The sequence below is a fragment of the Protofrankia sp. Cj5 genome, from assembly GCF_917627405.1.
Lineage (GTDB): Bacteria > Actinomycetota > Actinomycetes > Frankiales > Frankiaceae > Protofrankia.
The window spans coordinates 1-45,158 of record NZ_CAKJTO010000023.1 but is presented as its reverse complement, the minus strand read 5'-3'; the positions used below and the strand labels follow the sequence as shown (position 1 = coordinate 45,158).

The 45,158-nt window shown below is 67.7% G+C and carries 38 protein-coding genes and 1 tRNA gene; 6 read left to right on the top strand and 33 right to left on the bottom strand.

Annotation, left to right across the window (positions count from 1 at the left end; genetic code table 11):
• The 6 genes from MJ777_RS07535 to MJ777_RS07510 form a co-directional block, all read right to left on the bottom strand.
• Positions 1 to 7,651, bottom strand: a 7,651-nt coding sequence (locus tag MJ777_RS07535; RefSeq protein ID WP_239374457.1) for a DNRLRE domain-containing protein, incomplete at its 3' end; no start/stop codon positions are given.
• Between the two features lie 535 nt (positions 7,652 to 8,186).
• Positions 8,187 to 8,849, bottom strand: coding sequence for an endonuclease NucS (nucS, locus tag MJ777_RS07530; RefSeq protein WP_239311830.1), 663 nt, complete (start codon positions 8,847 to 8,849; stop codon positions 8,187 to 8,189).
• A gap of 242 nt (positions 8,850 to 9,091) precedes the next feature.
• Complete coding sequence (locus tag MJ777_RS07525) at positions 9,092 to 9,664, bottom strand: HD domain-containing protein (protein ID WP_239311834.1); 573 nt, start codon at positions 9,662 to 9,664, stop codon at positions 9,092 to 9,094.
• Positions 9,665 to 9,741: 77 nt separating this feature from the next.
• Positions 9,742 to 11,757 carry a protein meaA gene (locus tag MJ777_RS07520; protein ID WP_239374455.1) on the bottom strand — a complete coding sequence of 672 codons (2,016 nt, stop codon included), beginning with the start codon at positions 11,755 to 11,757 and terminating at the stop codon, positions 9,742 to 9,744.
• 54 nt (positions 11,758 to 11,811) lie between these two features.
• The gene (locus MJ777_RS07515; protein ID WP_239347936.1) at positions 11,812 to 12,432 is read right to left on the bottom strand and encodes a hypothetical protein; all 621 of its coding nucleotides are present in this window, start codon (positions 12,430 to 12,432) and stop codon (positions 11,812 to 11,814) included.
• An 86-nt stretch (positions 12,433 to 12,518) separates the two neighbouring features.
• Positions 12,519 to 12,863, bottom strand: a complete 345-nt coding sequence (locus MJ777_RS07510) for an STAS domain-containing protein (RefSeq protein WP_239311824.1) — start codon at positions 12,861 to 12,863, stop codon at positions 12,519 to 12,521.
• Positions 12,864 to 13,259: 396 nt separating this feature from the next.
• On the opposite strand from MJ777_RS07510, the gene MJ777_RS07505 reads away from it, so the two are divergent.
• Positions 13,260 to 13,643, top strand: a complete 384-nt coding sequence (locus MJ777_RS07505; protein ID WP_239347937.1) for a hypothetical protein — start codon at positions 13,260 to 13,262, stop codon at positions 13,641 to 13,643.
• Positions 13,644 to 13,885: 242 nt separating this feature from the next.
• Here the strand turns inward: MJ777_RS07505 and murA are convergent, their stop codons facing one another.
• On the bottom strand, positions 13,886 to 15,172 hold the full coding sequence (murA, locus tag MJ777_RS07500; RefSeq protein ID WP_239311820.1) for a UDP-N-acetylglucosamine 1-carboxyvinyltransferase: 1,287 nt from the start codon (positions 15,170 to 15,172) through the stop codon (positions 13,886 to 13,888).
• Positions 15,173 to 15,330: 158 nt separating this feature from the next.
• Here murA and MJ777_RS07495 point away from each other — a divergent pair, with 158 nt between their 5' ends.
• Positions 15,331 to 15,903, top strand: coding sequence for a cob(I)yrinic acid a,c-diamide adenosyltransferase (locus MJ777_RS07495; RefSeq protein WP_239311818.1), 573 nt, complete (start codon positions 15,331 to 15,333; stop codon positions 15,901 to 15,903).
• Between the two features lie 234 nt (positions 15,904 to 16,137).
• Here the strand turns inward: MJ777_RS07495 and MJ777_RS07490 are convergent, their stop codons facing one another.
• The 23 genes from MJ777_RS07490 to MJ777_RS07380 all read right to left on the bottom strand — a co-directional run bounded on the left by MJ777_RS07490 (position 16,138) and on the right by MJ777_RS07380 (position 40,153).
• The gene (locus MJ777_RS07490) at positions 16,138 to 16,404 is read right to left on the bottom strand and encodes a F0F1 ATP synthase subunit epsilon (RefSeq protein ID WP_239311816.1); all 267 of its coding nucleotides are present in this window, start codon (positions 16,402 to 16,404) and stop codon (positions 16,138 to 16,140) included.
• Positions 16,405 to 16,610: 206 nt separating this feature from the next.
• A complete protein-coding gene (gene atpD, locus MJ777_RS07485; protein ID WP_239332928.1) occupies positions 16,611 to 18,050 on the bottom strand; it encodes a F0F1 ATP synthase subunit beta in 1,440 nt (479 codons plus the stop codon).
• Between the two features lie 154 nt (positions 18,051 to 18,204).
• Positions 18,205 to 19,104, bottom strand: a complete 900-nt coding sequence (locus MJ777_RS07480) for a F0F1 ATP synthase subunit gamma (RefSeq protein ID WP_239311520.1) — start codon at positions 19,102 to 19,104, stop codon at positions 18,205 to 18,207.
• 4 nt (positions 19,105 to 19,108) lie between these two features.
• Positions 19,109 to 20,761 carry a F0F1 ATP synthase subunit alpha gene (atpA, locus tag MJ777_RS07475; RefSeq protein WP_239311518.1) on the bottom strand — a complete coding sequence of 551 codons (1,653 nt, stop codon included), beginning with the start codon at positions 20,759 to 20,761 and terminating at the stop codon, positions 19,109 to 19,111.
• A gap of 74 nt (positions 20,762 to 20,835) precedes the next feature.
• A complete protein-coding gene (locus MJ777_RS07470) occupies positions 20,836 to 21,681 on the bottom strand; it encodes a F0F1 ATP synthase subunit delta (RefSeq protein ID WP_239347943.1) in 846 nt (281 codons plus the stop codon).
• A gap of 3 nt (positions 21,682 to 21,684) precedes the next feature.
• Positions 21,685 to 22,269 carry a F0F1 ATP synthase subunit B gene (locus MJ777_RS07465; RefSeq protein WP_239311514.1) on the bottom strand — a complete coding sequence of 195 codons (585 nt, stop codon included), beginning with the start codon at positions 22,267 to 22,269 and terminating at the stop codon, positions 21,685 to 21,687.
• 16 nt (positions 22,270 to 22,285) lie between these two features.
• On the bottom strand, positions 22,286 to 22,534 hold the full coding sequence (locus MJ777_RS07460) for a F0F1 ATP synthase subunit C (protein ID WP_239311513.1): 249 nt from the start codon (positions 22,532 to 22,534) through the stop codon (positions 22,286 to 22,288).
• A gap of 66 nt (positions 22,535 to 22,600) precedes the next feature.
• Positions 22,601 to 23,488, bottom strand: a complete 888-nt coding sequence (gene atpB / locus MJ777_RS07455; RefSeq protein ID WP_239311511.1) for a F0F1 ATP synthase subunit A — start codon at positions 23,486 to 23,488, stop codon at positions 22,601 to 22,603.
• Positions 23,489 to 23,880: 392 nt separating this feature from the next.
• Positions 23,881 to 24,027: a F0F1-ATPase subunit family protein gene (locus tag MJ777_RS07450; protein WP_239374449.1), complete on the bottom strand. Its 147-nt coding sequence runs from the start codon at positions 24,025 to 24,027 to the stop codon at positions 23,881 to 23,883.
• Positions 24,028 to 24,206: 179 nt separating this feature from the next.
• Positions 24,207 to 24,647: a hypothetical protein gene (locus tag MJ777_RS07445; RefSeq protein ID WP_239311507.1), complete on the bottom strand. Its 441-nt coding sequence runs from the start codon at positions 24,645 to 24,647 to the stop codon at positions 24,207 to 24,209.
• Entirely contained in the window at positions 24,644 to 25,753 is a 1,110-nt protein-coding gene (locus tag MJ777_RS07440; protein WP_239332942.1) for an MraY family glycosyltransferase, read from the bottom strand. The genes MJ777_RS07445 and MJ777_RS07440 overlap by 4 nt, the downstream gene beginning before the upstream one ends.
• 101 nt (positions 25,754 to 25,854) lie before the next feature.
• Complete coding sequence (gene glyA / locus MJ777_RS07435; protein ID WP_239311502.1) at positions 25,855 to 27,111, bottom strand: serine hydroxymethyltransferase; 1,257 nt, start codon at positions 27,109 to 27,111, stop codon at positions 25,855 to 25,857.
• Positions 27,112 to 27,295: 184 nt separating this feature from the next.
• Complete coding sequence (locus tag MJ777_RS07430; RefSeq protein WP_239347944.1) at positions 27,296 to 27,970, bottom strand: L-threonylcarbamoyladenylate synthase; 675 nt, start codon at positions 27,968 to 27,970, stop codon at positions 27,296 to 27,298.
• Between the two features lie 67 nt (positions 27,971 to 28,037).
• The gene (prmC, locus tag MJ777_RS07425; protein ID WP_239311498.1) at positions 28,038 to 28,994 is read right to left on the bottom strand and encodes a peptide chain release factor N(5)-glutamine methyltransferase; all 957 of its coding nucleotides are present in this window, start codon (positions 28,992 to 28,994) and stop codon (positions 28,038 to 28,040) included.
• Positions 28,991 to 30,061, bottom strand: a complete 1,071-nt coding sequence (prfA, locus tag MJ777_RS07420) for a peptide chain release factor 1 (protein WP_239311496.1) — start codon at positions 30,059 to 30,061, stop codon at positions 28,991 to 28,993. Before prfA ends, prmC begins: the two co-directional genes overlap by 4 nt.
• 249 nt (positions 30,062 to 30,310) lie before the next feature.
• Positions 30,311 to 30,550 (bottom strand): 50S ribosomal protein L31, encoded by a 240-nt coding sequence (gene rpmE / locus MJ777_RS07415; RefSeq protein ID WP_239332952.1) that lies wholly within the window; start codon positions 30,548 to 30,550, stop codon positions 30,311 to 30,313.
• 155 nt (positions 30,551 to 30,705) lie between these two features.
• Positions 30,706 to 32,958 carry a transcription termination factor Rho gene (gene rho / locus MJ777_RS07410; protein WP_239374446.1) on the bottom strand — a complete coding sequence of 751 codons (2,253 nt, stop codon included), beginning with the start codon at positions 32,956 to 32,958 and terminating at the stop codon, positions 30,706 to 30,708.
• 479 nt (positions 32,959 to 33,437) lie between these two features.
• Positions 33,438 to 34,484: a homoserine kinase gene (locus MJ777_RS07405; protein ID WP_239308647.1), complete on the bottom strand. Its 1,047-nt coding sequence runs from the start codon at positions 34,482 to 34,484 to the stop codon at positions 33,438 to 33,440.
• Positions 34,481 to 35,593 carry a threonine synthase gene (gene thrC / locus MJ777_RS07400; RefSeq protein WP_370651440.1) on the bottom strand — a complete coding sequence of 371 codons (1,113 nt, stop codon included), beginning with the start codon at positions 35,591 to 35,593 and terminating at the stop codon, positions 34,481 to 34,483. The genes MJ777_RS07405 and thrC overlap by 4 nt, the downstream gene beginning before the upstream one ends.
• A gap of 47 nt (positions 35,594 to 35,640) precedes the next feature.
• Positions 35,641 to 36,924, bottom strand: a complete 1,284-nt coding sequence (locus MJ777_RS07395; RefSeq protein ID WP_239308646.1) for a homoserine dehydrogenase — start codon at positions 36,922 to 36,924, stop codon at positions 35,641 to 35,643.
• A gap of 38 nt (positions 36,925 to 36,962) precedes the next feature.
• On the bottom strand, positions 36,963 to 38,387 hold the full coding sequence (gene lysA / locus MJ777_RS07390; protein WP_370651439.1) for a diaminopimelate decarboxylase: 1,425 nt from the start codon (positions 38,385 to 38,387) through the stop codon (positions 36,963 to 36,965).
• Between the two features lie 85 nt (positions 38,388 to 38,472).
• Positions 38,473 to 39,651: a DALR anticodon-binding domain-containing protein gene (locus tag MJ777_RS07385; protein ID WP_239374443.1), complete on the bottom strand. Its 1,179-nt coding sequence runs from the start codon at positions 39,649 to 39,651 to the stop codon at positions 38,473 to 38,475.
• Positions 39,652 to 39,763: 112 nt separating this feature from the next.
• A complete protein-coding gene (locus tag MJ777_RS07380; protein WP_255724007.1) occupies positions 39,764 to 40,153 on the bottom strand; it encodes a response regulator transcription factor in 390 nt (129 codons plus the stop codon).
• 73 nt (positions 40,154 to 40,226) lie between these two features.
• On the opposite strand from MJ777_RS07380, the gene MJ777_RS07375 reads away from it, so the two are divergent.
• Positions 40,227 to 40,298, top strand: a tRNA-Arg gene (locus MJ777_RS07375).
• A 119-nt stretch (positions 40,299 to 40,417) separates the two neighbouring features.
• On the opposite strand, the gene MJ777_RS07370 is transcribed toward MJ777_RS07375, so the two are convergent.
• Entirely contained in the window at positions 40,418 to 41,176 is a 759-nt protein-coding gene (locus MJ777_RS07370) for a replication initiator (protein ID WP_370651438.1), read from the bottom strand.
• A 517-nt stretch (positions 41,177 to 41,693) separates the two neighbouring features.
• On the opposite strand from MJ777_RS07370, the gene MJ777_RS07365 reads away from it, so the two are divergent.
• Together MJ777_RS07365 and MJ777_RS07360 are read left to right on the top strand one after the other, a co-directional pair.
• Complete coding sequence (locus tag MJ777_RS07365) at positions 41,694 to 42,281, top strand: helix-turn-helix transcriptional regulator (protein WP_239308642.1); 588 nt, start codon at positions 41,694 to 41,696, stop codon at positions 42,279 to 42,281.
• Positions 42,278 to 42,850: a DUF6036 family nucleotidyltransferase gene (locus MJ777_RS07360; protein ID WP_239374440.1), complete on the top strand. Its 573-nt coding sequence runs from the start codon at positions 42,278 to 42,280 to the stop codon at positions 42,848 to 42,850. Before MJ777_RS07365 ends, MJ777_RS07360 begins: the two co-directional genes overlap by 4 nt.
• 1,070 nt (positions 42,851 to 43,920) lie before the next feature.
• Here the strand turns inward: MJ777_RS07360 and MJ777_RS07355 are convergent.
• Both MJ777_RS07355 and MJ777_RS07350 read right to left on the bottom strand, forming a co-directional pair.
• Positions 43,921 to 44,328 carry a PIN domain-containing protein gene (locus MJ777_RS07355; protein WP_239308640.1) on the bottom strand — a complete coding sequence of 136 codons (408 nt, stop codon included), beginning with the start codon at positions 44,326 to 44,328 and terminating at the stop codon, positions 43,921 to 43,923.
• Positions 44,313 to 44,567, bottom strand: a complete 255-nt coding sequence (locus tag MJ777_RS07350; RefSeq protein WP_239308639.1) for a type II toxin-antitoxin system Phd/YefM family antitoxin — start codon at positions 44,565 to 44,567, stop codon at positions 44,313 to 44,315. Before MJ777_RS07350 ends, MJ777_RS07355 begins: the two co-directional genes overlap by 16 nt.
• 154 nt (positions 44,568 to 44,721) lie before the next feature.
• On the opposite strand from MJ777_RS07350, the gene MJ777_RS07345 reads away from it, so the two are divergent.
• Positions 44,722 to 45,060, top strand: coding sequence for a DUF1778 domain-containing protein (locus tag MJ777_RS07345; RefSeq protein ID WP_239308638.1), 339 nt, complete (start codon positions 44,722 to 44,724; stop codon positions 45,058 to 45,060).
• Positions 45,061 to 45,158: the final 98 nt, after the last annotated feature.

Below are 45,158 nucleotides of genomic sequence, written 5' to 3'. Positions count from 1 at the left end.
AATACGTATACGTCGCGGTCCCATCGGAGGTCAGCCGGTTCCGCTCATCGAACGTCGCCGCAGCGCCGCCCACCGCAGTGCGGTTGCCCGCCGCGTCCCAGCCATAGCTCGTCGTCGTCCCGGCCGGATTCGTCCACGACGTCAGCCGATCCGCCCGATCATAGGCGTAGCTCTGACTCCCCGACCCCGCCAGCGCCGCCGGACTCAACGTTTCAGCCAGCCGATTGTCGTTGCCGTCATAGCTGTACGTCGCCGCCCGCAACGTCCCGCCCGGCCCGGTCAGGGTGTCCGAGGTGGTCCGACCCAGCTGGTCATAACCGAACGACCGGACCGCCCCACCACTGGCGTAGGTCACCGAGGTCAGCTGACGGGCATCGTCATAGCCCAATGTCCGGGTCCCACCCGTGACAGCACCCGACGTCGAGATCAGATCATCCCGGGCGTTGTACCCGAACGACGACGTCCCCGCCCCGTCGGTCCGCGAGTTCATCCGGCCACTCGCGTCATAACCGAACGACGACGACCCGGCCGGGCCGGTGCTCCCGATCGGCAGATCCCGATCGTTATACGTCAACGACTGCGTGCCCGACGGATGGTTCACCGACGTGACCCGGCCAATCAGGTCATACCCCAGGGTCCGCGACGCCGATGCCGCCCCACCCCCCGAGCCGGACTCCGCGGTCAACCGGCCTAACGCGTCGAAGGTGCGCGCCCGGGTCACCCCACCCGGCTCAACCAGGCTGACCGGCAGCCCACCGGCGTCATACGACGTCTGCCAGGTCCGATCCGCCGCCGCCGGATACGCGGTGGTCGACGGCTCGATCGTCGTCTCGACCAGGCCCAGACTGTTGAACGTCGTCACCGTCGCATGACTGTTACCGTCGGTCAGCCGGGTCCGGTGCCCAGCCGCGTCATACCCCACGCTCGTGGTGATCGACGCCGAGGCGGTGACCGGCTCGGTCAGCGTTCGCAGCTGATCCAGCGGATCGTAGCTCCGGGTGGTCGTCCACCCGTTCGCGTCCGTGGACGACGTTGGGTTCCCCGCCGCGTCATAACCGATGCTCGCCGTGCGTAGCTGGCTGTTCGACGCCGAGAACTGCGCGGTAGTGACCCGCCGACCGGCCCGGTCGTAGGTGTACCGGGTCGACCGGCCCAACGGATCCGTCACCGACGCCAACCGACCTGCCAGATCGTAGGTCCGGCTGGTGAGCTTCCCGAGCTCGTCGCGTTCGCTGATCAGCCCACCCGTGGCGTCGTACACACCGGTCCACGCCGCCTGCGACCCGACGTTCGCCGGCTTGATCACCCGGGTGACGTTCCCCGCATCATCATGATCGGTATAGGTGGTGAACGTGCCCTGCGGGGAGCGCTCCGTCGCCGTGGCCGCCCACACCCGGTTCAGATCGTCATACGCCAGGAACGTCCAGGCCCCGACCGCGTTCACCGCCGACGTCACGTTCCCCGCATCGTCATAACCCAGCCGGCTCACCCCGGCGGACGCGCCAGTGACCTGCGGTTCGGTGACCGCCACCGGCCGGTTCCGCCGGTCGTACACCGTCGATGTGGTCTTCCCCCGGGTGTTCACATGGGTCAGGACGTTGCCGTTGCGGTCATATGTCCACGACTCGACCGGGGTGAGCACGCTCCCGCCCGGCGGGGTGTAGGCCGGGTAGCTCGTCTGGGTGACCCGGCCCAGCCGGTCCACGATGCGGGTCGTGACCAGCCCGCGGGTATCCCGACGGTGGGTAGCCTCCCCGAACGTGTTGTACCCGACGTCGGACGTGGGACGACCGCTGGTGGCGGTCGCGCCGTTCTCCTCCACCAACACCGGCGGCGCCTTGCTCTGGGTGACCCGGCCGGCCGCGTCCACGCTGCTGTTCGTCAGATACGCCGGGTCCGGCGACCCTCCCGCGACGTACCCCCGCGGATCCGCGGTCCCGGTGACAAACCCCCGCTGATCCCGCAGCGTCGTCGACACGAACGTCGCCGAGCCGTCCCCGAACACCGCCCGCGACGTCACCCGGGACGCGTTGTCATACCCGATATCGACCCGCCCGGTCGTGCTCGTCCCCGCCGCACCCGACACCGCCGAGGTGACATCATCGTTCGCGTCATAGGCCAGGTCGGTGGTGCGGGCCAGCCCCGCCGGATCCACCGTCGACCGCGTCGTCCGCCCGGCCGCATCCACCACCGTGGTCACCGTCAACCGGCCACCACCGGTCGTCACCCCGACCGGATTACCCGCCCCGTCATAACTGCGATCGGCCAGCACAATGTCACGGGCAGCTGGACTCGACAGCACCCCGTTCACGGTGTCCGGCGGCCGGTAGCCCACCAGAATGTCCTGCCGCGGCAGATCATCCAACCAGTAGGTGTGCTGGACCGTCCGGCCCAGCGCATCGGTCACACTCGCCAACCGGCCCGCCGGGTCGTAGGCCCGAGACTCGGTCACCACGTCCCGCGGCGTCGACCCCGCCACCGGATCATCCACAAAACTCTTCACCGTGGTCGTCGCCAGCAGGTTCTTGGCCGTGTACGTGAACGCGGTGACCGTGCCCTGCGGATCCGTGACCGTCGCGGCGTTCCCGTTGTCGTCATACGTCGTGGCCGTGGTCGCGGCCTCCGCCGCCCCCGCAGCCGCGGTCGTCGACGTCACCCGGTCGTCGTTGTCATAGGCGTACGTCGTCGTCCGCGCCGCATCCCCACCGGTCGCATCCGACACCACCGTCTGGGTGCGGTTCTCGTTCAGGTCGTAGGTGTTCGCCGTGACCCGGGTGTGGGTCACCCCGGACACCGGGTTCACCACCCCGGGCTCGGTCACCTGCGAAACCCGCGACAGCTTGTCGTAGGCGGTGGTCGTGGTCAGCCCCGCCGGGAAACTGTCGGAGGTCTCCTTCGCCGTGACCCGCCGACCCAGCTCGTCATAGCTGTAGTCGTGGACCAGCCCGGCCGGATCGACGTCCCCGCGCAGATCCCCCTTGCTGTCGTAGGAGAAGGCCGTGACCTTCCCCCGCGGATCCGTCGTGGACAGCAGCACATCGCGCGGGACGGTGCCACCACCGGTCGCCGATTCCGTGCCCGCCGCATACGACCAGGTCGTGGTCCGCCCGGACGGGAAATCCGACGTGGCCGGCACGGTCTTCGCGACCAGATCCCCCAGCACGCTGTAGGCGAACGTCGTCGCGTAGGTGCTGTCGGTCGCGGACGCCGACCGGCCGTCCCGGGAGACCGTCATCAGATCGTTGCGGGGATCTCCCGGCGCCCCCAGAAAATAGCTGTAATAGTCGCTGTTCGCCTGCTGGGTACCGCCCGTGACCGCCCGGACCGTCGTGCGGGCCAGAATGTTCCCCCGGGTATCGGTCTGCAGCATCAGCAGGTTGTCGTTCTCATCGGTCACCTGCGCCAGGAAACCCCGGTCGTTATACGCGAACCGGCGGTTCCCCGTCCCATCCCGATGCGAAATCAGCTGACCGTTCGCGTACTCCCAGTCCTCGGCGTGCCCCCGCGGGTCCGTCACCCGCACAATCACCGTCGGACTGCTACTGATCACCGTGAACGTGGTGCGCTTGGCCAGCCCCTCCTCGCGCCAGGCCACCGTCCCGTCCAGGTTGTACCCGATCGTCTCCGCGACGTTCCCCCGCGGCAGGATCGTCTGCCCCAACAGCCCGTTGAACGCATAGGCGTACGTCGTCGGCGTCGACGACCGCGGCGAGACCACCGAGGTGAGGTTGGCGCCGGTGTAGCCGTACGACCAGACCACCGGCCCGCCGTAGGCGCCGACCGTGTTCGTCGCCACCTGGCTCACATGCGTGCCCGACCAGGTGAACGCCAACGACCGCCCCGTCGTCACGTTCAACGCCTGCGTCAACCGGCTGGTCGCGTCGTAGCCCAGCTGCAGCTGCCGACCGGCCACATCCGTGACCCGGCTCAGCCGGCCATCGGAACGGAACGCCGACGCCGTACCGGTCTTGTCGATCAGCAGGGTGGCGGCGGTGAGCACCACGTCGTCCACCCGGCCCGACCCGGTGCCCTCGGTGTACGGACCCGCCCGGGTCCCGAACAGCACCGCCGGATCGGTCACCGACATGATCTGTGTGCCGTTCCGCAACACGATGATCGATGGCCCGTTCGTCACCACCGTCAACGTGTCCGACGTCGTGCAACAGGAGCTCGACGCATTGGCGACCGTCGTGTCAACCCCACTGACACGCTTGATCAGCCGCCATTTGCTCGCCGACGGCACCGCCACCAACCGCCAGAAGTTCGCGGTGTCCGCGACCCGGAACGCCAACCCCATGTTCGCCTGGGTGACCGGCTCGGTGAAACTGAACGACCCGTCCGCCGCCGCGTTCACCACCAGCAGGTTCTGGTTGCCAGCCGCACTCGACACCAGATACGAACGGTTGCTGTCGACACCCCAGACGCCGGCCAGCGCAGTCCAGGCCGCACCGCTGTCCGCCACCCCGGCCGACGTCGACGAGTTCCCCCGGGTGAACGAATCCCGCTGCTGATCATCCAGGATGGCGAACCCACCGACCCGCCCCGCACCCGTCGCCAACCCGTACAACCCGGCCCGCGTCGCCGTCTGGAACGCACCGTCGCTCGCGGTCGCGACCACCCGGTCGTTGCGCGACACCGCGATCGACGACCCCGCCGTCGTCACCGCGAACACATCCGACGCCGCGCAGCACGCGTTCGACGCGGTCGCCACCGTGCTCGTCACCCCGGCGACCCGTTTCGCCAGCACCAGCTGGTTCGCCGACGGCTTCGCATACAACATCCACAGGTTGTCCGCGTCCTGCACACGGAACGCGACCCCGAGATTGTCCTGCGCCACCGGCAGGGTGAACCGCACCGTGCCGTCCGACCCCGCCGGCAACACCGCCACACTCCGCCCGGAGGCGGCCGACACCAGATAGGCGTCGTTCCCCGCGATCCCCCAGGTGCCGGCCAGCACCTGCCAGCCCTCACCCGTATCCGCCGACCCCAACGACGCGTTCGAGTCCGCCCCGGTGAACGACGCCACCCGCGGCGACGGCCCCTGCAACAGCGAGTAGTAGCCAAGCGACGGCACAAACGAGCCGTCCGGGTTACGCCCGAACCGCGACACCCGCCCATCCGGATACCGGACGGCGAGATTCCCCTCCCCGGCCAGATCCGGCGCGATCGCCATGTCGTACTGGCTGGACCAACCCACCCCGAACAGGCCATCGGCCGGGTTCCGGTCGTTGTAAGTACGGGTCACCCCGAGCGCCGGCCCGACCCCCGCCACCGACGCGTCCACCGTCGACGTCGCATAGTTCCCCACCACCGGCGTCACGTTCGCCACCGCCGGCGCATACGGATCCGCACCCAGATGACCCTCAGGACCAGACAGGGGAACCTTCGTCACCAGCCGGCTCGGCGACATCGCCGCGCTGGGAAGCTGGAAGTCACCAACCCAACCCTGCCAGTAATACGACTGGTCCCACGACAGGACACCCTTCGGCGGGCTCCACATATTCGAGCTGATCCACCCCGACGACCAGCAGCTCCCCGAATTCGCATCCGACCCGGTACACAACTGGAAGTTGAAGTTCACCCCCTGACCCGGATAGTTGTCCGGGTCATTACCCGTCAGCGTCAACGTCGGCGTCAGCGAGTACACCGCCGCGCCATTCATGGGCGATGCCGAGGTCACCACCGGCGCCACGTTCGGCACGATCAACCCCTGCGAAAGGGTCGGTACCCCCTCGTCGTAGAACCAGGTGGTACCCCAGTTCACCATGTCCCACCGCAACGTGTACGTCCCCGGCGCCAACGGATTCACCGTCGTCAACAAATCGATTGTCTGACCCGGATTCACCGTCGTCGGCAGCTGCGTCGCGTACCCCTGATGCACCAGCTCGGTCGTGTTCGACGCGTCATACACGTGATACGACAGCATGTAGTTGCTGTTCGCCCCCCACGCGTCCCGGCCGGTGTTCGTCAACCGGACCCAGACCTTGCCCTGCTGGTTGTTCGTGAGCGGCTGATCCCACACCGGACTACCCGACGGATAGCTGTACTGCGCACCGTACGGCGTCCACGTGATCGACATCTGCGGCCGGTTCGCCGCCGTGGCGGTGTTATTCGACAGGAACTTCTTCCACGCATAATTATCCGTCGTACTCGCCCGGACCGACGTCCCCGTGTTCGTCTTCCGCCCGTGCGTCCAGTCATCCACCAGCGCGGTCAACCGCGGATCGCTGAAGGAACCCCAGTTCGCCGGGCACGACGACGAATACCCGTAGGCGAAACTGCTCTGCGCGACCTCCGGGCCGATCGCCGCCCCCGGCCACAGCATCGTCGTGCCATCCCAGGACTGGTTCACCTCGTACAGGCTCACCGGCCGCGCCGTACACGACCACGACCAGCTGTTCACCAGCGAAACGGTCACGCCCAGGACGTTGACCTGGTTCACCGCCGCCGTGCCCTGCCAGTTGATATAACCGTAATTGACGTCCCCGCCGCCGTTGTACGTCCCGACGTGAATGTCGTCCAACGTGTTGTAATGCGAATTCGGATACGCCGACGACACGTAGGTGTCGTCCGCCCACGCCTGCAACACCTCGACCGACGGGTCGACCTTGACCGGGAACACCCGCGCCGGATCGGACAGCCACCCGGCATCCAGATCCACCTGCAACGCCGCCCGGCCATCCGCGGCGGTCACCAGCGAGTAGACGACACCCTCCGAATACGCCCCGCTGCCCACATGCGGATCAACCGCGGCATCCTCCATCGACCCCCGCGGAATCACCGCCTTCACCGCACCCGCGCCGTCAGCGAGGGAGATCTGCTGGGACTTCCCGTCCAGCGTCGCGGTCAGGCCGTGCAACTCCAACGGGAACGTCCACCGCGTCGGGGCGTCCACCGCGCGCAGGACCAGCGTCTCCTTCAACCCCGACAACGTCCCCGCCAGCCACACATCCGACGACTGCCGCACATCCGCGTACGAGGCCGTCGCCCCCTCAACCGTGGCCGCGGCCGGGCCCGCGCCGGCGATCCCGAACGACACCGACGCGCCGCCGGTAACCTGCACCGTCGCCAACCGGGGATCATCCGCGGTGTCCGCGATGTCCGCGGCGTGTTCGACCGCCGCCACCCGGTGCCGCCCCCCACCCGCCGCCACCAGGGCCGTGTCGATGTCGACCAGCTTCCCGCCAGCGTCGGTGAACCGCTTCGGCACCGAATACACCTGGGTGGTGTGAGTCCCGTCGGGATTGCTGTACTCGTCGCTCCACACCGTCCGCCGCTCGGGCAGCTCGACCTGGCCCGGCTGCGGTTCACGTGCCACCGGCGCAATCGCCGGGGTCACCGTCGCCGCCGCACCGAAACGCGCCACACCCGCGGACGGATCCGGTTTCGCCAGGTCGACCGGACGCGGCGCCTCCTGTGCCGTGGTCGCCACCGCCCCCGCCACCGCCGGGACCACCGCACGGGCCTTGTCCGCCGCCGGCGCCTTCCCCGACTGGGACTGCGCCGTGGGCACCTGCGTGTCACGGCCCGCCGCACTGCCGTTCGAGCTCTGCGGCAACGCCACCGTCCGGAACGGATTCACCAACGGCGCCGGCCCGCCCGTACCGCCCCCGACTATCCGCAGCATCACCAGCCCGGTCAGCACCAGCACCGGTACCAACCCGAATGAGATAGCCGCCAACACCCGCCGAGACACCCGGCGAGAGAGCGTCCGGAGACGAGCGGCAGAAAGCCGGCCACGCATGAATAAACTCCAAAGATCTGACGGCAAAAACCTACATGAGCCCACGCCGACGGACAGCACCGGACAACAGCGCGGCCCGACAAGAAAACCCGGAGTGACCCGCACGCCCAGATGAACGCGCGGCAAACAGCACGAACAGAACGACCAGCACACCGCAGACAGCTCACCGCGGGTATGTCGAGTTTTTTGGCGGTGAGATCAGGACATGTTCCGCGAAAGCCGACTGTCCGGCTCCCTGGTCGAACGACGGCTCCCGGAACACTCCTAGCGGACAGCCAGGCCGCTACCCGGACGCAAGATTAGTATTTATGCCTGGTACAGATGAATTCACGACGCGCAGCATTGCACACGAACCATCGCGGAGTCGAGCTGTTCAACGGCGGCCGCAACAATAGTTCGTTCGTTGTTCTTGGCGGGTGTCGCTATCGACTGCGTTGGAAAATCAGAACAGGGTCGGGATCGCGGGCGCCAGTCCGCGCAGGGCGTCGTAGTCGACGGTGACACAGCCCAGACCGCGGTCCGCGGCAAGCAACCGCGCCTGCGGGGTGATCGACTGCGCGACCAGGATCCCGCGCACCGGATGCGGCAGGAACGGGTCCGCCTCCAACCGGGCAAGATAGCGGGTCAGCTGCTCGACGCCGTCGATCTCGCCCCTGCGCTTCACCTCGACAGCGACACTCCCACCGTCGGTGTCGCGACAAAGCAGATCGACCGGACCGATGCCAGTCTCGTACTCCCGGCGCACCAGGGTGAGGCCGGCGCGGATGGCATCCGGCCGCTCGGCGAGCAGTACCTGCAGGTGCGCCTCCACGCCGTCCTTCTGCAAACCCGGGTCCACGCCGAGATCGTGCGACGAGTCATGCATGATCTCTTCGAGGGTGATGACGAGCTGTTCGTCCGCTCGGTTGGTCACCCGCCAGACGCCGTCCGCCTCGGCGATCACGCACGGCGGGCTCATCCAGTTCAGCGGCTTGTAGGCCCGCCCGTCCGCATGGATGGACACCGACCCGTCGGCCTTCACCAGCAGCAGGCGAACAGCGCTGGGCAGGTGTGCGGTCAGCCGGCCCACATAGTCGACGCTGCACCTGGCAATCACAAGACGCACAGCCCCGGACGCTATCGTGCCGCGACCTCGCCACCTACACCCGCTTAGAGCGCCCGGCAATAGGGACGCGGCGTCGCGGGGCTGGGGCACGCACCTCGCTGTGTTGTCGTCGGTCACCACCCAACACCAGGGTGGCTCCCTCCGCCGCCTTGCGATGCACGCACCCCAGCCCCGCTCCTTGATCCACGCCCCTATTGCCGGGCGCTCTTACCTGTCCACGGTGCGTCCCTGCCCCATCCGTCCTATCCCATCCGTGCCCAGTCCGCCTTGCGCCCGGCGACAAGATCGTCGAGTAGCCGGACACGGTCAGCGTAACGTCGCGTGTAGCGGTCCGCCTGATCCCGCGGCAGCCTCGCCAGCCGCGCCGGGTTGCTGTTGTCGGCCATGTCCGCGCGTTTCACCACGACCGCCAGGTCGTTGCCGGCTACCCGGGTGAGATAGTCAGGCACCGGCTCCCCGTCGCGGTGGGTCAGCGCGTCGACCGCGGCGACGACCTCGGGCGGATAACCGAGGGCGGCAAGGTCCGCCAGGGTGACATCGGTGTCCTCGACGACGTCGTGCAGCACCGCGGCCAACCGGGCGTGGTACGGGTCGACAGCGGCCCGCTCCGCGGCGGCACCGACAGCGTCCATCACCCGCAGCGGGTGGCCGATGTAGTCATCACCGATCTTGTCGAGCTGGCCGGCATGGGCGCGGGTGGCCAGCTCGACGGCGTCCCGCAGGGAAACGGGGGGCGCGGCCGGCCCGCTGCTGTCCTCGGCCCGTCCGGCGCCCCGCGCCGACGCGCGTTGGGGATGGGTGCCCTCGTCAGCCATCACCCTCTGGACGCTACGCGGCCCCGGGCGGCCCCGCACCACCTGTCCGGGTCTCTGGGAGGCCGGCTCAGGCCGGCTCAGGCCAGGCCATTCGCGGCGCGGACGACGTCCACGACCCCAGCCATGATTTCGGTGAGACCGTAGTCCTTCGGTGTGTAGACCGCGGCCACGCCGAGCGCCCTGAGACGCTCGGCGTCCGCGGGCGGGATGATGCCGCCGACGATGACGGGTACGTCACCGATCCCGGCTGCCCGCATCCCGTCAAGGACCTGGGGCACCAGCTCCAGATGGGAGCCGGACAGCACCGACAAGCCCACGACGTGCACGTCCTCCTCCACCGCGGCGGCGACGATCTGCGCCGGTGTCAGCCGGATGCCCTGGTAGACGACTTCAAAGCCGGCGTCGCGGGCGCGTACGGCGATCTGCTCGGCACCGTTGGAATGCCCGTCCAGGCCCGGCTTGCCGACGAGGAACTTCAGTCTGCGGCCCAGTTCCCGCCCGGTTTCGGCGACCCTGTCCCGCACGCCGGCAAGCTCGGCGCCGCCAGCGTGTACCGCGGCGCCGGACACACCTGTCGGAGCCCGGTACTCACCGAAGGTGTCGCGCAGGGTACCGGCCCACTCCCCCGTGGTGACTCCGGCACGGGCGCAGACCAGCGTTGCGGCCATCAGGTTCGTGTCGGTCTTCGCCGCGTCCCGCAGGCCCCGCAGGGCATCGTCCACGGCGCGCGCGTCACGATCGGCCCGCCAGGTCGCGATGTCGGCACGGGCAGCCTCCGCCACCGCCGGGTCCACTGTCTGGACCGCCGCAGTCAGGTCGGCGAGCAGCGGATTCGGCTCGGTGGCGGTGAAGCTGTTCACACCGACCACCACGTCCTCGCCGGACTCGATGCGCATCCGCCGGTTCGCCTGCGAAGCGACGAGCTGGGACTTCATATAGCCGCTCTCGACCGCGGCCACCGCGCCGCCCATCGCCTGTACCTTGTCGATCTCCTTCTGCGCGGCTCCGACCAGCTCAGCCACCCGCCGTTCGACGACAACCGAGCCCTCGAAGAGATCGTCGTACTCCAACAGGTCGGTCTCGTGCGCAAGGATCTGCTGGATACGCAGCGACCACTGCTGGTCCCAGGGCCGGGGCAGGCCGAGGGCCTCGTTCCAGGCCGGTAGCTGCAGGGCCCGGCAGCGGGCGTCCTTCGACAGCGTCACGCCAAGGGCTTCCAACACGATCCGGATAACGTTGTTCTCCGGCTGCGCCTCGGTCAGGCCCAGGGAGTTGACCTGGACGCCGTAGCGGAACCGCCGGTGACCGGGGTCGGTAACCCCGTAGCGGGTCCGCAGCAACGTGTCCCACAGTTCGACGAACGCCCGCATCTTGCACATTTCCTCAACGAAGCGGACGCCGGCGTTGACAAAGAACGACATCCGGGCGCAGAGCTCGCCGGTGCGTTCGGCCGGCACCTGCCCGGAGGCGACCACGGCGTCGAGCACGGCGATGGCCGTGCACATCGAGTAGGCGATCTCCTGAACGGGGGTGGCACCGGCCTCCTGCAGGTGATAGCTGCAGACATTGATCGGATTCCATTTGGGGATCTCGGTCACCGTGTAGGCGATCATATCGGTGATCAGCCGTAGCGACGGCGCCGGCGGAAACACGTACGTCCCGCGCGAGAGGTACTCCTTGATGATGTCATTCTGGGTCGTGCCGGTGAGTTTCGCCGGGTCCGCGCCCTGTTCCTCAGCGACGACCTGGTAGAGGGCGAGCAGCCACATGGCTGTCGCGTTAATCGTCATCGAGGTGTTCATCTGGCCCAGCGGGATGTCATGGAACAGCGCGCGCATGTCGCCGACATGCGCGATCGGCACACCCACCTTGCCGACCTCGCCGCGGGCGAGCTCGTGATCGGGGTCATAACCGGTCTGGGTCGGCAGGTCGAACGCGACCGACAGGCCCGTCTGCCCCTTGGCCAGGTTCCGGCGGTAAAGCGCGTTGGTTTCCGCCGGATTGGAGTGACCGGCATAGGTCCGAATGATCCATGGTCGGTCCCGCCGCGGACTGGCCTGCTCGGACTGCTCTCGCCGCACCGTATTGGCCATCGCCATACCCTCCCGGAGGCTCATCCGATGACCGGAGCCTACCGGGAGGTAATGTCACGCGCCCGAACAGAGACCTGGACGCCCCCGCCAGGCCGTGAAAAGAACGGGCGGCAACCTGTCACAGGCGCCCGGCCCCTCCACGAGCTGCATCCAGGGGCCGCCGCCGGTCCGCTTCCACACGTGCGGGTTGGGCGGCGCCGAGGCTACGCCGGCCACCTGCGCCAGGCCGACGGCCCAGTACTCGTCGAACGTGCTGTCGCGGCCTTCCAGCGCACCGTAGAAGAGCTTTCCCGGCGGGATGACGACGTCCGCGGTCGTGACGTTCCCGGCGCCATTCTCGCGCAGGTCATAGGCAAGACTCGCGCTGAAGGCACGGCGATCCTGCTCCCGTACCCGCATCTGGTGGGCTGTCCCCGGCAGGCGGCTGCCCTCCCAGGTGGGCGGGTCCAACGCCGGCTGCAGCTCGGACGGTGGCGCGGCGGTCGCCGGGGCGACCAGCGGGACGGTCCTGGCACGAGGCGCGGTCACCAGACCGATAACCACGCCCAGCACGATCGCCACCGCGAACGCACCGACGATGAGCCCTGTACGGCGCTGGTCAACGGACTGGGCATCACCTCGCCGGTATACCGGACCGCCTGTTGGACCCAATCGCTGCGCATCGACGTCGAGCATTTCCCTCCCCGGCCACAGCCATCATCCCACGACCGAACGCAACCTCATGGAGCTGGGGACCACAGTGAACCAGCGGGCTGTCCGCATCAGGCATGCCCCACGTGCGGCAGGTCGGCGTCCTCAGCCCGCAGGATGCGCCCGAGGCGGTTGGCCGCCAGCAGCTTTCCCAGCGCCATGGGAACCTCGACCAGGAGCATCGACCGCCCGGACCGGCGCGCCCGCAGCGCCCCGCCGAGCAGGACGCCGAGACCCGCATGGTCGGCCAGCTCCAGGCCGGACACGTTCACCCGCAACTGCCCGGTTCCGCTGTCGATCGCAGCATGCAGCCGCAGCCGCAGATCACCGACGGTGCGTACATCGACCCGACCAGCCAGCCGCACGGTCTGGATCTCCATACGTCCCCCGTCGAGAAGCATCGCGTTCTCACCCATCAGGCCTCCCGTCCCCCCTGGCTCATGCCCTGACCGATCGGGCATCCCCGGCGGCCAGGAGTTGTCGGACACAGCCGGAACGCGCTGTTGATTCCTTCCGGTGCCCTGCCGAGAACCGCTGCCACAGCGGCCCCCGGCGACAGGCCAGTATCCATAGTCGCAGAGTGGCGATACGGATGCGCAGGTGTGCGATCCACCTGGGCGTTCCGGTGAACAGGACGGAAAAGACTGCGCACAGGACTATGTACAGGACGGAAACACCGGCCGAGGCAATCATGACCACGCGGCGGGCCCAGAACTGCGACGCGGGCCACGCATGAACGCCTGCGCGGAGCCGGCCGCGCTGAGACGATGAGATCCGTCCGGCCCGCCGGCTCGGACAGCAGGGAGGTGACGGTGCCACTGAACAGCCTGCACTACACGATCGGCCCAGCCATCGCCGTCGCCGCCACCGCCATGCTTGTGGCGGTGTGCCGATGGGTATTCGCACCGAACCGGACGCGTGGCAATAAATACACCGCAAAAAGTTACGGCGACTTCGGAATGCTGGTACCCGTGGCAACGCTCCGTACATCAACCGAAGCGGCCCGGCTGCGCCAGCTCCTCCGTCAACACGGGATACGGTCCACGTCAGGCGCGGCGCCGCCTGGCCCGATTCAGGTGAACGCCGACGGCAACATCCGCCGCCACTACGTCTCCGGTTGGCACGTCATGGTGTTCCCTGAGGACTCCATGCGGGCACGTGCCGTGGTTGCGGGCACTGACCGCGACTGGGCCTGAGAGCGACCCGGCGCCAGGGGCGCGACGTCGCGGGGCTGCGGCACACATCTCGCGCTGTTGTCGCCGGTCACCACCCAGCATCAGGATGGCTCGCCCCGCCGCCGTGCGGGCCACCTTTCGATCATCGCCCACATCGACCAACACCCATCAGGCACCCCCTGACGGCGGCCCGGCGGCTGCCCGAGAGTGCCGGCCCAGCCCGGCCTCCGGCCGATGCTGTCCCGGCGCGTCATGGCTACCGATCAACCAGTACGCCACGCCGCGTCCGCGGCCGGTTCCCGCCGGATATCCGCGCCCAGCGCCCGCAGCTGCTCGACGAAGTCGCTGTAACCGCGGTCAATATGGTGAACCTCGCTGACGCTTGTCATTCCGTCAGCCATCAGACCAGCCAGCACTAGCCCGGCCCCGGCTCGGACGTCCGAAGCCACCACATGCGTGCCGACCAGGCGGTCGGCACGGCGGACAATGACGTGGTGGCCGTCGGTGCGTAGCTCCGCGCCGAGCTTCAGCAGCTCCCGGCAGAACACGAAACGGCTTTCGAAAACATTCTCGGTGATGAGGGAGACCCCTTCGCTGACCGCCTCCAGCGCGATGGTCTGCGGTAGAAGATCCGTCGGGAACCCCGGATACGGCAGGGTGACCACGTCGATCGACCGTGGCGGCCGGTCCGCGACGACGCGGAAGCCGTCAGGGCGGACATCCACGGCGGCGCCCGCCGCGGACAGCTTGTCGAGCACGATATCGAGATGATCGGCGCGCCCGCCCCGGACAAGTACGTCCCCGCCCGTCATCAGTGCGCCGATGGCGAAGGTTCCGGCCACGATCCGATCCGCGACCGTGCTGTGTGTGGTCGGGCGGAGCCCGTCGACACCGTCGATCACCAGCGTGGACGTGCCCGCGCCGTCGATCTCCGCGCCCATCGCCGTCAGCATCGCGCAGAGATCGGTGATCTCGGGCTCACGGGCAGCATTATCGATCACGGTCGTGCCCTTGGCCAGCACACCGGCCATCAGCAGGTTCTCGGTGGCGCCAACGCTGGGGAAGTCCAGCCAGATGGACGCTCCCTGCAGCCGGCCGGCCGACCGGGCCATGAGGATGCCCGCTTCGACATCAATCATGGCCCCGAGCTTGGCCAGACCGTTGACATGCATGTCGAGAGCACGGGTACCGATCGCGTCCCCACCGGGGAGCGCGACTCGCGCCTCACCGCAGCGGGCGACCAACGGGCCCAGCACGACGACGGATGCCCGGATGCGGCGGACGAGGTCGCTGTCAGCCGCCGCGCCGGGCCGGGCTGGCACGTCGATCGACAGCAGGCCGTCGCGGTGATCCCGATCGACAGTCGCCCCGAGCGCCCGCAGCACGTCGGCCATGACCGTGACATCGAGGATGTCAGGCACGGCACGAAGAGTTGTCCGGCCATGGGCCAGCAGGCTCGCGGCCATCAGTTTGAGCACGGAGTTCTTCGCTCCGGGGACATCAACCTCGCCGACAAGCCGAGACCCGCCCCTGACCACGAAGCGTTCCACGGGAGTCGATGCTATGGCCTCGGCAGCCACCCGTCAGCGCGGACCGGCCGGTAGGGCAAGGCCCATCCGGCACACAGGGCCGCCGGCCGGCGCCCAACCATGAACCGGTGGACACGGCAGCGAACCGGTGGACACGGCAACGGCATAGTGTGACCGGCATGGCCATCCACCTGACCCGGATCTACACCCGCACCGGCGACGACGGGACCACCGCGCTCGGTGACATGTCCCGGGTCCGCAAGACCGACCCGCGGCTGTCAGCCTATGCCGACGTCGACGAGGCCAACGCCGCCATCGGCATGGCGCTGGCCTTCGGCGGGCTCACCGAGGAGATCCAGGCGCTGCTCGCCCGGGTGCAGAACGACCTGTTCGACGTCGGCGCGGATCTGTGCACGCCGGTCGTGGAAAAACCGGGCTTCCCGCCGCTGCGGGTCACCGCCGTGTATGTGGAACAGCTGGAGAAGGCCTGCGACCGGTTCAACGAGAACCTTCCGAAGCTGGACTCGTTCATCCTGCCCGGAGGTACGGCCGGTGCCGCCCTGTTGCACGTGGCACGGACAGTCACCCGCCGCGCGGAACGGTCCGTCTGGGCGCTGCTGGAATCCGACCCGGAGCATACCGGCGTGCTGCCCGCCCGTTACCTTAACCGGCTGTCCGACCTGCTGTTCATCCTCGCCCGGGTCGCCAATCCCGGCGGGGACGTGCGGTGGGAACCGGGCGCCAACCGCTGACGGCGCCGCGGCTAAGAGCGCCCGAGGATAGGACTGTCCGGCTCACGGCTCCCCGCATCCCGCCCGGCCGCGTTGTCCTCAGTCGGCGCCCACCACCAGGGCGCCTTCCTCCGCCGCCTTGCCGGACCGGGCGCGGATAAGCCGCTCACTGATCGAACGCCCTATCCTCAGGCGCTCCAAAGCGCGGCGCGACGATGGCTTTTCGCGCCGCCGGTCGCCCCGGCGCCAGCGGGGTCAGTCCGTGCCCGCCAGGAGCGCGTGTTCGGCGAGGATGCTGACACCCTGTTTGGTCACGGAGAGGAATCCGCCGTCGACCTCCACGGTCAGTGTGCTGTCGCCGGTCTTGACCCGCACCTGCCCGCCCTCGACAAGCACCCCGAGCAGCGGGACGTGCCCGGCGAGCACACCGAGCTCACCTTCCGTGGTCCGTGCGACGACCATGTCGGCCTCCCCTGACCATACTTCCTTCTCCGGCGAGACGATCGCCACCCGCATCGGCATCGCGCTGCCGTCCTTCCCGCTGTCGTCGGCCCTCGACCCCGCGGATCGCGGAAGCCGTGCAGTTGGTGAATCCGGTCGTTCATCGGGAACACGACCGGCCCGGCTCCGACCGCTATCGGGGAAACCGGCAAGGCCGAAGACCGCGCGATCATGATTTTCACGCGCGGCCAGCGACCCGGAAGCCTCGGTACCAGAAGGCCTCGGTACTAGAGCTCCTTCGCTTTCTTCTCCGCGTCCTCGATCCCGCCACACATGAAGAACGCCTGTTCCGGGAGGTGGTCGTAGTCGCCTTCGGTCAGCTTCTTGAAGGACTTGATCGTATCTTCGAGCGGGACGAACTTACCCGGGATGCCGGTGAACTGCTCGGCGACAAAGAAGGGTTGCGACAGGAACCGCTGGATACGCCGCGCCCGGTTGACGAGGATCTTGTCCTCTTCGGAAAGCTCGTCGATACCCAGGATGGCGATGATGTCCTGCAGATCCTTGTAACGCTGCAGGATGCGCTGCACCTCACGCGCCACGTCGTAGTGATCCTGCCCCAGATAACGGGCGTCAAGAATGCGTGAACTCGAGTCGAGCGGGTCAACCGCTGGATAGATCCCCAGATCGGAAATGGCCCGGGAAAGCACCGTGGTCGCGTCGAGGTGCGTGAACGTGGTGTGCGGGGCCGGGTCGGTGATGTCGTCCGCGGGTACGTAGATCGCCTGGAGCGAAGTGATCGAGTGGCCGCGCGTGGAGGTGATCCGCTCCTGCAGGACGCCCATCTCGTCGGCCAGGGTGGGCTGATAGCCCACCGCGCTCGGCATGCGTCCGAGCAGGGTCGAGACCTCGGCACCAGCCTGGGTGAAACGGAAAATGTTGTCGATGAACAGCAACACGTCCTGCTTCTGGACGTCCCGGAAGTACTCCGCCATGGTCAGCGCGGCGAGCGCGATCCGCAGCCGGGTGCCCGGGGGCTCGTCCATCTGCCCGAAGACCAGCGCGGTGTCCTTGATGACGCCGGCTTCGGTCATCTCCAGGAACAGGTCGTTGCCCTCCCGGGTGCGCTCGCCGACCCCGGCGAACACCGACACGCCTTCGAACTGCGTGGCGACACGGTTGATCATTTCCTGGATGACAACCGTCTTGCCGACGCCGGCACCACCGAACAGACCAATCTTCCCACCACGCACGTAGGGCGCCAGCAGGTCGATGACCTTGATGCCGGTCGTGAACATCTCTGTCTTCGACTCAAGCTGGTCGAACGGGGGCGCCGACGCGTGGATCGATCTGCGTACGTCGGTAGCGATGCTTTCGACGTCAAGTGGCTCGCCGAGCACATTGAACAGGTGCCCCTTGGTGGCGTTGCCAACAGGAACCGTGATCGGTGAGCCGGTGTCCTGAACCGGTGCCCCACGCACCAGACCGTCGGTCTGCTGCATGGAGATCGCCCGAACGGTGTTGTCACCGATGTGCTGCGCGACCTCGAGCGTCAGCGTTGCGGTCTGCCCGTCGATGGTGCGCTCGACGCGCAGCGCACGGTAGATCTCGGGGATCTCGTCGGGCGCGAACTCCACATCGACGACCGGGCCGATAACACGGGCGACCCGGCCGATCCCAGGGGCCTTGCCCTCCACCGCGGCGGGCGAGGTAGTGGTGACGGTCATGGCGTCCTCTGCTTCATCAAGGTGCCCTCCGCGACTGACGGCTCCGCCAGGAGGCCAGCGACTTCAAGCGGTTCATCTGCATGTCATACCCCGAAGTCACCGGCGGCTCTTCCCGCGGCCGGTGACTTCGAGCATTCTTCGGTGTAACGGTCGGCTAGGAAACCTGGGCGAGGGCGTTGGCTCCGCCGACGATTTCCGATATCTCCTGAGTGATGGCGTCCTGACGAGCCGCGTTCGCCCGGCGGGTGTAGGTCTTAATCAACTCACCGGCGTTGTCAGTCGCGGATTTCATCGCTCGCTGGCGGGCCGCCGACTCAGACGCCGCGGACTCCAGCAGCGCCGCGTGCAACCGGCTCTCGACGTAGCGAGGGAGCAGCGCGTCGAGCACGCCCTCCGCGGACGGTTCGAACTCGTACTGCGGAAGCGGGCCGCCAGGTGGGGGCTCGGCGGTCGCCTCCAGCACAAGCGGCAGAATGCGGTGCGCAACCGGTCGCTGGGCCAGGGTGTTGACGTACTCGGTGTAGACCACATGAATCTCGTCCACCCGGTCGCTCTCCCCCGACGGGTCCAGGAAGCGCGCGATCAACGCATCGGCCACTTCCTTGGCGTTGTCGTAGCCCGGCTGTTCGGAGAAACCGATGAACTCACCGGCCAGCTCCCGACCACGGAAACGGTAGTACGTGACGGCCTTACGCCCGACCGCGTACAGGACCGGCTCCTTGCCCTCCGCGCGCAGCAGCTCCAGCAGCTCACCCGTCCGGCGCAGCACGTTGGCGTTGTAACCACCAGCAAGGCCGCGGTCACTGGTGACCACGAGGATCGCGGCTCGCCGCGGATCTGTGCGTTCGGTCGTCAGCGGGTGACGAATAGTGGTCTGCGACGCCACCGCGGAGATTACTCGGGTGATCTCGTCCGCGTACGGCCGGGAAGCGGCAACCCTCGCCTTGGCCTTCACGATCCTGGATGCGGCAATGAGTTCCATCGCGCGGGTAATCTTCTTGGTCGACTGAATCGAGCGGATGCGGCGCCGGTACTCACGGAGCTGGCCGGCCACGTCCTCAGTCCTCGTCCTTCGGCTTCGCCTGATGGATCTTGATAGCTTCCCGCTCCACCTCGGACGGATCCAGGCTCTCCGGCAGCGGCTCGTTGACCAGCGGCAGCCCGCCCGACAGCGTGAACTCGGCCTTGAACTTCGCGACCAGCTGCTCGAGCGCGCTGACGGTGTCGTCGTCCAGCTTGCCCGTACCCTGGATGGTCCGGTAGACCCCCGGCTGGATCCGCTCGATGAAGTCGAGGAACTCACGCTCGAAGCGGCGGATGTCCGCGACCGGCACATCGTCGAGCTGCCCGGATGTACCCGCCCAGATCGATACAACCTGCCGCTCGACCGGGAAGGGCTCGTACTGCGGCTGCTTGAGCAGTTCGACCATGCGCGCGCCCCGCTCAAGCTGCGCCCGCGAGGCCTTGTCGAGATCCGAGCCAAACGCGGAGAAGGCCTCCAGCTCGCGGTACTGCGCGAGGTCGAGGCGCAGCCGCCCCGCGACCGACTTCATCGCCTTGATCTGGGCGCTCCCGCCCACGCGGGAGACCGAGGTACCGACGTTGATCGCCGGACGGACACCCTGGTTGAACAGGTCGGTCTCCAGGAAGATCTGCCCGTCGGTGATGGAGATGACGTTCGTCGGAATGTAGGCGGAGATGTCGTTGCCCTTGGTCTCGATGATCGGCAAACCGGTCAGGGAGCCGGCACCGAGCTCGTCCGACAGCTTCGCGCATCGCTCCAGCAGCCTGGAGTGCAAGTAGAAGACGTCGCCGGGATAAGCCTCACGGCCCGGCGGGCGGCGCAGCAACAGCGAGATCGCCCGGTATGCCTCAGCCTGCTTCGACAGGTCGTCAAAAACGATCAGCCCGTGCTGGCCGTTGTACATCCAGTGCTGACCGATTGCCGACCCCGTATAGGGTGCGAGGTACTTCAGGCCGGCTGGCTCGTCAGCGGGCGCCGCCACGATGGTCGTGTAGGCCAGCGCGCCGGTCTCCTCCAGCGTGTTGAGGACAGCCCGGATGGTCGACTTCTTCTGTCCGACCGCCACGTACACGCACTTGACCTGGAGCTTCGGATCCCCCGTCGCCCAGTTCTCCCGCTGGTTGATGATCGCGTCCAGTGCGACGGCGCTCTTGCCGGTCTGCCGGTCACCAATGATCAGCTGACGCTGGCCACGGCCGATGGCGGTCATCGCGTCCACCGCCTTGATACCGGTCTGGAGCGGCTCCTTGACCGGCTGGCGCTGGACGACCGTGGGTGCCTGCAGCTCCAGCGCTCGGCTCTCGGTGGAGACGATCTCGCCGAGCCCGTCGATCGGGCGGCCCAACGGATCGACCACCCGGCCGAGGAAACCGTCTCCGACCGGGACGGAGAGGATCTGGCCGGTGCGACGGACCTCCTGGCCTTCCTCGATGTGTTCGGAGTCACCGAGGATGACGCAGCCGATCTCGGCAACGTCAAGGTTCAACGCCAGGCCCAGCACGCCGCCGTGGAACTCCAGCAGCTCGTTGGTCATGACGTGCGGCAGGCCCTCGACCCGCGCGATGCCGTCGCCCGCGACGACGACCCGGCCGACCTCCTCACGCTCCCCGACGGATGCCTGGTAGGAGTCGACGTAGTCCCGGAGGGCGGCGCGGATTTCCTCCGGTCGAATGGAGAGCTCAGTCATCGCTTCGGTCCTTCAATAAATGGTGAGGGCACGTCCCGCAGGTCATGCGCGGTCTGGGTGTCCACGAGAGCGCTCTATCGGTGCAGTCGCCGGCGCGCGTCGGTGAGGCGGCGGAGGACGCTGCCGTCGACCACCTCGTCACCCACCCGCACGACAACGCCGCCCAGAACGGCCGGATCGACGTCCACCTGGAGCTGGACATCGCGACCAAAATACCGGCTGATCGCTGTCCGCAACCGAAAAATCTGGTCCCCCGCGAGAGGGACAGCCGTGCGCACCACAGCGACGAGCCGGTTCCGGCGGGCCGCCGCGATCACGGTCAGTTGCTCAAGACGGTGCTCAAGATCTCCATAGTAGCGCTCCGCAACCGCACGCTGGACGAGACGTGTCGTTACAGCCTTGGCCCTGCTGTCCAGCAACGTGGCCACGAGTTCCCGCTTCGCGGACCACGGGGCCGCCGGATCGCTGAGCGCCAACGACAGTTCGGGCGTCCGGTTGAGGATGCGGCCGAACCGGAACAGCTCGTCCTCCACATCGTCGAGGACGCCTTCGCGCTGTGCCTGGGCGAGCAGGACCTCGACCCCGAGCTCGGACACGGCACGCTGGAGATCGAGCGGCCGGGCCCACCGGCCGGTAGCCACAACCTGCAGGATGTCGAGAGCCGCTGCCGAGACCTTGGCATCGAACAGGCGGGCCGCGAGGCCGGAGCGGGCCGATCCGGGGGTGCCCGGATCAGCCAGCGCCCGGCGGATCGCCGGCTCCCGGCTGAGAAGATCCCCCACAGCTTCGAGATCGTCCGCCAGCCGGCCGAGATCGACCGGATAGTGGGACCGCATCCTGATGCCGGGTGGCGGAGGCATGGTCAACTCATCCAGGCGAGCACGCGCCGCGTCCAGAGAACGTCGGCTGGATCCCTCCACGCGTCAGCCCCCCGGACCAGCCGGAGCTGGGACGGCCGGCTCGCCTGGGTGCTCCAGGCCGGCTATGAAGTCGTCGACCAGTTGACGCTGGCGGTCATCGCGCTCCAGCTCATGACCAACGATCTTCGTTGCCAGCTCGAGGGCGATGTCACCGACCTCACGCCGGAGCTGAGCGACGATCTGCGCCCGCTCCGCGGCGAGCTGTGCCTCGCCACGTGCCTTGATCTCGGCAACTTCCGCACCCGCCTGGGAACGCAGCTCCGCGAGGATCCGACCTCCCTGCTCACGGGCGTCCTCACGGATACGGGCAGCCTCGGTCTGCGCGTCGGCGAGCTGCGCCCGGTAGGAGGTGAGAAGCTCCTGAGCCTCCCGCTGAGCATGCTGGGCACGGGCGAGATTGCCCTCGATAGCCTCGGTCCGCTCGGCATACGCTCGCTTGATCTGCGGATAGACCTTCCAGAAGAAGAAGGCCACGAGCAGGCCGAACGACAAAGTACCGATCAGCAGCTCGCCAAGCGGGGGAATGAGGACGTTCTCGTCCGAATGCCCGCTCTCCCCGGCGGCTTGCAACAGTGTTGTGGCAACCACGGTGTCTCCCTCCGGCTTAGGGGAAGACGAACGGGACGACGAAACCGATCAGAGCCAGTGCTTCCGCCAGCGCGAAGCCAATGATCATATAGCGGAAGGCTACCTGCTCCGCTTCGGGCTGGCGGGCTATCGCCTGCACGCCCAAGCCGAAGATAAGGCCGATTCCAATACCCGGCCCGATGGCCGCCAAGCCGTAGGCCACCGCGCCAAGGGATCCGCTCACCTGATCGGCAGCAGCAAGCACCAAGGAAGGGGTGTCTGCCATCTCATATTCCTTTTCCAGTCGGGCACCGGGACCTGCCACGGTGCTGATCGGGGTGTCCGAACCTTTTTATGCGTGCGCTCCGGCGGGCGCCCCGCTCACTGCGTGAGCATGGTCAGCCGCGGGAGAACTCTCATGTCCGCCACCGGATTCGATCGCACCGGAGATGAAGGCGGCCGTGAGGATTGTGATGATGTACGCCTGCAAGCCGTCGATGACGAGTTCGAAGCCGGTCAGCACGATCGTCATGAGCAGCGAGGCGAGTCCGAAGACAAAGGGCGGCTTGGGTAGCAGGTACTCCGCGCCGAGCGAGAACACCAGCAGCAGGATGTGGCCGGCGAACATGTTCGCGAACAACCGGACCGCCAGCGTGAACGGCCGCACGAGCAGGGTCGACATGACCTCGATCGGTCCAAGGAGAACCTTGACGAAGACGGGCGCGGTCGGAGCCGGATTGATCATGTGGCCGAAGTACGCCCGGGCGCCGTTGGCCTTGATGCCGGCGTGGTTGAACAGCACGTACGTGACGGCGGAGAGAACGATCGGAATGGCGATTCGCGACGTCGGCGGGAACTGAGCGCCAGGGACAATCGCGAGCACATTACAGATGAGCACGAAGCTGAAGAGCACGAGGAGGTACGGGGTGTACTTCCGCCCGTTCTCCCCGATGACGTCCCGGGCGATCGACGTGTCGATGAAGTCATAGACCGACTCGCAGACGTTCTGCAGTCCGCGGGGCACGACCGTGGCCCGCCGGAAGGCGAGCCAGAAGAGCACACCGACGAAAAGCGCGGCGAAGATCCCCAGCGCAGTCGCCTTGTTCAGGTAAAAATGAACAGGCCCAAGATCGACATCGAACCAATGCGGCGGCTGGAACACCTCCTTGGTCGGGCCCTTGAAGCCCTCGTCAGCGAGGACCAGGGGTCCCGCGGGGACCGGCACGACGGACACCTCCATGATCAAAATATACTCTCACCAGCTGAGGAAGAGACGCAGCCGTACCGGCGGCGGTGTGGACTTACCCTATCTGGTTCAGGCGGGACAGCCCTTCCTGGCGCGGGTCGGCTCCCCCCGGGTAGGGCACCGCGCCACACATGACCATCCATCGACACAGCATGATCATGAGCCCGGCAGGACCAACGGGAGACACGACTCACACCAGATGTCCGTGAGTGGACACCCAGCACTGGCGATACTATCCACACCCCGTAGCGACCGGCATCAACTCCAGGCCGGCGAAGGCCTGTTCGCTCCCTTGTTTATCCGAAAGTAACCTACCAGTTCGTTTTTGTCATCTATGTCTCACGCTGAGAATTCGAATGAAGACGTTAAGCAACCATCGTGGCCGCCTAGAAACGCCGCGTAGCACGACTGATCACGAGATAGAGCGAAGCAGCCATACCCACAAGGACGCCGACCGGCAGGAAGACGGTGCCGAGACCGACGAGCCGATCGATCCCGTAGCCGACCAGCCCCCAGAACCCGATTCCGGCCAACAGGGTACCGACCGCCGTCCAGGCCTCGTCAGAGATCAGGCCCGGCCGGTACGGGCGGCGTGGCGGTCCGTCACCGGCAGGCCGATCGGGGTCCCCGGCCGGGCGAGCAGTACTGTGATCACCTTGCCCTCCGCCACCGGGCTCCTGCCCGCTCTCCTCCGGATTCGGCTTGGCTTTGTTCACGTGTTCAGAGTGTCACGACGGGAGTCTTCCCGCGCCCGGAAGAGCGCGGGATCGTAAAACGGGACCCGGGTATGCGTGGCCACCCACAGCTCAGCCCCGAGCCAGCCGAAAACTCCCACAAAGATGGCCCAGGCGAAGGCGGTGAGGTCGATGGTGCTCGACCCTTCAAGGCTCACGAGCAGAGCACCCAGAATTACGATCTTCATAAGGTAGGTGCCGAGCGCAGCAGGTAGCACCATCGCCCTCGCGCGCCGGGCGACGACACTCACCACCACCTTGCTCGCTGTGAAGAAAAACCCGACCAGGCACAGGCCGAGCGCAACAGCGACAATCCCGGCCGTACCCCGGGCGACACCCGCGGCCACCAGGCCGGGCAGCGCAATGATGGCAAGCACGCCCAAACCAAGCCTGATCGTCCGCCCGGCAGAAACGATCATGCTCGCCGCACCGATCGCTGGCCACTCAGCAACAGCGCCAGGAGCCCGATCAGACCGAGGCCGACCACGGAGGCGAGAATGGGCAGCGGCTGCCGCGAGAAGGAGGCGGCCACCCCGCCAAAGCCGAGCAAAGCTGCCCAGAAGTACATGATGAGAACCGCGCGGACATGGGATTTCCCGATTTCCAGCATCCGGTGGTGCAGATGCATCTTGTCCGCGGCGAACGGCGACCGGCCGGCACGGGTCCGGCGGACCACGGCCAGCCCGAGGTCAATGAACGGCACCGCCAGCACGGCCAGTGGAACAGCCAGCGGAATCAGTGACGGCAGAGATCGGGACGGCCCGGCGTATCCGCCATAGGCGACCTGGCCGGTTACCGAGATCATGGAAGCGGCTGAGAGCAGACCGACCAACATCGAGCCGGAGTCCCCCATGAACAGCCTGGCCGGGTTGAAATTGTGCGGCAGGAAGCCGAGGCACACCCCGGCGGTGACGGCGGCCAGTAACGCCGCCGGCGCCGCCCGGGAGAAGTGATTGATCACAGCAACCTCGTAGGCGAAGTAGAACGTGGCTCCCGCGGCAATTGCCGCAACCCCCGCGGCAAGACCGTCCAACCCGTCGATGAAGTTCATGGCGTTGACAAGAACGATCGTGGCGAGAATTGACAGCGGCACGGCTGTCTCCGGTCCGAGGCTGACGGTGGTGTCGCTGTCCGGATTGACAGCGAACGACCACTGGACGCCCAGCAGAACCATCACCCCGGCGGCCGCGACCTGACCCGCGAGCTTCGTCAGCGGATCCAGCGGCCACCGGTCGTCCACGACTCCGAGCAGGCAGATCACAATGGCCGCGGCACCCACCGCGTGTGGTTCGGCCCAGTCCCGCGAGACCGAGGACAGGAACGGCAGGTTATCGGCGACTTCCAGACCGGCCACGAGCCCCGCGAGCATGGCGAGCCCACCGAGACGCGGGGTCGGCACCGCATGTACGTCACGGTCACGGACGCCAGCGACGGCGCCGATCCAGATGGCGAAGCCCCGTGCGACCGGCGTGCACAGGAATGTGACCGCTGCCGACACCGCGAATACGAGCAGATACTCCCGCAACAGCCCGCAACCTTCGCTGATCTACCGCGCCGCCACCACGGCGTGCCTGATGGATGTTGGTCGATGTGGGCATTGATCCGTACGATCGAAGAAGACACGCCCTAGCGCTGGTAGACAGGATGCCGGCCGACCAGGACAGAGACCGCTCTGGCCACATCGGGGGCGGCGAGCGGGTCACGGACCGCTCGGGCGATCAGAGCCGCGATCTCCTTCATCTCGTCCTCCCGCATGCCCTGGGTGGTAACCGCCGGGGTGCCAACCCGGATACCGGAGGAAACCGCGGGCGGCTGCGGGTCATACGGGATGGCGTTCTTGTTCAGTGTGATCCGCGCGGCATCACACCGGGCTTCCGCGTCCTTACCGGTCACGCCAAGAGCGCGAAGATCGAATAGGGCGAGATGCGTGTCGGTGCCGCCGGCAACCGGCCGCACACCCTCCGCGGCGAGCCCGTCCGCGAGAGTCTGGGCGTTAGCGATGACCTGACGTGCGTAGTCAGCGTAGGCGGGGGTGGCGGCCTCCCGCAACGCCACCGCCTTGGCCGCGACCGCGTGCATGAGCGGGCCGCCCTGGCTGAACGGGAACACCGCCTTGTCGATCCGCTGGGCCAGCTCCTCGCGGCAGAGGATCATTCCACCCCGCGGCCCACGCAGGACCTTGTGAGTAGTGAAACTGACCACGTCGGCATAGGGCACCGGGCTGGGGATGGCCCCGCCCGCCACCAGACCGATGAAGTGCGCGGCATCGACCACCAGCCATGCCCCGACCTCGTCGGCGACCGAGCGGAAGGCGGCGAAGTCAATCAGCCGGGGATACGCGGTGGCGCCACAGATAATCATTTTAGGTCGATGCTGACGCGCGAGGTCGCGGACCTCGTCATAGTCGATCATTTCGGTGTCTTCGCGCACCCCGTAGGCGACGACATCGAACCACTTCCCGCTGAAGTTGACCCGACTACCATGAGTAAGATGACCGCCGTGCGGCAGCGACATCGCCAGCACGGTGTCACCGGGCGCGAGTAGCGCGGCGTACACCGCGAAGTTGGCCTGCGCTCCGGAGTGTGGCTGCACGTTCGCGTGCTCGGCGCCGAAGAGCTTCTTCGCTCGAGCGATGCCGATCTCCTCCGCGCGGTCAACGACCTGGCAGCCACCGTAGTAGCGACGGCCCGGGTAGCCCTCGGCGTATTTGTTCGACAACGTCGACCCGAGGGCCGCCAGCACCGCCGGCGAGGTGAAGTTCTCGCTCGCGATGAGCTGAAGACCCCCACGGAGCCGGTCCAGTTCGGCCAGGACGACGTCCGCGATCTCGTGGTCCTCGGCCTGGAGCTGATCGAAGTCCGGGCCCCAGAACGGGGTGCTCATAAGCTGCCTCTCCTCGTGCGCGCCGCGCGCCTGGCCCTAGCCGCGCGATTGCGCCGTCCGCGCGAAGGCCGCCGGGCCGGAAGCGGCCAGACAGGGGAGTGTCCCGATCGCAACGCCCCGTCCTCGGCTGGTCCAACCCCCGCCCCGACAGCTTACGGCGTGGGGCCGCGACCGGCCGAGGGTGTCATGCGGTCGCGGCGGGTTCCTGCACGGAGGACAGCACCTCGCGCAGCGCCGCCATACCGATCGCGCCCGTCCGCAGCACCCGCGGGACCTCACCGGTACAGTCAACGATCGTCGACGCGATGCCGGCCGAGCACGGACCGCCGTCAAGGTACACCTCAACAGAATCACCGAGCTGCGCCATGGCGTCATCCACCGTGGTCGCGGGTGGCTGGCCGCTGATGTTCGCGCTGGACACGGCCATCGGCCCGGTACGGCCAAGCAGTTCAATCGCGACCGGGTGCAGCGGCATCCGCACCGCCACAGTGCCACGGGCGTCACCGAGATCCCAGCTCAACGACGGCGCGTATGGCACGACCAAGGTCAGCCCACCCGGCCAGAATGCCCGGACCAGGTCCCTGACCGGCTCGGTAACCCGCTCGACAAGCCCGTCCAGGGTGCGCCACGAGCCAACGAGCACCGGCACCGGCATGTCCCGGCCACGGCCTTTGGCCGCGAGCAGCGCGCGGACCGCGACCTGATCGAAGGCGTCCGCACCCACGCCGTACAGGGTGTCAGTGGGCAACACGACGAGCCGGCCGTGGCGCACCGAGCGGACGGCTGCCTCCAGCCCGGCCGCACGCTGTCCGGGGTCCGTGCAGTCATACCGTTCGCTTGCCGACTCCCTTGGCCTCACTGGCTCCCCCATTACTTCAGCGATCCTTCATCACAGTCCGGCAGCACAGCACATCACCAGTGCGCGTCTACCGCTCCCGCGACCGGCGTGACGCCGAGACGAACCGGTCCCGCCCCGCCAGGTCGAGATGGTCCTGGACATCCTCCCAGCAGCCGGAGTCACGCAGCAGCGCAGGGACTGCCGAGCCGTGGCGGTCGGAATGTTCGATCACCAGCTTCCCGCCGTCCCGCAGCAGGTCACTCGCCACCCGTACGACCGCGCGGACCCCCGCCAGACCATCCGGCCCGGCCCACAGGGCAGCGGGCGGATCATGTATGCCGACCTCGGGATCAACCTTGTCCCGTTCGTCGTCCCACAGGTACGGCGGGTTGCTCACCACGAGATCGACTCGACCTACCAGGTCTGCCAACTGCTGGACAACCGCCGTAGCTGGCTCGCGACCGTCGTTGCGGCCATGCCCAGCCGGGTCGATCCCGACATCGGCGCGATGCAGCGTCACCCGGCTGTCGGTACCGACAAAACCATGATCGACGATGTTGCGACCTGCCCACACCAAGGCTTCCGGATCAACGTCGACGGCGTGTACGCACGCGCCGGGCAGTTCCTCCGCGAGCGCGAGGGCGATCGCGCCGGAACCAGTACAAAGATCCACACAGATCGGCCGCGCCCAGCCAGCCGCTCGAACCGCGTCGAGGGCCCATCCGACCACGACTTCGGTCTCCGGCCGGGGTATGAACACCCCGGGGCCCACCGCCAGGGTGAGATAACGGAACCCGACGCTGCCGACCAGGTGCTGGAGGGGCACCCGCGCGGCCCGACGGGCGACCAGATCCTGAAACCGGTCCTGATCCGCCAGCGTGATGGCCGTCGTCCGCCGCAGCCGCCACCGGGGCTCGCCGGTGACATACGCGGCGAGCTGTTCAGCGTCCGACCGGGGGCTTGGCACCCCGGCCGCGGCGAGAGTGGTGACCGCGCTGTCCAGCACATGCGCGGCCAGCCCGGCGCTGGGCTCACCGGACGTCATGACCCGGCCCCGGCCGAAAGCCTCGCCGCCAGGTCCGCCGCGACAAGAGCGTCCAGTACCTCGTCAAGCTCACCGTCGAGTACCTGATCGAGATTGTGCGCCTTGAAACCGACCCGATGATCGCTGATCCGGTTCTCCGCGAAGTTGTAGGTACGGATCCGCTCGGAGCGGTCCACCGTGCGAACCTGGCTGGCCCGTGCCGCCGATGCCTCCGCCTGCGCCCGCTCGCGGGCCGCCGCGAGGAGCCGTGCGCGCAGGATCCGCAGCGCCGACTCCTTGTTCTGCAACTGGCTTTTCTCGTTCTGGCAGGACACCACCAGACCGCTGGGAAGATGGGTGATACGCACTGCCGAGTCCGTCGTGTTGACGCTCTGCCCACCGGGGCCCGAGGAGCGGTACACGTCGATGCGCAGCTCGTTGGGGTCGATATCGACCTCGACATCCTCAGCTTCGGGAAGTACCAGCACTCCGGCCGCCGAGGTGTGGATGCGACCGGCCGACTCGGTGACCGGAACCCGCTGGACCCGGTGGACACCGCCCTCGAACCGCAGCCGCCCGAACACGCCGCCGGTGGTCATCCGGCCAGCCTTCACCGCCACGCTCACGTCCCGGTAGCCGCCGAGATCGCTGGGATTCGCGTCCAGGATCTCGGTCCGCCAGCCGCGTCGCTCAGCGTAGCGCAGGTACATCCGCAGCAGGTCGCCAGCGAACAGCGCCGACTCCTCACCGCCCGCGCCCGCCTTGATTTCCATAATCGCATCACGGGCGTCGTCGGGATCGGTGGGCACCAGATGGGTGTGCAGCCGGTCCCGCAACACCGCGTGCGTGGCCTCAAGCTCCGCGACCTCGGCGCGGAACGAGGCATCCTCGGCGGCGAACTCCCGGGCGGTCGCGAGGTCCGCATCGACCCGGTCCAGCTCACGCGCGGTCTCCACGACCGGGGCCAGCTCCGCGTACCTGCGGCCGAGGCTGCGTGCCAGAATCGGGTCAGCGTGCACAGACGGATCGGCGAGACGGTCCTCCAGCTCGGCGTGCTCGGCAAGCAGACCGTCGAGTGGAGTGGTCATTTCGGGAATCTCCTGGTCTAGAGAGCCAACGGCGGTATGATCATTTTTTCATCGCGCCGCCGGAGGCCCGCCTGACCCCCAAAAGACTTCCAGCGGCGACCACTAAGCCGAGCCGATGAAAACATCGATCATGACTCTAACCCGCGCCAGCGGCGGCCCCGTGGGCCACTGGGACCCAAACCGCTGACAGACGCCACGCAGCGCCCGCGCCACTGTCACACCGGGCACGGGCGCTGCGGGCGCGTTACCTCACTTCGTCCCAGGCCCAGGCTTGTCACCCGGACGACGGCGGCCGAAGCGCCGCTCGAACTTCTCGACCCGACCGCCGACATCCAGGATCTTCTGCTTGCCAGTGTAGAACGGGTGGCACTGTGAGCACACTTCGGCGTTGATCACGCCGTCCGACTTGGTGCTACGGGTGGTGAAGGTCGAACCGCAGGTGCAGACAACCGTGGTCTCACGGTACGCCGGATGAATATCAGCCTTCATGATCCTTCTTCCCGAAGTGGCCGCCGGGTCGCCCTGTCGCGGACGCGAGGACGTGAACCGGTGCCGGGTCTCAGCGTTCCAGTCTGCCAGAAGCTTCCGGCCATCCAGGGACAGCACCGTGTGGACGCTGCCCAGGGGGTCCGCACAACGGGTTCTCAGTCCTGGCCCGGAGTGGCAGTCGCGATCTGCATCAGGAACTCGTAGTTCGTCCGCGTCTTCTTCAGCCGCTCCAGCAGAAGGTCAAGCGCCTGCTGCGACTCCAACGTGTGCAGAACCCGCCGCAGCTTGTGCATGATCACAAGTTCGTCCGGCGCAAGCAGGATGTCCTCCTTACGGGTTCCGGAGGGGTCGACATCGATCGCGGGGAAGATCCTCTTATCGGCAATCTTGCGATCGAGCTTGAGCTCGGCGTTGCCGGTCCCCTTGAACTCCTCGAAGATCACAGTATCCATCGTGGAGCCCGTCTCCACCAGGGCCGTGGCGATGATCGTCAACGACCCGCCGTTCTCGATGTTCCTGGCCGCGCCGAGGAAACGCTTCGGCGGGTAGAGCGCCGTGGAGTCCACGCCACCCGACAGGATCCGACCGGACGCGGGTGCGGCCAGGTTGTAGGCCCGCCCGAGCCGAGTGATCGAGTCGAGCAGCACGACGACGTCCTCACCCAGTTCCACCAGGCGCTTGGCCCGCTCGATGGACAGTTCGGCGACGCTGGTGTGGTCCGACGGCGGTCGGTCGAACGTCGAGGCGATGACCTCGCCCTTGACCGACCGTTGCATGTCGGTCACCTCCTCCGGACGTTCATCGACGAGAACGACCATGAGGTGGCATTCCGGGTTGTTCGTGGTGATCGCGTTCGCGATGGCCTGCAGCACCATCGTCTTACCCGCCTTGGGCGGGCTGACAATCAGCGCGCGCTGCCCCTTACCGAGCGGCATCACCAGGTCGATCACCCGGGTGGTCAGCAGCTGCGGCTCGGTCTCCAACCGCAGCCGCTCCTGCGGGTAGAGCGGGGTGAGCTTGGTGAACTCGGGACGGTTTCGCGCCTCGTCGGGCTCCAGCCCATTCACCGTGTCGAGCCGGACCAATGCGTTGTACTTGTCCCGCCGCTGCTCGCCCTCCTGCGGCGCCCGGACGACGCCGGTGATCGCGTCACCGCGGCGCAGGCCATGGCGGCGAACCTGGGCCAAGCTCACATAGACGTCGGTCGGGCCCGTCAGGTAACCGCTCGTGCGCACAAACGCGTAGTTGTCGAGAACGTCAAGAATACCCGCGACCGGGACCAGAACGTCGTCCTCGCGGACAATCGGCTCCGACTCGCTGAAACCGCCACCCTGGCGGCCACGGTTACGGCCCCGCTCCCGGAACCGGCCGCGGTTACGCCGATTCCCGCCACCGAATTCGTCGTCGCGATCGCCCTGGCCACGATCGGCCTGGCCACGATCGGCTTGGCCGCGATCAGCCTGGCCACGATCGGCCTGGCCACGATCGGCCTGGCCACGATCGCCTTGGCCGCGATCAGCCGAGCCCCGTCCCCGGTCGCCCTGCTGGCGCCCCTGGCGCTCAGCGGCGACGGGACGGTCAACCGAGGCACGCTCCCCGTCGACCTGCTGACGCTCACGCCTGTCGTCTCGGCCACGCCCGCTGCCGTTCTCCGACACGCGAGGAACACTGGCCGGCTCGGCCACCGACGTGACGGGCACGCCGGCCACCGACGGTTCCGCTGGAGTGGTGGACGGCGCTGTGGCTGGGGTGGTGACCACCGGCGACGCGGCACCCGGCGCGGCTTCTTCCGTGCTGGCGGCCCGCACATTCTCGGATCCGCTCTCCGGACCGGGCGCGCTCGCCCCACCACGGGTCTCCCGCGAGCCAGACAGCGCGTCGGTCAGTGTCGTCTGCTCACCACCGGCTGTGGACGGGCTGCCCGATGCCCGAGAAGCCCCACGGCGGGTCCGGACACGCATAGCGCCCTCGGCCGGGGCCGCTGCCTCGGTTGAGGGCGCGGAGAGCGGAGGATTGGAGGAGACCGGAGGATTGGAGGAGACCGGAGGATTGACAGCGTCCCCTGCCTTTGTGGACGGAGTTGAGGTACTCCGGGCCGGCTGCGGGGCCGGTTGCGCCTCAGCGGCGGCCGCGGCCGGCCGGGCGGCGGTGGCAGCCGCACCTGCGGCGGCGCCGGCGGGAGTCTGAACGTTCTGGATGGCCGCGATGAGCTGCCCCTTTCGCAGGCGTCCCACGCCCTGAATACCCAACGAACTTGCCATGGCCTGCAGCTCCGGCAGGAGCATGGCTGAAAGGCCGGTGCCTGACCGCCGGCGTCGCGGAGAACCAGCGTCCACGGACGACGTCGGTGTCTGGGGCTCCGCGGACTCACGTGCGCTGTCAGGCAGCACGTCGGTGGTGTCGCTCAAGATGTTCCTTCCCTGAAGGGACCGGCTCAAGGGAGCCGGGTGACGCTTGTTGACCTTCTTCGCCCGGGCATCCCATGTGGAAACGATGTTCAGCGCCAGGTAGGCAAGCAGAGCGCCCGTGGACGGCGCTAACGGCTGAGCGCCGCGTGCGAACTCGTCAATCCCGCTGAGGACTTGTCGGTGCTGGCCGAGGCTTCGATGACGAGGCTGAGGCACCAAGTTCCGGCACCATGATCCGGCTACGATGAACCGGTAGCACCGGCGGGCGAGCACGCGCCGCGGCGGCAGCGAGTGCAGTCATCAGACTATCCAGACGGAGTCATCTGGGCAACAACCTTCGAGGGGCATTGCTTCGGAGTCCTCCGTTTCCAACCCGAGCCGCGACCATTTCGGCTGGATGTCGCCCTCAACGAGGATCTGGCCCGCGGTGCGGATGGGGGTTTCGGACACCGGGCCGGGTGGAACCCGAACCGACGGCGTCAGCCCGCGACGAGCTCGACCCGTGCTCCGTTCCTGTCCACAGGCAGATTGAACACGGTGAAGCTGTCCCCGCCACATGCGCGGGCAGCCTCGGCCTGCTCCGCCCCCACGGCCAGCGCCAGCACCGTCGGTCCAGAACCCGACAGCACGGCCGCCAGGCCCGCCGCTCGCAGCCGTCCGAGCAGATCGCGGGTCTCAGGCATGGACGGCAGGCGGTAAGGCTGGTGCAGCCGGTCGTCGGTAGCCGCCACCAACGCGTCCAGCCAGGACGCTGTACCCAACCGGCTGGCGCCGGGCTGACCGCCAGGAAGATGGCTCTCGCCAGGCCGGCCTGCCCACTCCTGACCGCCAGCCTGGATCCCCAACGTCTGTGCAGGCAACGTCTCCGGAGACAGGGTTCCTGACATCGCCACTGCTAACAAAGCCGCACGCCCCGCATTAACCGCGGCGTCGACATGCGGCACGTTAGCCGGCAATACCGCCCGCGCCACAGATGTCAACTGGCGGTGGGCGGGAATGAAGACTACAGGCTGTAGATCATCTGGCGGATCGATTCGAACTGCCTGCGGGCGACCGCCATTATCGTACCAAGCCACGGTGAATCCACCGTAGAGGACAGGGGCGATGTTGTCCGGATGACCCTCGATCTGACAGGCGAGCGCGAAGACGTCCGCGGTGCTCAGATGACCCCCGCCCAACGCGCTCGCGGCAAGGAGGCCCGCCACGATGGCCGCGGCCGACGAACCGAGTCCACGGCCATGCGGGATGCGGTTGATACAGGTCAGGCTCAGCCCGGTCGGCCCGAGGCCGAGCGCGTCCAGCCCAGCCCGCAACGCGCGCGCGACCAAGTGGCTCTCGTCTCTGGTGCCATCGTCCTCGCCGGTCACGTCAATCGACAGGCCCGACTCCGTCACAACGACCGTCAGATCGTCGTAAAGGCCCAGCGCAAGCCCACAGGCGTCAAAACCCGGCCCAAGGTTCGCGCTGGTCGCCGGCACCCGCACGCTGACTCTGGCCGGCACCGGAGCCCGGGGCGCACGGCTCATGACCGCCGCAGATCAAGAGCCACGGCCGCGGCGGCAGCCGTCGCCGGTATGGTCACCGGCTTGGCCGCTCCGCTGATCGCCCAGTCCGGGTCCTTGAGCCCGTTGCCGGTCACCGTGCACACGACCCGTTCGCCGGCCTGGATGAGGCCGGCGGCACGCGCCTGGAGAAGCCCCGCCACGCTCGCCGCGCTGGACGGTTCGACGAACACGCCTTCCTTGTGCGCGAGCAGCCGGTAGGCCGAGAGGATCTGACGGTCGTCGACCGCGTCGATGGCGCCACCCGAGGCATCCCGGGCATCCAGCGCGAAAGCCCATGACGCGGGGTTGCCGATCCGGATCGCGGTAGCGATCGTCTGCGGTGTGGTGACCACACTGCCACGCACGATGGGCGCGGCGCCGGCCGCCTGGAAACCATGCATGCGGGGCCGGCCGGAACCGTGGAGTGTGTCGTCCTCGACATAGCCGCGCCAGTAAGCGGTGATGTTCCCGGCGTTCCCGACCGGCAGGCAGTGGGCATCGGGCGCCGCGCCCAGATCCTCGACGATCTCGAAGGCAGCGGTCTTCTGCCCTTCCAGGCGGAACGGGTTGACCGAATTGACGAGGGTGACCGGAAAGGTTTCGGCAAGGTCCCTGGCGACCCGCAGGCAGTCGTCGAAGGAGCCGTCAAGTTGCAGGAGCCGTGCCCCATGCACCAGCGCCTGCGCCAGCTTCCCTAACGCGATCTTTCCGCTGGGTACGAGCACGGCGCAGGTCAGCCCGGCACGAGCCGCGTACGCGGCGGCGCTCGCGCTGGTGTTACCGGTCGACGCGCAGATCACCGCCTGCGAGCCCGCCTCGACCGCGCGGCTGATCGCCATGGTCATCCCACGGTCTTTGAACGAGCCGGTCGGATTGGAACCCTCGACCTTGAGATGGACCTCACACCCGGTCACCGCGGAGAGATGCTCCGCCGGCAGCAGCGGGGTTCCGCCTTCCCGGAGGGTCACCACCGGGGTGTCCGCGGAGACCGGCAGGCGGTCCCGATATTCCTCGATCACGCCGCGCCACACCCGCCGGCTGCGGTTGACCGAGCCCGGAGCTCCTCCAGCCGCGGCCGCGGCCGCGGGCATGCCCGTCATCCGCGGCTGCGGCTGCGATGCCGCCACTGGCGATGTCGTCACAGCTCACCTCCCTCTACCCGCATCACACCCGCGACCGCCCGGACGACGTCCAGTTCCCGCAGCTCCTCGACTGTCGCGGACAGTGCCGCGTCACTGGCGCTGTGCGTGATCAGAACAAGACTCGCGTCGTCGCCATGGCCGTCTTGGCGGACACTCTGTATGGAAACGTCCCGATGGGCGAATGCGGCGGCGACCGAGGCGAGCACTCCGGTCTTGTCCGTCACATCCAGGTTGATGTGGTAACGGGTCACGGTGGCGCCTATTGGCAGCACAGGCAGCTCGGCGTAGGCCGACTCGCCCGGACCCCGGCGGCCGGCCAGCCGGTTGCGCGCCACCGCCACCAGATCGCCCAACACCGCGGAGGCGGTCGGTGAACCGCCCGCCCCGCGACCGTAGAACATCAGTTGCCCAGCCGCATCCGCCTCGACGAACACGGCGTTGAACGCCTCCCGGACTCCGGCGAGCGGATGGGAACGGGGAATCATCGCCGGATGCACCCGCACACTCACGCCCGGCGTCTGCGGTGACCGTTCGGCAATGGCCAGCGCCTTGACCGTGCACCCCATCGCGCGGGCGCTGGCGATGTCCGCGGCGGTGACGCCGCCGATGCCCTCCCGATAGACGTCGGCCAGCGTGACCCGGGTATGAAAGGCGAGCTGCGCAAGGATCGAGGCCTTGGCGGCGGCGTCGAATCCATCGATGTCCGCGCTCGGGTCGGCCTCCGCATATCCGAGGGTGGTCGCCTCGTCGAGCGCCTCGGCAAACCCGGCACCGGTTTCGTCCATCCGGGTGAGGATGAAGTTGGTGGTGCCGTTGACGATGCCGAGCACCCGTCGGACGCGATCACCGGCGAGGCTCTCCCGCAGCGGGCGCAGCAGCGGGATCGCACCGGCGACCGCGGCCTCGTCGTAGAGGTCCACGCCGTGTTCGGCCGCCGCGCCGTACAGCGCGGCACCGTGGGTGGCCAGCAGCGCCTTGTTCGCGGTCACCACCGATTTTCCCGCGCCGAGCGCCGCGTGCAGCCAGGTGCGGGCCGGCTCGATGCCGCCCACCACCTCGACGACAATGTCGATGTCCTCCCGGGTCGCGAGCCCTTCCGCATCCGTGGTGAAGATCCTTGGATCGACCGGCAGGTCGCGGACCACCGACAGGCGGCGGACCGCGATACCGGCGAGGTCCAGGGGCGCGCCCACCCGAGCGGCGAGGTCCTCGGCGTGGGTGTGCAGGAGCCGGACGACCTCACCCCCGACCACACCGCACCCGAGCAGGGCAATCCTCATCCCGCGTTCCTCACCATGTGGTTCTCGTCATGGATTCCTCATCGTGCGTTCGCCCCGCCGTCGCCCGGACGCGCGCCGCCCCGGACAGCCACACCGACGCCGGTCCGGGCATCCCCGCGCTCGACCCCGTCGATCTCGGGGTCGGGCTCGGGGATGCCCGCTTCGTCGATGTCAAGACGCAGCATGTCCATCTCGGTCTCCCTGCGGACGATCATGCGAGCCCGGCCGGCGCCGACCGCGACAACAGGTGGCCGCGGAACATGGTTGTAGTTGCTTGCCATGGACCGGTGGTACGCCCCGCTCGCCGGCACAGCGACAAGATCGCCAGGCCGGATGTCGGCAGGCAGCGCCACATCGTGGGCGATGACGTCGCCGGACTCGCAATGCTTGCCCACCAGCGTCACCACGCGGGGTGCAGCCATGCTGCGCCGAGAGACAAGGCGGGCCGTGTAGCGTGCATCATACAGCGCGGTACGGATGTTGTCGCTCATCCCGCCGTCGACGCTGACATAGGTACGCAGCCCCGGCAGTTCCTTGACCGTCCCGACCTCGTACAGCGTGATCGCGGTCGGGCCACTGATGGCCCGGCCCGGTTCGACCGCCAGCCGCGGGACGGCGAGTCCGGCCGCGGCGCACTCCTTGCCGACGATCGCGCGGAGCCGGTCCGCGACTTCCGCGACCTCCAGTGGCGCGTCCTCGCCGGTGTAGGCGATCCCCAGGCCACCGCCGAGATCGAGCTCAGGCAGTTCGGCCCCGTGGGCATCGCGAACGGCGGCCAGCAGCCCCACCATCCGATGGGCGGCCAGCCCGAAACCGGCGGTGTCGAAAATCTGCGAGCCGATGTGCGCGTGGGTCCCGACGAGCTCAAGGTGCTCGGGCGCGGCCAGCACCTGACTGATCGCCTCGGCCGCGGCACCGCTGGCCAGGGAGAAGCCGAACTTCTGGTCCTCCTGCCCGGTGGCCACGTAGTGGTGGGTGTGAGCCTCCACTCCGGGTGTGACCCGGACGAACACCCGCTGGCGCACGCCGGCCCGCGCGGCCACCGCCGCCAGCCGAGAGATCTCCACGAACGAGTCGACGACGATCCGCCCTACGCCGTAGGCGACCGCCCGCCGCAGCTCAGCGGTGGACTTGTTGTTGCCGTGGAAGAGCAGCCGCTCGGGCGGAAAGCCCACCGCTTCCGCGATGCCCAGCTCACCACCTGTGCAGACATCCAGCGAGAGCCCTTCGGCGAGCACCCATCGGGCGATGGAACGCGACAGCAACGCCTTGCCCGCGTAGTAGACGTCCCCGTCTGCGAAAGCGGAGCGCCACGCCCGGCAACGCGCCCGGAAGTCCTCCGTGTCCAGGATGTAGGCGGGCGTGGCGAACTCGGCGGCGAGCGCGTCAACCCGCAGCCCGCCGACCCGCAGCACACCGTCCGTGTCCAGAACGGCGGACGCCGGCCACAGCCCTTCCTCCAGCTGCGTCTGATGCTGGGCGAGATAGATCACATCACGCACAAACAGTCACATCCTCATCACGCGTATCCGCGCCGCGCACGAACAGTCACATCCTCGTCAGGGCCGGCACTCCCAGCAGCCGCAGGCCACTCGCAAGCACGGTCCTGGTCGCCTCAGCCAGGAGCAGCCGCGCTCCGCCCAGCGCACCCGCCCGCTCGTCCCCCTGCGGCAGTACCCGGCAGACGCCGTGAAAACGGCGGTACGTGCCGGCGAGTTCCTCGAGGTAACGCGCCACCCGGTACGGCGCCCGGCGATCGGCCGCGGTCCGCACGACCCTCGGCAGCTCACCCAACGCCCGCAGCAGGTCGCCTTCGCGCGGATGGGTCAGCAACAGCACATCGGCGCCCTCCGCATCCAGGGACAGTCCCAGCTCTCCGGCACTGCGCAGCAGCGCGCGGATCCGGGCATGGGCGTGCTGGACACAGAAAAACGGGTTGTCATCCGTCTGGCCGGCGATGACGTCCAAGTCGAGCACGAGGGCGCTGTCCAGCGGAACACGGACGAGCCAGTAACGGGCGGCGTCGGCGCCGACGGCATCCACCAGATCATCGATCAGGGGCGGTCCCCCGGCCCATGCCAGCGTCCGCACCGGCGCACCGCCGCGGGTCAGCGTCACCCGCTGCCCGATGGGCCCGCGGTCACGACGGACGCCGCCAGGCCGCCCCGGCTGAGCCTCGCCCGCCGCCGCGGTGACCGCACCGATCCCGGCAAGACCGCCGCCCTGACCGCCGGCCGCGTCGAGCAGCCGAGCCGATGCGTCCGCCACGGCTGCTCGGCGCGCGGCGGCAAGGGTGACCGGGCCGGCCGGGTGTGCGTACCCGGTCTCGGCGTTCGCCCGGGTGGCGCAGGCCTCGGGCGGACCGCGCCAGCCCTTCACAGCCGGGCCGCATCCGTAACTGCCGCCCGCGCGCACGACCGTACGTGCGATCTCGCCGAGAGCCCCGCCAGCCAGCCGGATGTTGAGGAAACCGGGACCGGCCACCGCCACCGCGGCCACCGCCTGATCCTGGCGCAACCGGCCCGCGACCGCCTCGGCGACCTCGCGCGGTGATCGCCGGGCCGAGCGGGCGAGGCGCAGCGCGATCGGCGTGGCGTAATCACCACGATCAAAAAATCTGAGGCGCTCGACCGGCACCACCGTGGGGATCACCACATCAAGCGCGCCGTCCGCGACCAGCTGCCCGATGATGGCCCGCAGAACTTCCGCGAGGCCGTCGGGAGTCATGGCGTGATGTTATCGGCGGTGGGCGGCGGTAGTGGCACGGGACAGCGGAACCGATCGCCACCGATCATCACGCTGTCGACGGCAGGCAGCCCGCGCTCCAGCGGCCCGCGTGTCAGACGGTCTGGCCGTGGCCGGCCAGCCTGCGCACAACCCCGATCAGCTCATCCGGGTCGAACGGCTTCGTGAGGTAGTAGTCGACGCCAAGACGCTTCCCGCGCCTGAGATCGGCGGCCTGGGCACGGGCGGACAGCAGGATCACCCGGATGTCCGCTGTCTCAGGGTCGTCGCGCAGCCGAGCGATCACGTCCCAGCCGTCCAGGTGAGGCATCATGACATCCAATGTGATCACCTGTGGCGCGATGTCCCGCACCCGCTCGAGGCAGTCCAGCCCGTCGATCGCGGTGTGCACCTCGAAGCCCTCCAGCTCAAGGTTGACCACCACGAGCTGACGGATCACCGCGTCATCATCGACAACGAGGACACGTGGGGGGGCGCAATACACATCGGGAGCTTACGGCGACCCGTCTACACGGCCACCGTCGCGGTCCTGGTACGGTATACCCGCTTGCCCTGAAGCCCCCGTAGCTCAGGGGATAGAGCACCGCCCTCCGGAGGCGGGTGCGCAGGTTCGAATCCTGCCGGGGGCACCCAGGTATGTCCTGGTCATGGGGCTAATCGTAGCCGCTGTGGTCTGCCCATTCCAGATCTTGGCCACGGTTTACCCACACAGGTGGGTACATGTCGGATGTGTCGGGCGGCTGGCCAGTCAGGCCGCCGGGACGATCGCTGGTGATGATGGTCCGACATCGGGAGGAGCGTTCGCCGCCGTCTGGAGTTCGGCCCGCCACCGGATCCGGTCCGCTATCCCCCGCATGATCAGGTATTCGCGGCGCGGGACGCCGGGATCACCGGGATGGGCGGGCAGCCAGATCAACCGGGACGGGTCAGGCATGGTCCGGCCGAGCACGGCGAGCTGAGCCGCGATCCACTCTCGCCGGTCGACACGGTGGTCGCTGAGCGACTTTCCCGACCACCGACGAGAGACAAGAACCCGGCGCCCTCCGAACCCGAGTGTGGCTTGCCTGTGGGCCTTGCCCTTGCAGTAGCCTGGCGTCAGTCTGGGCCGGGGGTTGCGTGGTTGGATGCCGTAGCGTAGCCAGTTCGCGCAGGTCGGCGCACACGCCTCGAACCGCAGCGCCTCAGCGAGTCGATCGACGTGGCGACGCTGGGCGTCGGTGGTCACCTCGTGGCAGACGTCCAGCGCCTTTGTCAGGTACTTGGTGAGATAACCGATCATTCGGCCAACCTGCGCCGAGTTCGCCGTCACGCCGTCGGCGCGCAGCTGAGGCCCGAAACGGACGACGTGCGACGGCGGGTCATCGTCCCCGATTGCCTCCAACGCCTCATCCCACGTCGGCAGCGGTTCGGCCGTGGCCGGATCGACATAGCCGCCCTGGCGCTCGTCCCACTCGGGCAACCGGCCAGCGATCGTATACATCGGCTGGTCGCAGGCTGGCCACCACACCTGGTGATATGTTGCAGCCGCCACCTGACGCAGCACTGTCCGATGGTCGTGTGCTTGCCCGACTACAGCTCGCGCTCACCCTCCCAGGACCAGCACGGCCCCAGGCTCTCGTCGAGCAGGCGGACCCGACCTTTGATCGGATTCCTCACGTTCCGTCACAGGCAGCCAGACAGGCACCGTACTGCATGTGTACTGCAACGGGGGCGGACGCCGGTGGACGTTCCCGAAGCCATGACCTGCCCTGATGGATATCGGTGGACATCCATGGACGTATCGCTGAGGACTACGGATCAAGAGGTTGGGGGTTCGAGTCCCTCCAAGCGCGCCGCATCTCCGCAAGCCAGAGCCACGCAACCGATCACAGCTACGGGACTCTAGATCATTTTTACCTCTGGATCCCGCCTGACAGCCAAACTGACAGCCAAACTGACAGCCGAGCCGGCAGACGTCCACTCTCGGCTTGACAGACGTCCACCCTGGTTGCCTGATGAGATAATTCGGAGCAGGGAGGTGCCACGTGAAGCTCGATCGGGACACGCGCAAGGTCACGGCCTGGCTGGACCGTGCCCTTGCCGACAGCGGCCTGACCCAGGCCGAGTTCGCCGCCGCGCTCGGGACCTCGCCTTCCCGGTTCTCCACCTACCGCTCCGGCAGGACGAAGCCGACCGCCGCGTTCTGTTTCCGCGCACAGCGCATAGCCCAGGGCCTCGCCGCCACACGTCGTGCGCGGGTAATGTCCGCGCCGGTCACCGCTAAGATCATCCGCGACACCGACGACGAGGACTGGGCATGGCGGATGCTTCTTCAGGGCCGCGACCACCTGCGCATGCTCCTCGAGGATGGTGGTGACACGGTCTGCGCATGGGAGGCGGCCCCGCCGTCGACGGGGAGCGCCGGTTTCGACACCCTGCTGGCCGTTTTGACACGCCGCGAGTTCGACCAGGTCGGTGTCGAACCACCCGCGTGGTGCGAGCCCAGGTGCCTGCCCGAGCCGTGGATTCCCGATCATCCGTTTCTCACTCGCGAACAGGTCATCGCCAAAACCCCGGAGTTCCTGAAGGAACTCAACGTCTTCGTCCCCGCCCGCGACCTGGTCACCGCGTGACCGAAGGCTACGAGTTCACGGCAGACGAGATAACCGCTCTGCTCGCCAAGCTCGACGAGCGCCTCCGCTCGCGAGGCGCGTCTGCATCGGTCTTCATCGTAGGTGGTGCCGCTATCGCCGTCGGCTCGAGCAAGTACCTGCGACAGACAGAGGACATCGACGCGATCACCCGCGATGAAATCGTCATGGACGAGGCTCGCGCGCTGGCTGCCGAGATCGGCCTTCCGCGGAACTGGCTCAACACCCGCGCGAGCATGTGGATGCCACCAGTGCCCGAAGACGCGCCGGCGCCGGTAGCCGGGCCAGGGCTTCGCGTCACATACGCCTCGGACGAGTTCCTCCTCGCCACGAAACTGGTCGCTCAGCGTCGCAAGGACTCGCGAGACATCCTGGAGCTCGCCGCGCGTACAGGAATGACCCATGCGACGGCGGAGGATTTCGAGATGTTGATCTACCGCTACTACACAGATCCGGGCATCTTCGAGTTCATCATCGACGGGACGGACGTCCAGACCGAGGTCCGGTTGCTGGCCGAACGCGCGGTCCAGCTCCTTGCGCACGCCCAGTAGGCCAACAGCCAGCCGGTGATGGCACGGCGGTCGCGGATTGGGTAGGTCTTGTGAGTCTCACCGATCGTGCGGGGTCTACCCTCCCGCCCCTCGTTACCTGTTTTCTAGCGACAGCGAACGCTGACGGCAGCGTGAGCGGACAGGCGCGAACACCCGGGTCAGGTGAGTGTCTGTGGGGAATATGTGGAGACGTTGTACACGGTCGTGGTCCCATGGGGGCGAACGTTCAGGTGAACGGCATGATCCCCGGATAGCCAAGATGGTCTTGAAAACCGCTTCACGACGGCACGGCATCCGCACCACGGTCCAACGGTGTACCCGAGTCGGCGGACGTCGGTGGACAGGCACGGAGGCTGGCGAACGCGCACCACAGGTCACCGGACGTCCACGTACGTCGGCGAACGGTCTGCCTTGCTCTCTTAATCCGAAGTTACGTGATCATGAGCGCACCGTAGGCCGGTGACCTGGACATTTGTTCTGATCAAGGATTCACCTACTGGCTACACATCACTCTGCCGAGCGAAATAGACACTGATAGTGCGGTGGTGCACGACGTTTCCGCAGGTCACAGCTTTGCAAGTATGTCCGGCGACGAGCACACCGGCCCGGGATCTCACGTGCAGCCGACACTCGATGGCCACACGAAAAAATCATAAGAATACTGGCTACAGTTTGCCCAACGGAAGCAAAATCTGCAGGTAGATGCCGTCAGATCCAATCAAGATCACGCAACTTCGGCTTAGAGGCTCCGGCAATAGGGCTGTCCGGCTCGCGCCGCCCGGTCGGCGCCTCGCATCGTTGTTGTCGGTCGACGCCCAACACAGGGCGCCTCCCTCCGCCGCCTCGCGATCCATCCGCCCGGACGCCGCTCCCTGATCGAACGCCCTATTGCCGGAGCCTCTTAATCCGCGGGTCGGCACCCGATCGTCATGGCATGCCGCCGGGCTGTCGCGCCGTTTCCGCTTCTCGGCGCTGACGCGCCTGCGGCGCGAAAGGACAGCAACCGGCGGACACCGAGGCTGATGCCTCCCCGACGAACTCACCACTCACCCGCACACATGACCTGCGTGTCAGGTCATGCTGAGCACCTCGGCGTTCACGCCCGCCAGCCCGGTGAAGTCGGCGGACGCATCGGTCGTCAGCAGTATGCGTCCCTCGGCCACAGCCGTGGCAACAATGATCATGTCATGCGCTGGCCGCGGCCTGCCGCGGTGCATGGCGTGGACAGCGAGTCGGGCGTGTGCCCGAGCGACGTCGAGCGTGTAGTCCACAACCGGCACGCTGGCAAGCACTGCCTCTACATGCAGTGCACGACGCTGCTTGTGGGCCTCGGTCGCGCGCTCAACGCCCACGAGGAGCTCCATTGCGGTGATCGAGGCGATCGCCGCGTCGTCCGCCCCCAGGACCGCATCAATGTCGAGCGTGCCTCGCTCGAACGCGATGATGACCCCGGTATCGAGAATCACACGTCTGGCCACGTGCGGACCTGATCGGTGAAGGAGGCCCGCACGTCGGCCCGCACAGCCTCAAGATCGTCGGCAAAAGCGGGGTCCGGCGCGTGCTCCCGCAGCGCGTCTTTGAGCCGGTCGGCCGTGGTGCGCCGTTCGGGGACGAACCGGCCGACCGTGACGCCATCCCGCGTGATCACCACAACTTGTCCGTGCTCGACCGCGTCGAGCACACTGGCGAAGTTGCGGGCCGCCTGAGTGGCCGTCATGCTCTTCATGCGTTACACACTATCAGATTTACTTTGCGTATACATAACTACCATATTTCCATGGAAGCCCCTCCATGGACAGCGACCAGCGACCCAGAGCAGCGCTCTGATCACATGCGCCGCACTGTAGCAACCGGTGTAGCAACGGCTGCGGATGTGGGCGGATGTCAGCGAACGGCGGCGGACGGATGACCCGTACGCCTACCAGGCGCACACTCGAAGCATGACGATGGTCAAGAGCTCCCGCATCGCCGTCCGCCTACCCGAGGAACAGGACGCGCTGATCCGCGCGGCTGCCGAGGCCGAAGGCTCCACCGTCACCGAGTTCACCGTGAACGCCGCCGTGGCCAGAGCCAAGGACGTCCTGGCTGACCAGCGCCTGTTCACCCTGGGTAACGAGGCGTGGGCGGAATTCCTCACCGTCCTCGATCGTCCGGTGACCCGCAAGCCGCGGCTGGAGCGCCTGTTCGCCGAAGAATCGCTCTTTGAGTGAGCAGCTACTCGGCCCCCCGGCCGATCATCGCCTCCGACGACCTGTCGGCCTTCGACAGCGGCGAGCTCTCGCTCGACGACTGGCTGCGCCGACGCGCG

Coding starts and splice junctions, on each gene's coding strand:
- MJ777_RS07525 (WP_239311834.1), bottom strand. CDS start 9,664: ATGGCTGACGAGGGCACCCATCCCCAACGCGCGTCGGCGCGGGGCGCC.
- MJ777_RS07520 (WP_239374455.1), bottom strand. CDS start 11,757: ATGGCCAATACGGTGCGGCGAGAGCAGTCCGAGCAGGCCAGTCCGCGG.
- MJ777_RS07515 (WP_239347936.1), bottom strand. CDS start 12,432: ATGCTCGACGTCGATGCGCAGCGATTGGGTCCAACAGGCGGTCCGGTA.
- MJ777_RS07510 (WP_239311824.1), bottom strand. CDS start 12,863: ATGGGTGAGAACGCGATGCTTCTCGACGGGGGACGTATGGAGATCCAG.
- MJ777_RS07495 (WP_239311818.1), top strand. CDS start 15,331: ATGGCCATCCACCTGACCCGGATCTACACCCGCACCGGCGACGACGGG.
- MJ777_RS07490 (WP_239311816.1), bottom strand. CDS start 16,404: ATGCCGATGCGGGTGGCGATCGTCTCGCCGGAGAAGGAAGTATGGTCA.
- atpD (WP_239332928.1), bottom strand. CDS start 18,050: ATGACCGTCACCACTACCTCGCCCGCCGCGGTGGAGGGCAAGGCCCCT.
- atpA (WP_239311518.1), bottom strand. CDS start 20,761: ATGACTGAGCTCTCCATTCGACCGGAGGAAATCCGCGCCGCCCTCCGG.
- MJ777_RS07460 (WP_239311513.1), bottom strand. CDS start 22,534: ATGGCAGACACCCCTTCCTTGGTGCTTGCTGCTGCCGATCAGGTGAGC.
- atpB (WP_239311511.1), bottom strand. CDS start 23,488: ATGGAGGTGTCCGTCGTGCCGGTCCCCGCGGGACCCCTGGTCCTCGCT.
- MJ777_RS07445 (WP_239311507.1), bottom strand. CDS start 24,647: ATGATCGTTTCTGCCGGGCGGACGATCAGGCTTGGTTTGGGCGTGCTT.
- glyA (WP_239311502.1), bottom strand. CDS start 27,111: ATGAGCACCCCGTTCTGGGGCCCGGACTTCGATCAGCTCCAGGCCGAG.
- prmC (WP_239311498.1), bottom strand. CDS start 28,994: ATGACGTCCGGTGAGCCCAGCGCCGGGCTGGCCGCGCATGTGCTGGAC.
- prfA (WP_239311496.1), bottom strand. CDS start 30,061: ATGACCACTCCACTCGACGGTCTGCTTGCCGAGCACGCCGAGCTGGAG.
- rpmE (WP_239332952.1), bottom strand. CDS start 30,550: ATGAAGGCTGATATTCATCCGGCGTACCGTGAGACCACGGTTGTCTGC.
- MJ777_RS07405 (WP_239308647.1), bottom strand. CDS start 34,484: ATGAGCCGTGCGCCCCGGGCTCCGGTGCCGGCCAGAGTCAGCGTGCGG.
- thrC (WP_370651440.1), bottom strand. CDS start 35,593: ATGCCCGCGGCCGCGGCCGCGGCTGGAGGAGCTCCGGGCTCGGTCAAC.
- MJ777_RS07395 (WP_239308646.1), bottom strand. CDS start 36,924: ATGAGGATTGCCCTGCTCGGGTGCGGTGTGGTCGGGGGTGAGGTCGTC.
- MJ777_RS07385 (WP_239374443.1), bottom strand. CDS start 39,651: ATGACTCCCGACGGCCTCGCGGAAGTTCTGCGGGCCATCATCGGGCAG.
- MJ777_RS07350 (WP_239308639.1), bottom strand. CDS start 44,567: ATGACGGCCACTCAGGCGGCCCGCAACTTCGCCAGTGTGCTCGACGCG.
- MJ777_RS07345 (WP_239308638.1), top strand. CDS start 44,722: ATGTGGGCGGATGTCAGCGAACGGCGGCGGACGGATGACCCGTACGCC.